This window comes from Dactylosporangium aurantiacum (assembly GCF_000716715.1).
GTDB classification, from domain to species: domain Bacteria; phylum Actinomycetota; class Actinomycetes; order Mycobacteriales; family Micromonosporaceae; genus Dactylosporangium; species Dactylosporangium aurantiacum.
In genome coordinates this window covers 1-57228 of the sequence record NZ_JNYJ01000021.1, presented here as the reverse complement: position 1 = coordinate 57228, position 57228 = coordinate 1, and the positions used below count along the sequence as shown (strand labels likewise).

Sequence of the window (57228 nt, the reverse complement as noted above, 5' to 3'; positions counted from 1 at the left end):
GAGGCCGTCAAACTCGTCAACGACAACGAGTACGGCAACGGCACCGCCATCTTCACCCGCGACGGCGGGGCGGCCCGGCGGTTCCAGTACGACGTGGTCTGCGGCATGGTCGGCGTCAACGTGCCGGTGCCGGTCCCGGTCGCCTACTACAGCTTCGGCGGCTGGAAGTCCTCGCTCTTCGGCGACCTGCACATGTACGGGCCCGAAGGGATCCAGTTCTACACGCGCAGCAAGGTCGTCACCTCCCGCTGGCCGGACCCGGCCACGTCGGAGGTCGACCTCGGCTTCCCGAAGGTGCGGTGACGACATGGACATCGGGGTGGTGCTGCAGTGCGACCCGCCTGCGACACAGACCGTCGAGCTCGCGAAACAGGCCGAGGCGGCCGGATTCAGCCACGTGTGGACGTTCGACTCGCACGTGCTGTGGCAGGAGCCGTTCGTCATCTACAGCAAGATCCTCGCCGACACGCAGCGGGTGATCGTGGGGCCGATGGTGACGAACCCCGGCACCCGCGACTGGACCGTCACGGCGTCGCTGTTCGCCACCCTCAACGAGATGTACGGCAACCGCACCGTCTGCGGCATCGGCCGCGGCGACTCGGCGGTGCGGGTCCTCGGCAGCCGCCCGACGACCCTCGCGGAGCTGCGCGAGTGCGTGCAGGTGATCCGGGAGCTCGGCAACGGCCGGGAGGTCCACCTGCGCGACCGTGACCTGCGCTTCGCGTGGGCGCCCGACAGCCGGCTCGAGGTGTGGGTCGCCGCGTACGGGCCGAAGGCGCTCGCGCTCACCGGTGAGGTCGGCGACGGGTACATCCTGCAGCTCGCCGACCCCGACATCGCCGCCTGGATGATCAAGGCGGTGCGTGACGCGGCGGAGAAGGCGGGCCGGGACCCGGCGGCGATCAAGTTCTGCGTCGCCGCCCCCGCGTACGTCGGCGACGACTCGGTCGAGTCCATGGCCCATCAGCGGGAGCAGACCCGCTGGTTCGGCGGGATGGTCGGCAACCACATCGCCGACATCGTCGCCCGCTACGGCAGCGACGGTGCCGTCCCGACCGCCCTCACCGACTACATCAAGGGCCGCCAGGGCTACGACTACGCCGAGCACGGCCGGGCCGGCAACACGCACACCGACTTCGTGCCCGACGAGATCGTCGACCGGTTCTGCATCCTCGGCCCGGTCGAGGAGCACCTGAAGCGGCTCGCCGAGCTCAAGGACCTCGGCGTCGACCAGTTCGCCGTGTACCTGCAGCACGACGCGAAGGAGTCGACGCTGCGGGCGTACGGCGAGCACATCATCCCGGCTGTCACGAAATGAGGAAGGTCCTCGGTGCCCTCGGGGGGCTGGTCGTCTTCGCCCTGTTGTGGGAGGGGTACAAGGCGGTCGGCGACCCCGAGGGCACCGCGGTCCTCGGGGTGAAGGTCCTGCCCCGCGCCGACGACCTGTCCATGCCGCACCTGTGGACGGTGGCGCAGCGGCTCGGCCGGCCGGAGCTCACCGGCGGCCGGCCGGTGTGGCAGGTGGTGTTCGACGCCTGCCTGTTCACCCTGGGGGTGACGGCCGTCGGTTTCGTCGCCGGTACGGCCATCGGCTTCGTCCTGGCCACGCTCATGCAACGGTTCCGGGTGGTGGAGCGGGGGCTGCTGCCGTACGTGGTGCTGTCGCAGACGGTGCCGCTCGTCGCGCTCGCACCGCTGGTGGCGGGCTGGAGCGGGGCGCTGTCGTTCGGGCCGTACCCGTGGCAGGACTGGATGACGGTCGCGGTCATCGCCGCGTACCTCGCGTTCTTCCCCGTCGCCGTCGGGCTGCTGCGCGGGCTGCAGTCGCCGTCGGCGAGCGGCGTCGAGCTGATGCGCAGCTACGCCGCCGGCTGGTGGCGCACGTACGGCAAGCTGCGGCTGCCGGCGGCGCTGCCGTTCCTGTTCCCCGCGCTGCGGCTGGCCGGCGCCGCCGCGGTCGTCGGCGCGGTCGTCGGCGAGATCTCCACCGGCACCCGCGGCGGGATCGGCCGGCTCGTCATCGAATACTCCCGGGAGGCCACCTCTGACCCCGCGAAGGTTTACACCGCCATGCTCGGCGCCGCCGTCCTCGGGCTCGTCGTCGCCGGCGCCGTCAGCCTCCTCGAACTGCCCCTCATGCGGCACCGGCGTCGCCTGGCCTGGGCCGACCCGGCGAAGCTCGTCGGGCCAGGCTGGGCGAAGGGCAAGGTGAACGTCGTATGAGCGACCCGCAGGTCAAACCGAAGCCGGAGCGCGCCGGAGGTGGCGACACGGCCGCCGTGCAGATCTCCGGTGTGAGCAAGGTGTTCAACCGGGGCCGCCCCGACGAGGTGACCGCACTGTCCGACGTGGACCTCACCGTCGACAGTGGACAGTTTGTGTCGTTGATCGGCCCGTCGGGGTGTGGCAAGAGCACCCTGCTGCGGCTCATCGCCGACCTCATCGACCCCACCGCGGGCACCGTCACCGTCGCCGGGAAACCCGCCGCGCAGGCCCGCCGCGACCAGGAGTACGGCATCGCCTTCCAGCAGGCGGGGCTCTTCGAGTGGCGCACCGTGCGCCGCAACGTGGAGCTGCCCCTCGAACTGCGCAAGGTGCCGAAGGCGGAGCGCAGGGTCCGGGCGGAGGAGATGCTCGCCCTCGTCGGTCTCGCCGACTTCGCCGGGCACTACCCGGCCCAGCTGTCCGGCGGCATGCAGCAGCGGGTCGCGATCGCGCGGGCCCTGGCCGTACATCCGCCGCTGCTGCTGATGGACGAGCCGTTCGGTGCCCTGGACGAGATGACCCGGGAGCGGCTGCAGGGCGAGCTGCTGCAGATCTGCGCGAAGACCGGCACCAGCACGGTGTTCGTCACCCACTCGATCTCCGAGGCGGTGTTCCTGTCGGACAAGGTCGTCGTCATGTCGGCGCGGCCCGGCCGGATCACCGCGACCGTCGACATCGAGCTGCCCGGCCGCGACGAGGCGGCCCGGCAGTCCCCCGCCTACTTCGAGTACGTGACCGCGGTCCGCAAGGCGCTGCGGGCATGAGGTACCTCCGCTCGGTCCTGCCCCCGGTGCTCGTCGGTGTCCTCGCCGTCGTGCTGTGGGAGGTCGTCGTCACGGCGGGACGGATCGCGCCGTTCATCCTGCCGGCCCCGTCGGCGATCTGGGACCAGCTGGTCGAGCAGCGCGACAACGTCGTCGACGCGGCCCTCGCCAGCGGCGCCAACGCCCTCGTCGGGCTCGTCGGCGGCACCGCCGCGGCGATCGTCGCCGCGCTGCTGTTCAGCCGGTCGAAGCTGCTCAGCGACATCGCGGTGCCCTACGCGGCGGTCGTCAACGCGCTGCCGATCATCGCCCTCGCCCCCATCCTCAACAACATGTTCGACTCGACGAGCAGCCTGCCGCGGCGGGCGGTGGCCGGGATCATCGCGTTCTTCCCGGTCTTCATCAACACGCTGCGCGGCCTGCGGGAGGTCGACCCGACCCACCGTGAGCTGATGGACAGCTACGCGGCGGGCGGGTGGACGTTCGCCCGCCTGGTGCGCCTGCCGGGTGCGCTGCCGTACGTCTTCACCGGCCTGCGGCAGGCGTCGTCGCTCGCGGTCATCGCCGCGGTCGTCGCCGAGTACTTCGGCGGGCTGCAGGACGGTCTCGGCGCGCGGATCACGTCGGCGGCCGCCTTCACCGCGTACCCGCGGGCGTGGGCGTTCGTTGTCGGCGCCTGCGTCCTCGGGCTCGTCTTCTACCTGACCACGCTCCTGCTGGAGCGGCTCGCAACGCCCTGGAAGTCCCGTTCATAACGCGGTACCCCCGGAGGAAACCCCCATGAGAAGTGCGCGCCTCATCGGCGCCGTCGCCGCGGCAGGACTCGTCCTGGCCGGCTGCGGCACCGCCGACACCGACAAACCCACGACGACCACCAGCGGCGGCGTCACCACCGTGAAGCTGCAGCTGCAGTGGTTCTTCCAGGCCCAGTTCGCCGGGTACATCGCCGCCGTCGACAAGGGCTTCTACAAGGAGCAGGGCCTCGACGTGCAGCTGCTGGAGGGCGGCGTCGACATCGTGCCGCAGACGGTCCTGGCCACCGGCAAGGCCGACTACGCCGTCGCGTGGGTGCCGAAGGCGCTCGCGTCGCGGGAGCAGGGCGCCGGGATCACCGACGTCGGGCAGATCTTCGCCCGGTCCGGCACGTACCAGGTCGCGTTCGCCAGCAGCGGCATCAAGTCCCCGGCCGACTTCAAGGGCAAGAAGGTCGGCAACTGGGGCTTCGGCAATGAGTTCGAGCTGTTCGCCGGCATGACGAAGGCCGGGCTCGACCCGGGCAAGGACGTCACGCTCGTGCAGCAGCAGTTCGACATGCAGGCGCTGCTGAAGAAGGAGATCGACGTCGCGCAGGCCATGTCCTACAACGAGTACGCGCAGCTGCTGGAGGCGACGAACCCGGCGACCGGCGCGCTGTACAAGGCGGAGGACTTCTCCATCATCGACTGGAAGACCGTCGGCACGTCGATGCTGCAGGACGCGGTGTGGGCCAACACCGACAAGCTCAAGGACAAGGCGTACCAGGACCAGACGGTGAAGTTCCTGACCGCCACGATCAAGGGTTGGGCGTACTGCCGGGACAAGCCCGAGGAGTGCCGCGACATGGTCGTCGCGAAGGGCTCCAAGCTCGGCAAGAGCCACCAGCTGTGGCAGATGAACGAGGTCAACAAGCTCGTCTGGCCGGCCGCGAAGGGCGTCGGCATCATCGACGAGGCCGCCTGGAACCAGACCGTCGACATCTCCCTGACGACGAAGAACCAGGTCGGTGACACGGTGCTGAAGAAGAAGCCCGAGGGCCTGTCGTACACCAACGACTACATGCAGAAGGCGGTCGACGCGGCGAAGGCCGCCGGTGTCGACGTGCTCGGCTCGTCGTTCACCCCGCAGACGGTCACCCTGACCGCCGGCGGCGCGTGAGCTCCACGCCACCGGCGGCCGGTGCCGACCACCGTGCCGGCCGCCGGTGGCGTGAAAGTTCCACCGTCACCGTCACCGTCACCGTCCCGGTGGGCGGCGGTCGTGCAGCGCCGGCCGCCCGCCGGGGTGCGTGACGACGGCACCGGCGGCGGCCACCGCGAACCGGGCCGCCTCCGGCGGCGACGCCCCTTCCAGCAGCGCCGCGGTGAGCGCGGCGGTCAGCGCGTCGCCGCCGCCGGTGCTGTCCACGGCGTCGCCGCCGGAGTGCGGCACGAGCTCGTGACCGTCCCGCCACACGAACAGGTCACCGCCCTCCTCCAGGGCGAACGCGAGCAGCGCCGGCCCCGCGTCCAGCAGCCCCGGCGCCGCCTCCAGCACGTCCTTCTCCCGCGCCGGCACACCCAGCAGCAGCGCCGCCTCGTGCGCGTCGGCCCGCAGCACGCCGGCGCCGCGCAGGATCCCGCGGTCGGTGACGGCGCCGTCGAGCACGACGAGCCCACCGGCGAGCTCGACCGCGGCCCGGACCGCGTCCAGGGGCTGCTGCAGCTGCACCAGGACCGCGCGGGCAGCGCCGAGCACGCCGGCCGCCGCCCGCACGTCGGCCTCCGTCAGCAGCACACCGAGCGGCAGGTGCTCCAGGTACCGCCACCGGCCGCCGTCCTCGAGCACCTCGACGATCAGCCCCGTCGGGGTCCCGGCGCGGCGCACGACGTGGGTGACGTCGATGCCGTCGACGCCGGCCCGTGCGATGAGCGCGTCGCCGACCGGGTCGTCCCCGGCGACCGCGACGAGGGCCGTCGCCACGCCGAGCTGCGCGAGCCCGACCGCCTGGTTGGCGCCCTTGCCGCCGAGCTGTTCGAGGCGGTCCCGGACCGCGCCGGACGTCCCGGCGTCCGGCAGCCCCTCCACCACCATGACGAGATCACGGGCCAACTGCCCGACCACCACCGCATCCATGGCGGCGCTGTTACCCGCCGCGCCACCCGTTCACCCACGCCCGCGGGTGCGGCCGCGGGTCACGGTCGAGGGGGTGGCGCGGCCGGCGCTGCGGGCGTACCGGCGCGGGCTCTGACGAGGAACGGCAGCGCACACGCGGACAGGGCGGCCGAGATGAGGAACGAGACCGGGTAGCCCCACACGTCGGCGGCCCGGCCGAGGGCCGGCTGGGCGGCGACGCCGCCGGTGGAGGTCATCAGCGAGTCGAACGACAGGATCGTCGCGCGCTGCGGCGAGGGGATGAGGCCGTTCACGTACGCCTGCCGCAGCGGCATCGCGGCCGCGCCCAGCAGCGCCCACAGCACGACCAGGGTGAGCGCCACCCAGAACCGGCCGGCGAGGCCCAGCCCGGCGAGCGCGACGACGCCGGCGGCGGTCAGGGCCAGGTACGCGGTGAGCCGGTGCGCGAACAGCCCGCCGATCCGCCCGGCGAGCAGGCCGCCGGTGATCTGGGCGGCGGCGAACGCGGCCGCGGCGACGCCGGCCACACCGTAGGCGTGCGCGTCGTCGTACAGGTCGAGCAGGTGCGGCTGCAGCGCGTAGAACACGTAGACGCCGACGCCGCCGGTGAACGGCGCGGCGAGCATGAGGAGCCGGACCTGGCGGGCCCGCCAGCCGTAGCGGACCGAGTCGCCGGCGATGCGGCGCATCCGCGCCAGGGGCGGCAGGCTCCGGTCCGGGGTGAAGCCGACGTCGCGCATGAGGGCGGCGGCGAGCCCGCACATGAGCGCGTACACGCCGGCGCGGACCAGGAACGGCACCCCGAGGTCGGTCAGCTGGGCCAGGTACCCGCCGGCGACGGACCCGGTGAGCATGGCCGCCCCGCTGACGACCTGCCCCCGGGCGAACACCGCCTCCAGTGGCCCGTCGTCGCCGGTGGCGGCGAGGGCGTCGACGAGCCACGCCTCGACCGCGCCGGAGAAGAACGTGAAGCCGAGCCCGATCAGCAGCGACACGGCCGCCCACGGCCAGAACGGCGCGTGGACGTGCCACAGCCACACGTACAGGCCGGTGGTGACGGCCAGGGTCACGGTGCCGAGCAGGAACGACGCGCGGCGCCCCCACAGGTCCGCGACGATGCCGGTCGGGACCTCGAACAGGACCATGCCGGCGGTGAAGCAGGCGTTCGCGGCGAACGCGGCCAGGTTCGACAGGCCCGCGTCGAGCAGGAAGATGGTGTTGATGCCCCAGATCAGCGAACCGGCGAGGGTGTTGCCGGCGGTCAGCAGGTAGTAGGTCCGCCGGACCAGCGACGCGGAGGGCACGTGATCACTGTGCCACGCGGGGCGGCGACCCGGCGGTCACCGCCCCGCACGCGGGGCGCCGGCTCAGGCGACGTACGCGTCGGCGGCGTCGAGGGCGTCGTCGATCGCGTCGATGCCCTGCAGCAGCTCCTCCTCGGTGATGACCAGCGGCGGCACCACGTGCACCCGGTTGAAGTGGGTGAACGGCCACACGCCGCGGGCCTTGCAGGCGGCGACCACGTCGGCCATCGGCTTCGCCGCGGCGCCGGAGGCGTTGTAGGGCACCAGCATCTCGCGGGTGTCGCGGTCGCGGACCAGCTCGATCGCCCAGAACAGGCCGACGCCGCGGACCTCACCGACCGACGGGTGCCGGTCGCGCAGCTTCTCCAGCCGCGGCCCGACGACCCGCTCGCCGAGGTCCCGGACCCGCTCGGGGATGCGCTCCTCGCGCATCACGTCGATGGTCGCGACCGCCGCCGCGCACGCGAGGGGATGCCCGGAGTACGTGAGTCCGCCGGGGAACGGGCGTTCGGCGAACGTCTCGTACACCCGCTCGCCGAGCACGACACCGCCGAGCGGGACGTAACCGGAGTTGACGCCCTTCGCGAACGTGATCAGGTCCGGCACCACACCCCACCGGTCCACCGCGAACCACTCGCCGCACCGGCCGAACCCGCTCATCACCTCGTCGCAGATGAGCAGCGCGCCGTGCCGGTCGCACAGCTCCCGCACCCCGGCGAGGTAGCCGGGCGGCGGCACCAGGATGCCGTTGGTCCCGACGACCGACTCGAGGATGACCGCGGCGACCGTGTGCGGCCCCTCGAACATGAACACCTCCTCGAGGTGCTGCAGGGCGCGGGCCGTCTCCTGCTCGGCGCTGTCGGCGTGGAACGCCGACCGGTACGGGTACGGGCCGAAGAACCGCACGACCCCCGGCATCGCGGGCTCGTTGGCCCAGCGGCGCGGGTCGCCGGTCAGCGTGATCGACCCGGTGGTCGCGCCGTGGTACGACCGGTACGCGGCGAGCACCTTGTGCCTGCCGGTGGTGAGCCGGGCCATCTTCACCGCGTGCTCGTTGGCCTCGGTGCCGCCGTTGGTGAAGAACACGTGCGACAGGTCGCCGGGTGCCACCTCCGCGATGCGGCGGGCGGCCTCGCTGCGCGTCGGGTTGGCGAAGCTCGGCGCGATCGTGCACAGCCGCGCCGCCTGCTCCTGGATCGCGGCGACGACCTTGGGGTGCTGGTGGCCGAGGTTCAGGTTCACCAGCTGCGAGGAGAAGTCGAGATACCGGGTGCCGTCGGCGTCCCAGAACGTGCTGCCGAGGCCGCCGGTGACGACGACCGGGTCCAGCGCCCGCTGCGCCGACCAGGAGTGGAAGACGTGCGCGCGGTCGTCGCGGTAGGCGTCGGCCTCGGAGGTGTGTCCCGTCATGAGCCGACGCTAATGGCACACGTGCGCCCGTACAATATCTCCACTGTTACAGCTTGTTACCCGCCCTATGCTGAGACCCATGCAGATCACCTCGATCGCCGAACTGGAGGACCTGCTCGGGTCGCCGATGCCCCGGGCCGCAGCCAAGGAACGCAGCACCCTCACCGCCACCGACCGGGACTGGCTGGCGCTGTCGCCGTTCGTCCTGGTGGCCACCGCCGACGCCGACGGCAACTGCGACGTCTCCCCGAAGGGCGACCCGCCCGGCTTCGCGCTCGTCATCGACGACCGTACGATCGCGATCCCGGAACGCCCGGGCAACCGCCGCGCCGACGGCTACCACAACATCCTCGCCAACCCCCACGTCGGCCTGATCTTCCTCATCCCCGGCCGCCGCGAGACGCTGCGCATCAACGGCCGCGCGCGCCTGCTCACCGACGCGCCCTGGTTCTCCGACATGGTCGTCGAGGGCCACAAACCGCTGCTGGCCCTGGTCGTCGACATCGACACGATCTTCTTCCACTGCCAGAAGGCGTTCATGCGCTCCCAGCTGTGGAAGCCCGAGACCTGGACCCCCGAGGCGCTGCCGTCCCACGCGAAACTCATCAAGAGCGTGCAGAACACGGTCGAAACCGTCGAGCAGCTCGAGGAGTACTACGAAGAGGGCCGCTACAGCCGCAACCTGTACACCTGAACGGTTCGCACCCGCACCCGCCCGCCGGCCCGGCGCTCCTCGCCCCGCCGGCGGCCGGGCCGGCGCTCCGGTCCAGGGCCACCTGCACACCACCGGCCCGGTCGTCACGCGCACGCACCGGTTCCTGGTCCGCGTGGTCCGCCCGCCGGGGGTGAGCGGTCGCCCGCACGGGCGGGTACAACTCGTGCGTGGAGTATGCGGACCTGCGGGCCGCCTCGCGCCGGCTGTCCAACGTGATGCTCGGCGTGCACCACTGCGACTGGTGCCCACGCGACGACACCGCCGACCTCAAGGACCGTGCCTCGGTGGTCATCGACCTCGCGTCCTGGAAGGACCCGCGGACCCTGGCCACGCTGCCGTACGCCGCCCACCACGTCGCCGCCGGCGGCGACGTCGGCATCGCCCTCGCCGCACTGCAGGCGTCCAGGACGTGGCGGACGAACCAGCCGATGACGAAGTTGTGGGTGACCAGCAGGTCGGTGCGGTCCTCGGCACCGACGGCGAGGAGCCGGGTGACCGCGTCGTGCAGGGCCGCCGCGTCCGGGTCGCGTTCGGCCGGTGGGACCTGGTCCAGCCAGGACCGGTACCGCTGCGGGTAGTCGGGCTCCCGTCCCGGCGACGGCACCGGCGTGCGGTCGGTGACCAGGTCGCAGGCGTGGACGGGTACCCCGGGCAGGTACGCGGCAAGGATGGCGGCGGTCTCGGCGGCGCGGCGCAGCGGGCTGTGGTGCACGGCCGTGAACGGCACGCCGCGCAGCCGGTGGCCGAGCCGCCCGGCCTGGGCCCGGCCCTCGGCGGTCAGGGCGCTGCCGGGGGTGTCGCCGTCGGCGTGGCCGTGCCGGGCGAGGTACAGCGTGGTCCGCGGCAATGCGTCACAACCTCAGGTAGGCCAGCACCGCCAGGACGCGGCGGTTGTCGTCCTCGGACTGGGGCAGGCCCAGCTTGGCGAAGATGTTGTTGATGTGCTTGCCGACCGCCTTGTCGGTGACGAAGAGGCGGGCGGCGATCGCGGCGTTGGAGCGGCCCTCCGCCATCAGCCCCAGCACCTCCCGCTCGCGCGGGGTCAGCGCCGCGATCGGGGCGCTGCGGGCCAGCAGCTGGGAGACGACCTCGGGGTCCATGGCGGTGCCGCCGCCGGCGACCCGGCGGACCGCGTCGACGAACTCCCCGACGGTGGCGACCCGGTCCTTGAGCAGGTAGCCGACGCCGCCGCGGCGGTCGGAGAGCAGTTCCCGGGCGTACAGCTGCTCGACGTGCTGGGAGAGGACCAGCACGGGCAGGCCCGGCGCCTCGGCGCGGGCGGCGATCGCGGCGCGCAGGCCCTCGTCGGTGAACGTGGGTGGCAGGCGCACGTCGACGACGGCGACGTCGGGGCGGTGCTCCAGCAGGGCCTCGCGCAGCGCCTCGCCGGTCTCGACGGCCGCGGCGACGGTGAAGCCGTACGCGCTGAGCAGCCGGATCAGCCCGTCGCGGAGGAGGGCGAGGTCCTCGGCGATGACAACACGCACGGCAGCTCCATGGTCAGCACGGTCGGACCGCCGGCGGGGCTGTCGACGTGCAGGGTGCCGTCGAACGCCCCCAGGCGGCGGGCGACGCCGGTGAGGCCGGAGCCGCCCGGCGAGGCACCGCCGACGCCGTCGTCGCCGACGGTGATGTACAGCGCGCCCCCGAGGTGGGTCAACGATACCCAGGCCGTCGACGCCCGGGCGTGCTTGACGACGTTGGTGAGGGCCTCGGCGACGGCGAAGTACGCCGCGGACTCGACCGGCGCGTCGGGGCGGCCGGGCAGGTCGACGTCGACGGTCACCGGGATCGGCAGGGTCAGCGCGAGGGCGCGCACGCCGCCGTCGAGGCCGCGTTCGGCGAGGACCGGCGGGTGGATGCCGCGGACCAGGTGCCGCAGCTCGGCGAGGGCGAGGCCGCTGGCCTGCCGGGCCTCGGCGATGAGGGCCTGCGCCGCGGCCGGGTCGCGGGTGACGAGGTCCTCGGCCATGCCGAGGCTCATGCCGAGGGACACGATGCGGGCCTGGGCGCCGTCGTGCAGGTCCCGTTCGATGCGGCGCAGCTCGGCGGCCTGCGCGTCGACGACCTGGGTACGGGTCTCGGTGAGCCGGTCGACGCGCTGGGCGAGGGCGGCGCCGCGGGTCGGGCCGAGCAGCGCCCGGTCGAACTGGGCGAGGACCCACAGCAGCCACGGCCCGGCGTACAGGGCACCGGCGGTGACCAGGGCGCCCTGCGGCGGCACGCTGAGCACGTCGAGGGCGTCCTCGATCGGCCACGTGACGCCGTAGCCGTAGCGGCCGGTGACGGCGTCGATGACGAGGGCGACGCCGAGCAGCCCTTCCAGGCCGTACCCGAGCAGCACCGGACCGGCGACGCCCAGCAGCAGCCCGGTGGGCGCGCCGGCGAGTAGCCACAGCAGGTCCCGCCAGGTGGCCGGGTCGCGGACCAGCCACAGCCAGCGGCGCGGGGTGCCGACGTGCGCGCCGTCGGGCAGCGGCCGGTACGGCCGGGGGATGTCGACCCACGACCAGCTGCGGGCGGCCCGGCGGTGCAGGTCGGCGTAGGCGCGCACGAGCATCGCGACCAGCGGCGCCAGGACCAGCCCGAGGCCGACCGCGGTCAGGGCGAGCGACACCACGGACAGCACGAGCAGGGCCAGCTTCACCGGCGGCGACAGCAGCCCCAGCAGGGCCACCCGGCCGATGGCGGTGACCCCGGACCGCACGAACGCCTTCACCCTCATGCCAGCCATTGTCCGGGCCGGGCACGCGGAAGGCAGTGGGCTTAACCCTACTCCCGGCCCACGTACGCGTACTCCCGCGCCAGCCGCCGGGCCCGGGTGAACGCGACGTCCGGGACCGCCATGTACGACCACGGCCAGCGGGTCACCCGGTCGCCGAGGGCGTCGAAGCGTTCCGCGGCGGCCGGCCGGTCCCCGTTGAGCGTGAACGCCATCGCGAACGCGTTGTCGCCGGCGGCCCAGCCGGGACGGCGCTCGTAGCGGGGGTGGCGCACCGAGCGGTCCGCGGCCAGCCGCAGCCGCTCACCGACCTCGGGGCTGCGCATGTACTCGCCGTCCTCGCCCTCGGGCAGGTCCATCCAGTGCTCGATGTGCGCGTCGGCGACCAGCACGCCCAGCGGCGAGCCGGGCGGCGCGGCGGCGGCCGCGGACTCCGCGAACTCGTGCATCAGCTCGTGCGAGCCGCTCCACTTGCGGCACAGCTGCTGCAGCAGCTGCGTGTGCGCGTCGCGGTGCCACGGGTACCGGCGCACCGCCTCGTCGAAGCGGCGCCGCGTCTCGTCGAGGCCGACCTGCCGGGCCCGGCCGAGCGTGACGAGCGCCGCCCACGGCGTCGGGTCGTCGGCGTCGAGGCCGGTCGCGTCGTCGAGGCACTCCTCGGCGATGCCCAGGTGCCGGGAGAAGAGCTTGAACGCCTCCTCGCTGACGGTGGCGGCGGTGCCGTTGCCGCGGGCCCGCCACGCCCAGTCGATCGCGTGCTGGCCCTTCACGGTCAGCGCCGTCGCCTTGCCGGGGCCGGTCTCGGCGGCGATCCACTCGTCGATCCAGGCGCCGTCGCCGGCGTGCTCGCCGAGGACCCGGCAGTAGAAGGCGCGGTCGTCGGGGTGTTCGACGCCGCGCAGGAACTCCGCCGCGGCCCGCCAGTCGCCGCGTTTCGCGGCCGCGATGAGCCGGGTGGCCTCAGGGTCGCCCTGCGCCGGGTCGATGTCGAGCCGTTCGACCCGGTCGGCCGCTCTTCGCCTGAAAGGCCACATCGAACTGTTCCTTTCCCCGTTGCGGTCAATGGTCCCGAACTATAGGGTCCGTCCGCCACGGCCGCTATCGCCGCGGTGACACGGGGAGGAACACCGGTGGCCGTCGCTGCGCGTGCCGTGCTGTCCATCATCATGCTGGCCGGGTTCTATGTGCTGGCCGTCGTGCAGTTCGTGGCGGGCATCGTCCTGGCCGCGTGGGTGACGACTGTCACCACCGGCGCGGTCGGCGGGAAGGTCGGCGCCGCCGTCTTCGTCGGCACCGTGTGGGCGGTCGGTCACGGCACGTGGAAGGCGCTGCGCGCGCGGCGCGACGGCCCGCACGGCGTGCCCCTCACCCCGCAAGACGCGCCGCTGCTGTGGCAGACGGTCCACGAGCTGTCCGCCGCGGTCGGCACCCGCCCACCCGACGAGGTGCACCTGGTCGCGGACGTCAACGCCGCGGTCAGCGAGCGGACCCGCCTCATGGGACTGATCGGCGGCCGGCGGCACCTGTACGTGGGGATGCCGCTGCTGCAGACGTTCACCGTCGCCCAGCTGCGGTCGGTCCTGGCGCACGAGCTCGGCCACTACTCGGGCCGGCACACGAGGTTCGCCGGCGTGTCGTACCGTGGCCGCCTCGTGCTGGAACGCACGGTCGCCCAGATCGGTCCGGGCAACCCGACCGGCTGGGTGTTCCGCGGCTACGCGCTGCTGTTCATGCTGGTCCAGCACGCCGTCAGCCGCCGCCAGGAGCTGGCGGCCGACCTCGCCTCGGTGCGGGTCGCCGGCCGGCACGCCGCGGCCGGCGCGCTGCGGGAGGTCGAGGTCCTCGACGCCGCGTTCGGGTTCTACCTGACCCGGTTCGTGCAGCCGGGCCTGCAGGCCGGGTACCTGCCCGAGGACCTGTTCGGCGGCTTCGCCGAGATGCTGCGCGCCCGCGCCGAGGAGCTCTCCACGCTGCGGGCCGCCGCGGGCCGCGCGGCCGGCGAGGCGAGCCGCTGGGACACGCACCCGCCGCTCGCCGCCCGGGTCGCCGCGATCATGGCCGCGCCGGAGACCACCGCCCCCGTCGACCACGCCCCAGCCCACACCCTCGTCGCCGACCTCGGCGCCGCCGGGCGGGCCCTGCAGTCGCAGGCACTCGCGCCCGACGGCGCGGTCGTGCTGCCGTGGGACGAGTTCCACACCGCCGGCGCCGTCGCCGCCCTGCAGGAGCGGTCCGACACGACGCTGCGGGTCTTCGCCCGCGCCGCCGGCCGCCCGGTCGCCGACGCCGGCGACGTGCTGGACCTCGTCGCCGCCGGCCGCCTCGACGACCTCGCCGCCGCGCTGCTGCCCGGGGCGGCCGGCCCCGAGGCCCGGACCCGCTTCGCCGAGGCCCTCTCCGAGCTGCTGACCCTCGCCGCCGTACGCTCCGGCGCGGCCCGCTGGCGGCACTCCTGGACGTCCCCGCCGCAGCTGGTCGGCACCGGCGGCGATCCGCTGGACCTGTCCGGCGTCGCCGCCCTCGCCTGCGACCCGGCGACCCTGCCCGCCGCCCGGCAGCGCCTGCACGAACGCGGCATCGACGTCACCGCCGCCAAGCACGTGCGCCGCCGGGTCGGCCCCGAGCACGCCGGCATCCTCGCCGGGGTCACCACCGCCATCGTCGACGGGACCCGCGCCGACCTGCTCATCCTCACCCACGGGCTGCTGTTCGTGCCGGGGATGCCGCGGTACAAGACGGGCATGGCGCGCTACCGGATGCGCCGCTGGCTCCGCGAGGGCGACCCGGCACAGCTCGCCGCCACCCAGGGCAGCCGGTTCGTCCCGTACGAGGAGATCGCGCTCGCCGTGCGCACCACGAAACTGCGTTTCCGCTGGCAGCTGACCCTCCACGACGGCACCGTCCTGGAGGTGCGCAGCGGCGCCCAGAGCGAGCAGCACGCCGACGCGTACACCGTCTTCGCCGAGGCCATGCACGCGGCCACCACCTGATGCTCCGGGAACTGACCGACGGCGTACCCGACACCGACCGCGCCGGCGGCGGCCTGATCACGGCCGGGCCGGGACACGTTCGACGCCGCCCTCGACGACCCCGACCTGCTGGCCGAGCACCCGAAGATCGTCCGGCTCGCCGGCCTGCGCGACGCGCCGTGGTCCAACGCCGACTTCCCGCACGCCGAGGAGCTGACCGGCCTCGGCGGGGCGGCGTTCGACCTCGTCCTGACCAAGCTGCACCCGAGCTACGCGGCGCTCGCCGAGTACCCGGAAGCCCTCGACCGCCGTCCCGCGACCACCTGCACGCGGCGCCGCCACCAGGGTTCGATCGCCAGGTCGGTCGGATCACGGTGCGGCTGCCCCGGTCCCTGGCCGAGGCGGCGGTCGCTGCCTGGAACCGCGATGAGCTCGATGAGGTCAGTGACGAGATTCGCGAAGAGTACGAACTGCGTGAGGACGCCGCTGAGCTGGCCTTCATCGGCCTGGCGGTCAGCGAGCGTGGCACGTGGGACGGTGAGCAGGTCATCGTCGATCTGGATGTCGCGGAGGTCGCGGCGGCATTGCGGGCTGCTCGGTAGGTGGGCCGCTCGTGCCCGTGCCGCCGGCGCCGGGTGGTCAGGGTTGCCGTAAGGCGTGCTCGAAGCCCCACCGGACCCATTCCGGGAGCGGCTCGGCGCGCAGGTCGGGAGTGAAGGCGTGCGGTTGCAGCGCGGCGAGGGCCTCGCCGATGTCGCCGCCGGCGCAGCCGGCGAGGGGCTCGTCGTAGGCGGCGTGCAGCAGGGCGGCCAGGGCGCGCGGGTCCTTCCAGGACGCCAGGTCGGTGATGGCCGCGGCACGCAGCTCGAGGTCGGCGGGGATGCCGCCGGTGGGACCGAGCCAGCCGACGTTGACCATGGGCACAGGAAAGTCGGAATACCCGTACGGCGACAGGTCGGGATACTCCACGGACGAGTTGTACGCGATCGGGCGGCCGGTGGCACGCCGGTTACGGCAGGCCGACGAGCTTGCCGACCTTCGTGCCGTGCTCCAGGTCGGTGTGGGCGGCGCGGATGTCGTCCATCGCGTACGTGTGCACCGGGCCGAGCGTCACCTCGCCGGTGGCGATGCGGTCCAGGTACCGCTGCAGGACCGCGGCGGGCAGGTCGCTCGCCTCGCCGCCGTACGCGGTCAGGCGCACCCCGGTGGGCAGGTAGCCGATCGGGTAGAAGTCGCGCACGAGCCACTCGTTGGACAGCATGCCGGTGAAGCAGACGGTGCCGTGCACGCGGGTCGCGGCGAGGGTGTCGGGCAGCGTCGGGGTGCCGACCAGCTCCAGGGCCGCGTCGACCCCGTCCGGAACCAGGGCCCTGACCTGCGCGGCGACCGCCCCGTCGTCGACGAGCGGGTGGGTGACGCCGACCGCGGCGAGCGCTTCGAGCCGGGCGGGGGAGCGGGTGGTGGACAGCACCGTGGCGCCCAGGTCGCGGGCGAGGGCCGCGGCGGCCAGGCCGACCGAGGACGTGCCGCCGCGGATCAGCAGCGTCTGCCCGGCCCGCAGGTCCAGGCCGGTGGTGAGCGAGCCGTACGCCGTCTGCAGCGTCTCCGGCACCGCGCCGAGCGCCGGCCAGGGCAGTTCGGACGCGAACGGGATGACCTGGGCGCGGGGCACGACGGTGTACTCGGCGTAGCCGCCGTCGAACGTGCGGCCCATCCCGCCCATCATCGTGGCGACCTGCTGGCCGGGGGTGAGGTCGGAGGTGCCCGGGTCGTCGACCACGCCGGTCGCCTCGATGCCCGGGACGCGGGGGAAGACGACGCCCTCGGCGTAGCCGAGTCGGGTGTGCAGCTCGGAGCGGTTGAGCCCGAACGCCTTCACCCGGATCCGCACCCACCCCGGCGGCGGCTCGGGCGTGGGGACCTCGACGACCTGCAGGTTCTCGACCGGGCCGGGTCCGGACAGCATGACTGCGCGCACGAGTCACCGTACCAGCGGATACAGTGCGGCGTGCCCACTGTGACCGACCGGCTGCGCGCCGCCGGGTGTGTGTTCGCCGAGGACGAGGCGGCGCTGCTGACCGAGGCGGCGGCCGGGGACGCCGCCGCCCTCGACCGTCTCGTGGCCCGGCGGGTCGCCGGCCATCCCGTCGAGTACCTCGTGGGGTGGGCGTCGTTCGCGGGCGCCCGGTTCGCCGTCGCGGACGGGGTGTTCATCCCGCGGCACCGTACCGAGCTGCTCGCCGCCACCGCGCGCCAGCTGATCCACAGTGGACAGACGGTGCTCGACCTGTGCTGCGGCACGGGGGCGCTCGGCGCGACCGCCACCCGCGGCCGGGACGTGCGGCTGGTGGCGGCCGACATCGACCCGGCCGCCGTCGCCTGCGCCCGGCGGAACCTGCCCGGCGCCGAGGTGTACGAGGGCGACCTGTTCGACCCGCTGCCGGCGGACCTGCGCGGACGGGTGGACGTGCTGCTGGCGAACGTGCCGTACGTGCCGACCCGCGAGATCGCCTTCCTGCCCGAGGAGTTCCGGGTGCACGAGGCGCGGGCCGCCCTCGACGGCGGCGACGACGGCCTGCGGGTGCTGCGGCGGCTCGCGGCGCGCGCGCCCGGCTGGCTCGCGCCCGGCGGTCACCTGCTCACCGAGGCCGGCGACGCGCAGCTGGACGCCGCGCACGCGATCCTGCGTGACGCGGGGCTGTCGCCGCGCACCGTCACGGACCCCGACACCGAGACCAGCGTCGTGGTCGGCAGTATGAGCCGGACGATATATCCATAACCATCAAATCGATGGATATCATCCTCCCCATCATCCAACTCGTTGGGGAGGCTCCCGGATGGTACGAAGGCTCCTGGCGGTCGTGACCGCCGTCATCGCCGCGGTCGGCGTCCTGCCGGGCGTGGCGCACGCCCAGCAGGACGTCGTCGGCGGCACCCGCGCGGCGCAGGGCGAGTTCCCGTTCATGGTGCGGCTCTCCATGGGCTGCGGCGGCGCGCTCTACAGCCCGCGGCTGGTCCTCACCGCGGCGCACTGCGTCGGCGGCACCGGCACGAACACCGGCATCACCGCCACCCTCGGCGTGGTCGACCTGCAGTCGTCCAGCCGGATCCAGGTGCGGTCCAACTACGTGTACCGGGCTCCCGGGTACAACGGCAACGGCAAGGACTGGGCGCTCATCCGGCTCGCGTCGCCCGTCAGCGGGCTGGCCACGCTGCCGATCGCGACGACCACCGCGTACAACACCGGCACGTTCACCGTCGCCGGGTGGGGCGCGGCGCGGGAGGGTGGCGCGCAGCAGCGCTATCTGCTCAAGGCGACCGTGCCGTACGTGCCGGACTCGACCTGCGACAACTCGTACCCCGACCTGATCCCGAACGACGAGATCTGCGCCGGTTACGCCGCCGGTGGCACCGACACCTGCCAGGGTGACTCGGGCGGCCCGATGTTCCGCCGGGACGCGTCCAACGCCTGGATCCAGGTCGGCATCGTCAGCTGGGGCAACGGCTGCGCCCGCCCGAACTACCCCGGCGTGTACACGCAGGTGAGCACGTTCGCCGCGGCGATCGCGTCGGCCGCCGCGTCGCTCGGGGGCTGACCCGCCCGAGGGCCGGCCGGCGCACGTGGCGGCCGGATGCGGGACAGGAGGGGGCCCGACGTCGGGGCCCCCTCCGTGTCAGTCAGACGCTCATCACCACCCGCTGCCCGAGCTCGTGGCTGATCCGCTCGAACGTGCCCGCGTTCTCCTGCTTCTGCACCAGGTTGGTCTGCAGGATCTGCGCGCACTGCATCTCGCCCATAAGCAGCGCCTTGTCGATGAGCCCGCGGTAGCCGGCGATGCCGAAGTGGGCCAGCTTCGTCTCCGCGTCCACGGCGTAGATCTCCATCGCCTCGGTGGACGGCCGCTGGTTGGCGAACGCCTGGAACTCCGCCCGCATCCCGTCGAGGGTCGCGCACGGCACCTCCGTCGGCTCCATCTCCATCATCGCGAAGCACGTCTCGATGTTCTGGATCTTCTGCTGGCCCTGTTGCTGCTGCGCGCGCAGGATCTGGGCCAGGGGACTGTGCTCGGCCTGGCTGAGGATCTCGCCCACCAGGTGGTTGCTCTTGCGCTCGGCGTCGTACATGCCGGCCAGCTCGTACAGGAACAGGTCGGACGGGTTGTCGATGACCATCTACTTCTCCTGTTTGGGTGGGAAGCGTGCGGTACGGGGCGCCAGCTACCCGGCGCTGCAAGTTTCACACCGTCGCGGCCGCCGACCTGCGGCCCGGCGCTGACCTCGTTGACGGTCAACTGAAGCGCTTCATATGTTGCCTCGACACCCCTAGGAGGCAACCCATCATGAGAACGCGGATCACCCTCGTGGCGGCCGCGGTGCTGTCGGTCGTGGTCTCGGTGCTCGTCGCCGTGCACCCGGCGCAGGCCGCGACCGGCTTCACCGTCAGCAACGGCCGGCTGTACGACGCCAACGGCAACGAGTTCGTGATGCGCGGCGTCAGCCACGCGCACACCTGGTACCAGACGCAGACCAGCTCGTTCGCCAACATCAAGGCGCTGGGCGCCAACACCGTCCGGGTCGTGCTCGCCACCGGCGACCGGTGGGCGAAGAACGACACCGCCGACGTCGCCAACGTCGTGTCGCTGTGCAAGGCCAACCGGCTCATCTGCGTGCTGGAGGCGCACGACACCACCGGCTACGGCGAGCAGAGCGGCGCCATCACCCTCGACCGGGCCGTCGACTACTGGCTCAGCGTCAAGAGCGCCCTCGTCGGCCAGGAGAAGTACGTCATCGTGAACATCGGCAACGAGCCGTACGGCAACAACGCCGCGACCGTCGCCAACTGGGCCACCGACACGGCCAACGCGGTCAAACGCCTGCGCAGCAACGGCTTCGAGCACACCATCATGGTCGACGCGCCGAACTGGGGCCAGGACTGGTCCTTCACCATGCGCGACAACGCGGCGGGTGTCTTCGCCGCCGACCCGTTGAAGAACACCGTGTTCTCGATCCACATGTACGGCGTCTTCGACACCGCCGCCGAGATCAACGACTACCTGAACCGGTTCGTCACCGCGAAGCTGCCGATCGTCGTCGGCGAGTTCGGCTTCAACCACTCCGACGGCAACCCCGACGAGGACACCATCATGGCGACCTCGCAGTCGCTGCGCATCGGCTACCTCGGCTGGTCGTGGAGCGGCAACGGCGGCGGCGTGGAGTACCTCGACATGGTGACCGGCTTCAACCCGGCCCAGCTCACCAGCTGGGGTGAGCGCATCTTCAACGGCGCCAACGGCATCAAGGCCACGGCGAAGGAGGCGACCGTCTACGGCGGCACCACCTCGCCGTCGCCGTCGCGCTCCTCCTCGTCGCCCTCGCCGTCGGTGTCGGTCTCGCCGTCGCGCTCGGCGTCGTCCTCGCCGCAGCCGGCCGGCGCGTGCAAGGTCACGTACACCGTCACCAACCAGTGGCCGGGCGGGTTCCAGGGCGACGTGAAGGTGACGAACACCGGGTCCACCCCGGTCAACGGCTGGCGGCTGGCCTGGACCTGGCCGAACGGGCAGGTGCTCACCCAGGCGTGGGGCGCCACCTACGCCCAGTCCGGCGCGGCGGTCACCATGACCAACGAGAGCTACACCGCGAACATCCCCGCCGGCGGCACGGTGACGTTCGGGTTCCTGTCGAACTGGACCGGCTCGAACACCGCGCCGGCCGCGTTCACGCTCAACGGGACGCGCTGCGCATGACGTAGGGTCGCCGCGTGGACCCAGTGGTGATCGTGGGGGCGGGACCGGTCGGTGCCGCCTCCGCGATCCTGCTCGCCCAGCGCGGCGTGCCCTGCCTGCTGCTGGACCGTTACAGCACGCCGTATCCGCTGCCCCGCGCCGTGCACGTCGACGACGAGGTGATGCGGATCCTGCAGCAGCTCGGGATCGCCGAGCGGTTCGCCGCCGTCAGCCGCCCCGGCCTCGGCCTGCGGCTGCTGGACGGCCGGCACCGCACGATGGCCGAGTTCCGCCGCGACCCGGCCCCCGGCCCGCACGGCTGGCCGCAGGCCAACATGTTCGACCAGCCGGACCTGGAGCGGCTGCTGCGCGAGCGGGTCGCCGAGCTGCCGCTCGTCGAGTTCCGCGGCGGCGTCACCGTCACCGCCGTCACCGGCGTCACCTCGGACGTCGCCACCGGCACTGCCACCTGCACCGTCACCTGCACCGGCCCCGCCGGGCAGGAGACGCTCGCGGCGTCGGCGGTGCTCGGCTGCGACGGCGCCAACAGCACCGTCCGCGGCCTCATCGGCGCCACCCTGGAGGACCTCGGGTTCCAGGAGCGGTGGCTGGTCGTCGACGGCGTCACCGACCGCGACCTCGACGCGTGGGGCGGCGTGCACCAGGTCTGCGACCCGCGCCGGGCGGCGACCTTCATGCAGCTCGGGCCGCGCCGGTACCGGTGGGAGTTCCGGCTGCACGACGGCGAGTCGACGCTCGACGTGCCGGCCCTGCTCGCGCCGTGGCTGGCCGGGGCCGCGGTGACCGTGCTGCGCGAGGCCGAGTACACGTTCCGGGCCACGGTCGCCTCCACGTGGCGGCGCGGCATGGTGTTCCTGCTCGGCGACGCGGCGCACCAGACCCCGCCGTTCATCGGCCAGGGCCTCGGCGCCGGGCTGCGCGACGCGCACAACCTCGCCTGGAAGCTCGCGTCCGGGCGGCCGACCCTGCTGGACTCGTACGAGCGCGAACGCAAACCCCACGCGAAGGCGCAGATCCGGCTCGCCGTCGTGGCCGGCTGGGCGATGACCGGGGGACAGGACCGCGCGGCGTCGGTGCGGCGGGTCGTGCTCGGCGCGGTGTGGCGGCTGCCCGGGCTGAAGGGCCTCGCGCTGCGCTCGACCAGCCCGCCGCTGCGCGGCGTGGGCCGGGGCCGGCGCGCCGGGACCCTCGCACCGCAGCCGGTCGTGCGCTGGCAGGGCCGCGACGTGCCGCTCGACGACGTCCTCGGCGACGGCTGGGCCGTGCTCTGCCGCCCCGGCGTGCTGATCAGGCACGGCTCGGCCCGGGTGGTGCGGGTGACGCCGGAGCTCGACCCGAGCGGCGCGCTGCGGCGCTGGATGGGCCGGCGGCGCACGGTGCTGCTGCGCCCCGACCGCGTCGTGGCCGGAAACGGCTGGACGCCTGTCGCACAATGAGAGCTGCGATGGACCACCAGCAGCTCGTGAAGCTCAGCAAGCGGATGTCGAAGGCGCTGCGCCACGACCCCGCCCGGGTCGGGCTGACCCTCGACGCGGGCGGCTGGGTGCCCGTGGACCAGTTCCTCACCGCGATGGGCATCACCCGGACGGACCTCGACGAGGTCGTCGCCGGCAACGACAAGCAGCGCTATGCGGTGCGGACCGGCCCCGGCGGGGTCGAGCGCATCCGCGCCAACCAGGGCCACTCCGTCCCCGTCGACCTCGGGCTCACCCCACAGGAGCCGCCGGAGGTGCTCTTCCACGGCACCGGCGCGGCGGCGCTGCCGTCGATCCAGGCGACCGGGCTCAACCGCGGCGGCCGCCACCACGTGCACCTGTCGCCGGACACCGCGACCGCCCGCCGGGTCGGCACCCGCCGCGGCGGCGCCGTCGCGGTCCTCACCGTCCTCGCCGGGCAGATGGCGCGGGCCGGGCACGTGTTCTACGTCTCCGGCAACGGCGTCTGGCTCACCGACGAGGTGCCGCCGGAGTTCATCAGGCTGTGAACCCGGCGCTCAGCCGGCCTCGAGGCGCTGCTGCAGCAGCCTGGCCAGGGGGAGCGACTCGCCGTCGCGGGCGCCCTCGCCGACGATCAGCCTGGGCGCCTGCGGCTGCGGGGTTACCCCGGTCAGCCAGCCCGTCGCGCTCGGCGGCACCAGCAGCGAGTAGTACCGACCGTCGTCACCGACGGCGATCGTCCGGTCACTATTGAGGTACCAGCCGCGCAGGGGCGTACGGTAGGAGCGTCCGTTGTACGACCGGGCCCGCAACGGCGCGGTCGGCAGGCCCGCCGCCCGGGCGTCCGCCACGAACCGCTCGACCAGGCCCGACGCCTCCGCGGCCTCCGCGGCGCGGCGCCGGTCGAGCTCGGCCCCGTGGTGCGCCACGGCGCGGGCTCGCTGGGACTGCCAGTCGTCGTCGGCCACCCGCTCGTTGTACCAGTCGGCCGCACCGGGCGCCGCCGCGGGGACCCGTGCGGGCTGGTCGCAGATCACAACGGGGTGCACCGCCCCGGCGGCGGGCGGTGCGGCCTGGGATGCTAGAGACGCCACGAATGCCACGATTGAGGAGCTCCACCGTGACCGCAGGCACCAACGACGACACCGGCTTCGCCGAACTGGGCTTGCGGGACGAGCTGCTCAAGGCACTGACCACCCTCGGCTACGAGGAGCCGACCCCGATCCAGCGCGAGGCGATCCCGCCGATGCTCGCCGGTCGTGACCTGCTCGGCCAGGCCGCCACCGGCACCGGCAAGACCGCCGCGTTCTCGCTGCCGCTGCTGCAGACCATCCCCGCCCCGGGCGGCGACAACCCCTCCGCGCTCATCCTCGTGCCCACCCGCGAGCTGGCCGTGCAGGTGTCGGAGGCGATCCACCGGTACGGCAAGGACCTCGGCACCCGCGTCCTGCCGATCTACGGTGGCCAGCCGATCGGCCGCCAGCTGCGCGCCCTGGAGCACGGCGTCGACGTCGTCGTCGCCACCCCGGGCCGGGCCCTCGACCACATCAGCCGTGGCACGCTGCACCTGCACGACCTGCGCGTCGTCGTGCTCGACGAGGCCGACGAGATGCTCGACATGGGTTTCGCCGAGGACATCGAGGCGATCCTGCAGGAGACCCCCGAGGACCGCCAGACCGTGCTGTTCTCCGCCACGATGCCGCCGCGCATCGACGGCCTGGCCCGCAGCCACCTCAACGACCCGGTCCGCATCCAGATCGGCCGCGCCCCCACCGCCGCCGGCGAGGCCCCGCTGGTGCGCCAGGTCGCGTACGTGGTGCCCCGCGCGCACAAGCCCGCCGCCCTCGGCCGTGTCCTGGACGTCGAGGCCCCCGGCGCCGCCCTCGTCTTCTGCCGCACCCGCGACGAGGTCGACCAGCTCACCGAGACCCTCAACGGCCGCGGGTACCGGGCCGAGGCCCTGCACGGCGGCATGGGCCAGGAGCAGCGCGACCGGGTCATGGCCCGCCTGCGCAACGGCACCGCCGACCTGCTGGTCGCCACCGACGTCGCCGCCCGCGGCCTGGACGTCGAGCACCTCACCCACGTCGTCAACTACGACGTGCCGTCCGCCCCCGAGTCGTACGTGCACCGCATCGGCCGCGTCGGCCGGGCCGGCCGCGAGGGCGTGGCGATCACCCTCGCCGAGCCCCGCGAGCACCGCATGCTCAAGACCATCGAACGCATCACCAAGCAGCGCATCCTCATCGAGAAGGTCCCGACCGTCGCGGACCTGCGCGCCCGCCGCCTCGAACTGACCCGCGCCGCCCTGCACGAGAGCCTCGTCGCCGACGACGCCGCCCTGTCGCAGTTCCGCGTCGTGGTCGAGACCCTCAGCGACGAGTTCGACCTCATGGAGATCGCCATCGCCGCGGTCAAGCTCGCCCACGACGCCGCCGCCATCGGCGACGGCGACGAGGAGGAGATCCCCGAGATCACCCTGCGCGCCCCGCGTGAGGGCGACCGCCCCGGCTACGGTTCAGGTCCTGGTGCGGGTTCCGGGGACCGCCCCGGCCGGCGGGTCTCGGTCCGCGACGCCGACGGCCGCGGCCGGGGCCGCGACGCCGGTGGCCGCCGCGTCCCCGCCGGCGGCATGACCAGGCTCTTCGTCGGCGCCGGCCGGGCCGCGGGCATCCGCCCCCAGGACCTCGTCGGCGCCATCACCGGCGAGTCCAGCCTGAGCGGCCGCGACATCGGCGCCATCGAGATCACCGACCGGTTCTCCCTGGTCGAGGTCCCGGAAGGCGCCGTCGACGAGGTCATCGACACCCTGCGCCGGACCACCCTGAAGGGCCGCCGCCCCGTGGTCCGCCGCGAACGCTTCAACCAGTAGCGGTGCTCGGCTTCGGCGGCTGTCGCCGCGCCGGCCGGGGGTTTCCCATCCGGGAGCCCTCCATGCTCGCCGGCGCTGCCGCGCGGCTGCCTCATCGAGAGGTTCGCAGGTTCACGTGGAGCCCGTTCCCGGTGGTGCAGGTCGAAACCCCCGTGGCCGGACTGCGGTGCCGTGGTGCGGCGCGCCGGCGGTCCCGCACACGCACATCGGGTTGCACCCGGTCCAGCGCTGGAGCGCAACGGTGCCCGTCCGTGCCGGCGCGCGTCCGTAGGGGGCGCTAGAGGGGCAGGGTCTCGCCCGGCAGGTGGAGGGTCAGGTCGGCGCCGGGTGGGGGTGGGTCGAAGGCGAACGTCGAGGTCACCACGTGGCCCGGGAGGATGTCGACGGCGGTGGGCGTACGTGCGCGCAGGACCGCCGGGCCCGCGGACACGGTGAGGTCCGCCGGCGCCACGTGCCGCACCACGGCGCCGGTGTTGCCGAAGCGGATCGTGATGCTCATGTGGTCGGCGCCGAGCACGTCGACGTCGGTCACCACGGTCGGTGGCGCGGCGTGGCGTGGCGCGGCGGGGCCGGCCTCGGCGAACGTGGGGGCGACGATCCCGGCGGCGCCGCCGATGGCGAGGCCCGCGGTGGTGGCGAGCAGGACCGCGTTGAGCGTGCCGCGACTGAGTCCCATGCCGTGTGCCCCTCCGTCGCGCCTCGTGTGGGTGGCAGCGTCACACAGCGCGCTGAGGATCGGCTGTGGTGCCGCTGAGGTGCGGTTTCAGCATGTCAGCTGGGTGGCGGGCGCCAGGGCCGAATCGGTGGACGTCTTGTCCTGCGAGCGGGGACCGCGGGACTGGAGCACCACGGGGGTGGCCAGCTGCTCCTCGACGGCGCTGGTCCAGTCGTGGACGGTGGTGAGCCTGGGCCGGCTGGCCAGCAGCGCGCGGGTGAGCCGCTCCTGGCGGTCGAGGTCGCCGGTGACGCCGCGGGTCGGGACGGTGCCGTCGTAGCCGGTGCACATGCGCAGCTGCGGGGTGTGCTCGGCGGTGTCGAGGTGGGTGAGGGCGAGACCGTCGACGCCCCCGCAGACGTCGAGGGCGTAGCGGTGCGCGACGGCGTCGAAGTGGCCGACCCGGAACGCGCCCTGCCACGGGTTCGTGGGGTTGTTCGGGTCGGTGACCGGCAGCGCCGGGTCCTCCGTGACGAGGGGGCCGGCACCGTGCCGGGTCGTGAACGTGCGCAGCACCCCGAGGCGGTAGGCGGGTGCGCCGGCCAGGAGGGTCTCGGCGTTCGCGAAGGTCGTCGTGCTCCAGGTGGTGTACGGGTGGAAGCCGTGCCACTCGTCGAGCAGCACCCCTTGCGCGCCCTCGAAGACGCACGGGCCCTCGATGCGCAGACCGTCCACGATGGACACCGTGGCGGCGAACGCGGTGTACGCCTCGACGCACGCGTCCACGGGCGGGCCGCCGACGCCGAGCGCGGCCCGCAGCCGGCGCAGCTTCGCCCGCAGCACGGCGGGGGTGCGGCAGTCGCCGACCCGGGGCGCGTCGTCCGGGCGGGACAGCGCGTACGCCATCGTCTCGCCGACGCCCATCCCGCAGGAGCCGTGCCGGTCGGCGCCGCGGGCGATCTCCCTGGCCCGGTTGGCCTCGCGGTGGTACGGGGTGGACAGCAGCGCGGCGCGGTCGACGGTGAGCCGCTGCCACACGTCGTGGACGCCGAGGCCGATCAGGTGGTCGGCCTCGGCGGCCAGGGCGAGGGGGTCCACGACCACGAACCGGGACAGGTGGGTCCGCACGCCGGGCCGGAACGTGCCCGACCCGAACTGTGCGAACGTGTGCTTGCGCCCGTCGGCGAGCTCGACGGTGTGCGCGGCCTGCGCGCCGCCGTTGAAGCGCACCACGGTGTGCACGTCACGCGTGGCGCAGAGGTGGTCGACGACGGTGCCCTTGCCGCAGTCGCCGTATCCGAGGTCCACCACGATGACGTGCCGCATGGCTACAACCGCTCCACGCTGGTGGTGCCGGTCATCGCGGGGGCGGTGCCGGTGGCGACCGGGGCGCGGTCGCCGCCGATGCGCGCGAGGGCCTTGCCGACGGTCGCGGTCGCCTTCGAGCCGACCTCGCGCAGGTCCTCGAGGCCCTCGTCCAGGTCGATGCTGTCCTCGCCGAGGCCGACGGTGAGCGCGATCGTCTCGCAGACCGCGTCGAGGTCGTCCAGGGCGATGACGTTCTGGCCGAGGAGGTCCTTCCAGAAGTCGAGGATGGTGGTGTTGCCGGCGTACGCGGTGCCCGTCGGCAGGATGTAGTAGGTGTCGTACATGCGCCGGACCTCGTCGACGACGGCCCGCAGCGCGATGGGCTCGTCGAGCTCGTCGCCGATGACGGCGCGGACCTCGCCGGGCTTGACCCGCGGGTAGGCCTGCTCGTCGCCGATGATGAACAGGTAGCCGCGCTTGCCCCGCTTCTCGTAGCAGTCGATGCTGGTGTGCCGGGCCATGAAGTACATCGCCAGCTCGTAGGACTCGGTCATCTGCCCGCCGCCGCCACCTTCGAGCACGAACCGGCCGAGGTCCTCGTCGAGGCGGTTGTCCGACTCGAACTGCCCGACCTGCAGCGGCACCCGGTCGCACGTGGCGTCGCCGATGGCGCCGAACAGGATCTGCGGGTCCTTCACGTACCCCTTGCGCAGCAGCAGGCCGAGCAGCTGCGGCAGCTTCTGCTGCAGCACCCGGGGCACCGAGCCCATCGAGCCGGTCACGTCGAAGAGCACGGCGATGGCGACCGAGTCGGGGTGCTCGTCGGAGTCGCGGCTCTCCCGCTTGCCGACGCCCTTCGGGTCCAGTGCGGTGTGGACGGTGCGGGCGCCGGAGTCGCTGTAGGCGAACGCGCTGGCGCCGGTGGCGCGGCGGTAGCGGTCGGCGGCGTCGTACACGTCGGTCGACCAGATCCCACTTCCCATGGGTCTCCTCCTTGTGCGGTCTGTACGGTCTGTACGGTCTTGTGCGGGCTTCTACAGGGCGAACGGCCGGAACTTGCGCGGGCCGTACAGGCGGTGCAGCAGGTCGTCGAGCTCGCCGAGCAGCTTCCAGGCGTCGTCGGGGCGCTGCCTGGGCGAGCTGAGCCGGCAGCCGTCGGCGAAGCGCCGCAGGGCCGGCGGGGCGAGATCCCGCATCAGGTCGGCCATGAGCCGGGCGGCCATGGCCAGGTCGGTGTAGGGGCCGGGGGTCTCGCGGGCGAGGACCTCGGCCGGGTAGTGGTCGCGGCGGTGCGGCACGATCGCGGGGATCCGCTCGCCGGGCTCGCTGGCGCTGTAGCACCAGTCGACGAGCACCACCCCGTGGTCGTGGGGTTCGATGAGGACGTGCTCGGGCAGGACCGCGCCGTGCACGACGCCGGCGCGGTGCGCGAGGCCGAGCGCGACGAGCAGCCGCCGCCACATCCACGCCGCGTCGCGCGGGTCGAGCCCGTCGGGCCGGCGCCGCGCGACCTCGGCGAGGCTGTGCAGCCCGCCCGCGGTGGTGGCGAGCACGTTGCCGCGCCGGGTCACGGTGCCGTCCTTGTGGCGGAACGAGTCGACCAGCCGCGGCACGTACGGCAGGTAGCGCGGGTCGCCGCGCTCCGCGATGCGCCGCAGCGCGGCCGCCTCCCGGGCCATGAGGTCGTTGCACGCCGGGTCCCGCACGAGCTTGAGGTGGCCGTCGGGCACGGCGTACAGGTTGGCGAGGTCACCCTCGAAGGCGAGGGTGGCGGTGGAGTAGACGCCCGCGGCGCTGCGGATGGTGCCGCGGTTGCGCCACAGGTCGCTGAGCCGGGCGAACGCGGCGGCGCCCTGCGGCCCGGCGGTGTCGGGGTGGGTGAGGCGGGCGAGCCGCCGGTACGTGCCGGCCGGGTCGTCGCCGTCGAAGAGCGTGCTGCCCCGGTGCATGATGAGCTCGATGGCCTCGGCGGTGGTGGTCATCGGACCGTCTCCTCCCTGCTGGGCATGAGCAGTGCCGGGTGCAGCAGCCGGGCGTCGCCGGCGCGGTAGAGCTTGGCCCGGGGGCCGCCGCGGGCGCCGCCGCGCTCGGTGGTCGTGTTGGTGCTCTCCACGAACCCGGGCACGGACAGCACCTTGCGGTGGAAGTTGCCGGCGTGCAGCGGCTCGCCCCACACCGTCTCGTACACGGCGCGCAGCTCGGCGATCGTGAACTCCTCGCCGACGAACTTGGTCGCCAGGGGCGTGTACTCCAGCTTCGACCTGGCCCGCTCGAGGCCGTCGGCGACGATCGTGCTGTGGTCGAACGCGAGCTGCGCGGGGCGCTCGTCCATCGGCACCCACGCGGCCTCGCGGGCGTCGCTGCCGGAGACCGGGTCGGGCAGGTCGGGCGCGAACGCCACGTAGGCCACCGAGAACACCCGCATGCGGGGGTCGCGGTCGGGTGCGCCGTACGTGCCGAGCTGCTCCAGGTGCAGCCGCCGGTGCGCGGTGGCGACGCCGGTCTCCTCGGCGAGCTCCCGCGCGGCGGCGGTCGGCAGGTCCTCCCACTGCCCGACGAACCCGCCGGGCAGGGCCCACATGCCTTCGCTGGGCGGGCAGGCGCGGCGCACGAGCAGCACGTTGAGCGCGCCCTGCCGGATCGTGAACGCCACGATGTCCACGGTCACCGCCACCGGCGGGTAGGCGCGCGGGTCGTAGTTGGCGAGGAAGTCGGCGTCGTTCACCCTGAGTCCTTCTCAGATTGAGTAGTTCTCGATCTGAGAAGAACATACGTCGTGGGGTACGGGTGGCGCAATGACGTTTTTCCGTCGCGCGCCCCGGTCGTCCTTACGCGGTGGCGAGGCGGTCGCGGAGGTGATGGCCGTGCGCGGCGGAGACCTGCGCGGCGACCGCGGACCTGACCAGGTCGCTGCGGTGCCGGACGCTGCCGCCGGGCCCTTCGGCCAGCAGGTGCGCGTGCACGAGCCGGTCGACGGCGGCGAGGACCTCGTCGAGGTCGAGGCCGCCGGCCGCGGCGAGCTGCTCGACCCGCAGCGTGCCGAGCGCCGCGGTGAGCCGCAGCACCTCCCACGCCGCCGGCGGCATCCACCGGGTGCGCTGCCGGGCCAGGTGCGTCGCGACCGCCTCGGCGAGCGCCGGGTCGCCGCCGCACGCGGGTGCGACGAGCGCCGGGATGCCGCCGCTCGCGGCGAGGACGCCGGCCGGCAGGTCCCGTTCGCCGAGCGGGTCGAGCCGCAGCACCAGGTCCGCGTCGAGCGCGTGCAGCGGCCGGTCCGCGATCGCCGACGGGTACCGGTACGACACGACGACCCGCAGCCCACGCTCCCGCAGCCAGCGCAGCTCGCTGACGGAGTGCGCGTCGAGGTGCTCCGCGTCGTCCACGGCGACGGTACGGCCGCCGAGCCCGCCGGCGATCGCGTCCAGCTCGGCGGGGTGCAGCCAGCGGCGCTCCCGCATCGCCGCGTCGAGCACCTCGTCGGCGGGCCGGCCGAGCTGGTGCAGCGCGGCCCGCAGCCAGCCGAGCCGCAGCGCGCCGCCCGGCCCCGGCCCGCGCCCCAGCCCGACCCGGCCGGGCTCCTCCTCACGCAGCCGGGCGAGCAGGGCCGACTTGCCGGCGCCGGCGGGACCGGTGACGTGCACGACGCCGGGACCGCCGGCGAGGACGGCGAGCTCGGCGGCCCGCCCGACGAAGGGTGTGCCGTCCGCGGTGCCCGGCGCGGGGTCGGTGGCCCGGACCACGGAGAGGCGCCGTCCGGCCGGGGGAGCCGCGGGGGCGGGTGTCTCCTGCGCGGCGGGTGTCGTGGTGGTGGGTTGGGCGGCGGCGCGGCGGTCGGCCTTGCGCCGGTCGCCACGGCGCCGGTCCCCGGCGCGGGCCGTACCGGCGGTGGCCGGGGCGGCGGTGGAGAGCTCGGCCAGCAGCCGGTCCCGCAGCGACGTGGTGTCGGCGGACGGGGCGATGCCCAGGTCGTCGGCGAGCGCCCGGCGGCACAGGTCGAACCAGCGCACCACCTCGTCCGCGCGGCCCAGCCGGGCACCGGCGAGCATGGCGAGCCGGTACCCGCGCTCGGTGAACGGCTCCAGCTCCGTCGCCTCGCGCGCCAGGCGCAGCGCCCGGGCCGGCTCCACCGCGGCGGCCGGCTCGGCCAGGTCGAGCAGCGCCGCGACCAGGACCGCCTTCACCTCGGCACGGGCGGGTGCGGCCCAGTCGGCGTACTCGTCCTCGGCGAACGGCAGCTCCGGCGCCAGCTCCACGATCCGCTCGCGTACGTCCAGCTGGCCCGGCCGGCGCTCGGCGACCTTCGCCGCGGCCCGCAGCTCGGCGAGGTCCAGGCGGGCCCGGTCGGTGGCGAACACGTACCCGCCGGCCCTCGTCACGATGAACGACCGGCCCGTCGGCACCCCCGGCTGCAGCGCCCGCCGCAGCACCGACACGTAGTGCTCCAGCGCCGCCGTCGCGTTGCCCGGCAGGTCCGCCCCCCACACCGCGTCGGCCAGGGCGTCCTTCGACTGCACCCGGTCGTGCCGCGCCGCCAGCACCCCCAGGACCTGCCGTGCCCGCCGGGGCAGGTCGTCGCCGGTCATCCGCCGCCCGTCACCGTCGATGATCTCGATCTGCCCCAGCACGCGCACGTCCACAGCCGCCGCAATCGGCAGCCCCGCCCACGGCTTGAGCGGTTCCCCGCAGCCGGCGGCCGGTGTCCGCATGCCGGTCACCACCCGCCGGGCGGCGGCGGGCACGGGTACGTTGGCGCGGAGGACGCGACGTTGGGGGATGTCGATGGACTTCGGGGTGCTCGGTGCGCTGCTCGTCACCGGCCAGGACGCCGGGACGCTCACGGTCGGGCCGCCCAAGCTGCGGCTGCTGCTGGCCGCGCTGCTGTGCCGGCCGGGCGCGGTGGTCAGCGGCGGCACCCTCGCCGAGGCGCTGTGGCGGGCCGGTCCACCGCCGGGCGCGGCCGGCACGATCCGCGTCTACGTGCACCAGCTGCGCCGGGTCGTGGGGGAGGAGCGGCTGGTCCGCGCCGCCGGCGGCTACCAGCTCCTGGTCGGCCCCGACGAGCTGGACAGCGAGCGGTTCCGGGCGCTGGGCGAGCAGGGGCGCAAGGCCGCCGCCGACGGCCGCCCCGGCGAGGCCGTCACGCTGCTGCGGCAGGCGCTGGGCCTGTGGCGGGGGCCGGCGTTCGCCGAGTTCCAGGACGCGGAGCTGATCCGGGCGGCCGCGGCCGCGCTGGACGAGCTGCGGCTGGACGTGCTCGAGGAGTGCGTCGAGTGCGAGCTGCTCCTCGGCCGGCACGCCGAGCTGTGCGCCGAGGTCAGGGAGCTGGCCGCCGAGCACCCGCTGCGGGAGAACCTGCGCGCCCAGCTGATGCTGGCGCTGGCGCGCTCCGGGCGGCAGGCCGAGGCGACGGCCGTGTTCCACGACACCCGCCGGCAGCTCGCCGAGGACTACGGGCTCGATCCGGGTCCGCGGCTGCGGGCGATGTACCAGCGGATCCTGGACAACGATCCCGGCCTGGCGTACCGGCGGCCGGTGACCCCGTTGCAGCTGCCCCGGGACACCGCCCGGTTCGCCGGCCGGGCGGACCTGCTCGCCGCGCTCGACGCGCTCGTGCCGGACGAGCGGGGCACCGCGGCGCCGATGGTGGTGACCGTCGTCGGGATGGCGGGGGTGGGCAAGACGACGCTCGCGGTGCACTGGGCGCACCGCGTCGCCGCCCGGTTCGCCGACGGGCAGCTGTTCGTGGACCTGCGCGGGTTCGGGCCCGCCACGCCGGTGCGGCCGATCGAGGCGCTCGCGGGTCTGCTGCGCGGGCTCGGGGTCGCCCCGGAGGCGGTGCCGCTGGACGTGCAGGAAGCCGCGGCGCTGTACCGCTCGCTGCTCGCCGGCCGTCGGGTGCTGGTCGTGCTGGACAACGCGGCGTCGGCGGAGCAGGTGCGGCCGCTGCTGCCCGGCGGCCACGGCTGCCTCGCGCTGGTGACCAGCCGGCACCGCCTGTCCGGGCTGATCGTGCACGAGGGTGCCCGGCGGCTCAACCTCGACGTGCTCAGCCCCGCCGAGGCCCGGGAGCTGCTCGCCGGGCTGCTGGCACCGGACCGGCCGGGCGAGCCGCCGTCGGCCCTGGAGGCGTTGGCGCAGGTGTGCGGCCACCTGCCGCTGGCGCTGCGGATCGTGGCGGCGCAGCTGCTCGACGCGCCGTTCCGCGCGGTGGAGGAGCACGCGGCGCTGCTGCGGACCGGCAGGCTGCGCGGGATGGCGGTCGACGGCGACGAGGACGCGATGATCCGGGCCGCGTTCGACGCGTCGTACGAGGCGCTGCCGGCCGGTGAGCGGCGGATGTTCCGGCTGCTCGGGCTGGTGCCGACCGGTGACATCGGCGCCCCGGCCGCCGCGGCGCTGGCCGGGGTGCCGGTCGAGGAGGCGGCCAGGCTGCTGGACCGGCTGACGGCCGGCTGCCTGCTGGCCAACCCGGCGGCCGGCCGCTGGACCGTGCACGACCTGCTGCGCTGGTACGCCGCGGAGCGCGCCACCGCCGACCCGGGCGCGGTCGAGGCGTTCCAGCGCTTCTGCGACTGGCACCTGCACTGCGCCGACGCGGCCGCGCGGCACCTCTTCCGGCACGGGCTGCGGCTGCCGTTGCCGCCCGGCCCGCCGCCGCCGTCCACGCTGCGGTTCGACTCCGGCCCGGCCGCCCGCGACTGGCTCGAGCAGGAGCTGGCCAACCTCGCGACACTCGTCGTGCACTGCGCCGGGCACGGCCCGAAACCGGTCGCGTGGCTGCTCGCCGACGCGCTGCGCGGGGTGTTCGCCCGGCTGCGGCGCCTCGTGGACTGGACCACGACGGCGGAGGTGGGGCTGGGCGCCGCCCGCCGCGACGGCGACGACCGCGCCGTGGTCGCGATGCTGCACAGCGCCGCGCACGCCGCCTTCACCGCGGGGCGGGCCACGGCCGCGATGGCGCACCTGACCGAGGCCGCCGAGCTCGCCCGCCGCGCCGGCTGGGCGATGGGCGAGGTCGCCGTGACCGGCAACCTGGGTGTCATCCGGTGCGACATCGCCGGCCAGCTGCCCGTCGGTGTCTCGGACATGGCGCGGGCGATGCGGCAGGCAGAGCGGTGGGGCATGCCGGACATCGGCAACAGCCGCAGGAGCGGCCTCAGCTTCATGCACCTGCGCATGGGCTACCTGCGCACCGCGCTGCGCGGCGCGCTCTGGGCGCTGGAGCTGGCCCGCCGCGCCGACGACCTCAGCACGCAGGCGGGCAGCCACCACAACGCCGGCCGCGCCTACTGGGAGCTGGGGCTGCCGGACCGGGCGGCGGAGCATTTCCGGCGCTCGCTCGCGGTGGGCCGGCAGGTCGGCCACCAGGAGGTCCTGATCCGTGCGAACCTCGGCGTGGCGCTCATCGAGACGATCCACGCCGGCCGCGGCGGCGAGGGCCTGGCCCGGGCCCGGACCGCGCTGGCGCAGGCGCGCGAGATCGCGGACCGCTGGATCGAGGCGGAGGCGCTCAACGCGCTGGCCGCGATGCACGCGCACCTCGGCGAGCACGCCGAGGCGGCCCGGCTGTCGGCGTCGGCGCTGTCGGTGACCGAGGCGATCGGTGCCCGGCTGCGCACGGTGGAGCCGCTGCTCGGCCTGGCCAGGGCGCACTGCCGCCTCGGCGAGCTGGACACCGCCCGGGAGCACGCCGACCGGGCGCGCAGCGAGGCGACCGCCATGTTCCTGACCGTCGACGCCGCCCACGCCGTCGCCGTGCTCGCCGAGGTGGCGCTGCGCCGGGGCGACCCCGCGACGGCGGCGCGGCACGCCCGGCGGGCGCTGCGCGCCTACACGCGGTCCGGGCACCGGCCCGGCGAGCGACACGCCCGCGGGCTGCTCGCCGCCGCCCGCCGCCGGCGCTGAGCACGGCCCCCCACCTGCGGCGCAACGCGGCCACAACGCCGCCGCAACGGCCGTTCCGCCACGCTCTCCCCGGCTCGATCACGGGCCGTCGACTCGATCCGGGGGGTTGCCTACCCAATGACCATGACCACACGACACCGCCTGGCGAGGCGGTTCACCACGCTCGTCCTCACACCGGTCGTCGGGCTCGCCGGCGCCGTCGTCACCGACCTCGCCGTCGGCACGGCGCCGGCGCACGCCGCGTCCACCTACAGCGCCACCATCACCAGGTCGGAGGTGATGAGCCGGGTCCGCGACTGGTACGGGCGCCGCGACGACGCCGACATGACCTACAGCAGCACCGACACCGCCAAGGACGTCGACGGCGACCACCGGTACCGCACCGACTGCTCCGGCTACGTCGCCATGGCGTGGCACTCCGACAAGCAGCCCAGCACGTACGAGCTGCAGGACTCCACCGACTCGCGGGCCGTGCCGATCAGCAAGTCCCAGCTGCAGCCGGGCGACATCCTGGTCGACAACGTCGGCGACGAACACCACGCGGTCATCTTCCAGGGCTGGAACGACGTGTCGAAGACGTCGTTCCAGTACTACAGCTTCGGCAGCACCCCGATCGTGCACTACACCGACGGCGGGTTCGGCGCCGACGACCGGATCAGCGGCAAGCTGGCGTCGCACTACAACGCCTACCGGTACGAGCGGATCGCCGACGCCACCCCGGGTGTCGGCGCGGTGCAGATCGGCACGACCACGCGGGTGTTCTTCCGCGGTGCCGACGGCGCCCTGTGGCAGTACTACCTCGAGGGCGGACACTGGACGTCGCAGAAGATCGGCGGCCAGATCATCGGCAACCCGTCGGCGGTGTACGACCCCAACGAGAACCTGATCCGGGTCTTCGTGCAGGGCACCGACCGCGCGCTGTGGCAGTTCTACTGGAACGGCAGCAGCTGGCAGCAGCAGCGCATCGGCGGGTCGCTCAGCAGCGGCACCGGCGCCGTGGTCAAGGGCAACGTCGTGCGGGTCTTCTACCGCGGCGGCGACGGCTCCCTCTGGCAGCACTACCTGTCCGGCGGCTCCTGGGCGTCGCAGCGCATCGGCGGGCTCATGCTGGACAACCCGGCGGTCGTCGACGACGCCGCCTACCTGCGGGTGCTGTTCCAGGGCACCGACGGCGCGATGTGGCAGTACTACTGGGACGGCGGCAGCTGGCGTCAGCAGCGCATCGGCGGCGAGTTCACCAGCGGGTTCGGCGTGCTGTGGCTCGGCGGCGTGGTGCGCGTCTTCGCCCGCGGCGCCGGCCACGGCAGCCTCTACCAGTACTACCTCGCCGACGGCACCTGGACCCTGCAGAGCCTGGGCGGGGAGATCACCAGCAACGCCGGTGCCACGTTCGACGGGTACCTGCTGCGCGTCTTCGCCCGCGGCGCCGACGGCGCCCTGTGGCAGAACGTCTGGGACGGCAGCACCTGGAACTGGTCGAAGATCGGCGGCAAGCTCGCCTGACGGGTGAGGGTGTGGGAGTGCGCCGCCCGGGCCACAAGCGCCGGGCGGCGCACGCCGCGCTCCGGGACGCCGTCCCACTGCTGGGCGCACCGGCAGATCACCTGGGCCGCCCCGCCCCGGGCGCGCCGCCACCACGAGGCCGGCGGGCGTTTCTCGTCGCCCTGACAGCTCGCCCGACGCACACCGATTCGACGCAGCCCGACCTCGAGCCGGAGCCCGTCACGGTCCCGACGTGTTCAGGCGGACCACAGGCCGGCCTCAGGCCGTCGTGGTCCCCTGGCCCGCATGAAGATCCTGGCCAGTGTCGCCCCGGTGGTCCGTCTCACCTCGCGCATCGCGCTCGCGGCCTGCCTCGTCGCCGCGCTCGGGGCGGGGATCGTCACCATGATCGTGGCCGCGCTGCGGTAGCCCCGGCGCCAGAACATCACCGTAAAGCGAGATCCAGGCGCGCCAGGATCGGCCTCGGTGCGGTCATCCGCCAGGCCTCGGTGATGAGGTCGCACAGCTCGTCCTCGTGCGCCTTGCGCAGGCGCACCTGCACCCAGCCGAACCGGCCGGACACGTGCGACTTCTTGTACGCGCGCGGGTCATCCTCCACGAGGGCCGCCTGCTCCTCGCGGGACGTCTTGACCAGCATGGTCCAGTCGTCCTCGCACAGATAGGCGAACCCGCGGTCGCGCACCCGGAAGCTGAGATGGTTGCCGTGCAGGCGCTGCTCGACCTCAGGCAGCGTCAGGACCATGCGGAGCGCCTCGGCGACGCTCACTCCGCGGCTGGTTCGCAATCCCATGTCTGTAGGTGTAACAGGAGGGTCCGACACTTTTCCGGGGATCCGATTTTCCCCATTTGCCAAGTTTCATGATCAAATGCGTTCTCGCAGCGTACGGGCGCCCGGCCGAAATTGTCGGTGGGCGTCGCTAGGGTGTCGCCCATCCAGATCTGGCCACGGGGAGGCGGCGGATGGGCACTGTCGAGGGCACCTTGGGGATGCCGGCCGCCTGGCTGCGGGCCATCAGGCGGCGGCGCGGCGGCGCACCGATCCGGACCGCCGGCGTCGCCTCACTGGTCGCCACGCGCCCCAACCTGCGCACGTCGTTCATCGGCCCGCGCGCCCCGGCGGGCATCCGCGACCAACTGGGCCGCGTGGCGTGCAGGCTGAGCGCCGGCGGACGCGGGGTCACCGACCTCACCCCGCGCGCAACCGGCGACGGGCGGCCGCCGCCGGGCGCCGCGCCGCCGCCCGCCGAGCCCGACCCCGTTACCGTGTCCGAGATCATCACCGACCCGCGGGAGGTCATGCAGTGAGCCCCAAAGCGGACGCCGTGCCGCAGCAGCGGGACGGCGCCACGGTGCAGCGGCCGCCGGCCGAGGTCCGGCACGCCGACGAGCTGGCGAGGCTGCGCGACACCGACACCGGTGAGCGGCCGCCCGGCTGGGCGCTGAGCCTCACCGCCGCCCGGCGGTTCATCGTCGGGGACCCGGCCGCCGAGATCAGCCGCAAGTTCGTCGGCGACCCGTCGCTCATCGACCGGGCCCTCGTGTCCCTCGCGACCAGCCGCGGGCTGATGCTCGTCGGCGAGCCCGGCACCGCCAAGTCGCTGCTGTCGGAGCTGCTCGCCGCGGCCGTGAGCGGGGAGTCGACGCTGACGGTCCAGGGTGGCGCGGCGACGACCGAGGACCAGATCAAGTACTCGTGGAACTACGCACTGCTCGTCGCCGAAGGGCCCAGCCAGCGCTCGCTCGTGCGCGCCCCGCTGCTGCGCGGCATGGCCGAGGGCAAGGTCGTGCGGTTCGAGGAGATCACCCGCTGCCCGCTGGAGGTCCAGGACTGCCTGCTGTCGCCGCTGTCCGATCGGGTGCTGGCGATCCCCGAGCTGACCGGTGCGGACTCGATGGTGTTCGCCCGGGACGGGTTCAACGTCATCGCGACGGCCAACACCCGCGACCGGGGCGTCAACGAGATGAGCGCCGCGCTGAAGCGGCGGTTCAACTTCGAGACGGTGTTCCCGATCGCCGACTTCGACACGGAGCTGTCCCTCGTCGAGGCCGAGGCGGGTGCGCTGCTGCGCCGCTCCGGGGTCACCGCCGCACCGCGCCGGGACGTGCTGGAGGTGCTCGTCACCACGTTCCGGGAGCTGCGGACCGGGCAGACGGCGCGCGGCGACACGATGGAGCGGCTGTCGGCGGTGATGAGCACCGCCGAGGCGGTCTCCGTCGCGCACGCCGTAGGGCTGCGCGGCTGGTTCCTGCGCCGCGAGCCGGGCACCGCCGAGGACCTGGTGTCGTGCCTGGCCGGGACCGCCGCCAAGGACAACGGCGACGACCTCGCGAAGCTGCGGCGGTATCTGGAGCAGCAGGTGACCTGGCGGTCCGGCGCGCAGTGGAAGGCGCTGCACGCCGCACGGCACCAGCTGCCGGGCTGAGGCGGGCACGATGACCACGACGTTCATCGGCGTGCGGCACCACAGCCCCGCGTGCGCGCGGCTGGTCGCCGGCACGATCGCGGCGCTGCGGCCCGCGCACGTGCTCGTCGAAGGCCCCGCCGACATGAACGACCGGATCGGTGAGCTGCTGCTCGGCCATGACCTGCCGGTCGCGGTGTTCAGCAGCTACCGCGACGACGACCGGCAGTCCGGCTCGTGGGCGCCGTTCTGCGCGTACTCCCCGGAGTGGGTCGCGCTGCACGAGGGCCACCGCGCCGGGGCGCAGGTCCGGTTCATCGACCTGCCGTCGTGGGACCCGGCGCTCGCCGCGCGGGAGAACCGGTACGCCGACGCCGAGCAGCGCTACGCCGAGGTCGTCGACCGGCTCTGCGTCACGTTCGCCGTCGACAACGTCGACGCGTTGTGGGACCACCTGTTCGAGATCCCGCCCGACGACGGGCTCGCCGAGCGCCTCGCCGCCTACTTCGACCTGCTGCGCGGCGAGACCCCGGTGAGTGAGGGCGACGCGAGCCGCGAGGCGTACATGGCGCGCTGGATCCGCGCGGCGGCCGCCGACGCGGGGGACCGGCCCATCGTCGTGGTCACCGGCGGGTTCCACCGGCCGGCGCTGATCCGGCTGGTCGCCGCGGCGGACGGCGCGGACACCGGCTGGCCCGAGGTGCCGCGGCTGCCGGAAGGGGCAGTCGGCGGCAGCTACCTGGTGCCGTACTCGTTCCGGCGGCTCGACGCGTTCGACGGGTACCAGTCGGGGATGCCCTCGCCGGAGTACTACCAGCAGCTGTGGGAGGGCGGGCCGCGGCACGCCGCCGACCAGCTCGTCACCGCCGTCGTGGGCCGGCTCCGGGAGCGCCGGCAGCGGGCGTCGACGGCGGACCTCATCGCCGCGACCGCGTCCGCCGCGGGCCTGGCGCTGGTCCGCGGCCACCAGCACCCCGGGCGCACCGACGTGCTGGACGGGCTCGCCGGGGCGCTCGTCCACGACGCGCTCGACGAGCCGCTGCCGTGGGCGACCCGCGGGCGGCTGCGGGCCGGCACCCACCCGGTGGTCGTGGAGATGGTCGCCGCGCTCAGCGGGTCCCGGGTCGGCCGGCTGCATCCGTCGACGCCGCTGCCGCCGCTCGTCCACGACGCCGACGCCGATCTGGAGCGTGAAGGGCTCGGCGGTGACCGGACCGTCACCCTCGCCCTCACCGAGGACGACGGCCTGCGCCGCAGCCGGCTGCTGCACCGCCTGCGGGTGCTCGGGATCCCGGGGTTCACCCGGCGACGGGGACCACGCACCGGGGTCGACCCGGTGCTGGAGGAGCGGTGGGACGTCAGCGTGCACGAGCACCGGCTGGTCGCGTTGATCGAGGCCGGCGCGTACGGCGCGACCCTGCACGAGGCGGCCGCGGCCGCGCTGGCCGAACGCATCCGCGGCGCCGACGTCGCGGGGCTCGCCGACGCCCTGTTCGACGCCGCGCTGTGCGGCACGGTGCGGCTGTCCGACCAGGTCCTGCGCGACCTCGACGCCGCCGTCGGCACCGCCGCCGACCTGGGTGCCCTCGGCCGCCTGCTCGCGGTCGTGCTCGCCCTGTGGCGCCACGACCGGCTGCTGGGCACCGCCGGCAGCGCACCCCTCGGCACGGTGATCGGCGCCGCGCAGCGGCGGGCGTTGTGGCTGGCGGAAGGGGTACGCGGCGGCACCGCCCCGGCGGAACCGGCCCGCATCGACGCGATCGTCGCCGTGCGCGACACGATGGTGCACGCGGGGCGGCGGCTCGGGCTGGACCGGCAGGTCGCGCTCGACGTGATGCGCCGGGTGGCCGCGGATCGTGAAGCGCCACCCGACCTGCGCGGGGCCGCGTATGGCTTCGGCTGGTCGGTGGGCGGCGCGGCGGACGGCGCGAGCGGGCCGGTCGGCGGCACGGCGGCCGGTGGCGGCGCGGCGGGCGGTGGCGGCGCGGTGGGCGACGGCGGCGCGGCGGGCGACGGCGGCGCGGCGGGCGGTGGCGGCGCGGTGGGCGACGGCGGCGCGGTGGGCGACGGCGGCGCGGTGGGCGACGGCGGCGCGGTGGGCGACGGCGGCGCGGTGGGCGACGGCGTCGCGGTGGGCGACGGCGGCGCGGTGGGCGACGGCGTCGCGGCGGGCGGTGGCGGCGTGGTGGGCGGCGGCGTGGTGGGCGGCGGCGCGGTGGGCGGCGGCGTGGCGAGCGCCGACGCGGACGGCATCCTCGACGATCCGGTCCGGGCGGTGCGCGGCGCGGCGACGCCGGGCACGGTCGGGGACTGGCTCGCCGGGCTGTTCGGGGTCGCGCGCGAGGAGGTGCTGCACACGCCGCGGGTCCTGGACGTGCTCGACGACCTCGTCAGCGGCATGGGCGAGGCCGAGTTCCTGATCGCGTTGCCGGCGTTGCGGCAGGCGTTCGCGTACTTCCCGCCCCGGGAACGCGAGACCGTCGCCGGGCACCTGCTCGCCCGCCGGGGGATGCGCGGGTCCGGGCGGTCGCTGCTGCGGACACCCGCCGCCGACCCCGTGCTCACCGCCGCTGCGGCCGAGCTGGAGGCGCGCGTCGACGAGGTCCTCACCCGCGAAGGGCTGCTGGCATGACGATGCCGGACCACGACGGCGACGCCACGGCGCAGGAGCGGCTCCCGGCGCAGCAGCGGCTCGCGGCGCAGGAGGAGCTCGCCGCGCCGGAGCAGCTCGCCGTGCAGGAGCGGCTCGCGGCGCTGGAGCGTTGGCGGCTCGTACTCGGCGAGCCGGGCCACTCCGTCATGGCCGGCGGGCAGCTCAGCGACGCCGGTGGCGGACGGGACGCGGCGCTCGACTGGCTGTACGGCCGCGACGAGGACCTCGAACGACGCGGCATCCGGCAGACCCGCCACGGCGGCGACGGCCCGTCGCTGGTGACCACCGTCGACTGGCTGGACGGGATCACGACGCTGTTTCCCAAGGAGACGGTGGAGCGGTTGCAGCGTGACGCCGTTGAGCGGTACCAGATCCACGACGTCGTCACCGATCCTGCGGTGCTCGCCCGGATCGAGCCCAACCCGACACTGCTCAAGGCGGTCCTGCGCACCAAGCACCTGATGAACCCCGACGTGCTGCTGCTGGCCCGCCGCATCGTCGAGACGGTGGTGCGGCAGCTGATGGAGCGGCTGGCCACGCAGGTGCGGCACGCGTTCTCCGGGGCGCGGTCCCGCAACGCCAGCCGGTTCAAGGTGGCGCGCAACTTCGACATCCGCCGCACCCTGCGCGCCAACCTGAGCCACTACCAGCCGCAGGAGCGCAAGGTGTATGTCGAGACGGCGTACTTCGTCGCGCGTACCCGCCGGCACCTGGACCAGTGGCAGGTCATCCTGCTGGTCGACCAGTCCGGATCGATGACCGGCAGCGTCATCCACTCCGCCGTCACCGCGGCGTGCCTGTGGGGGCTGCCGGGCGTCAAGACGCACCTGGTCGCGTTCGACACGGCCGTGGTCGACCTGACCGCCGACGTCGACGACCCGGTCGAGCTGTTGATGAAGGTCCAGCTCGGCGGCGGCACCGACATCGCCCAGGCGGTCGCCTACGGTGCCGGCCTGATCGAGCAGCCGCGGCGCGCGATCCTGGTGCTGATCAGCGACCTGTACGAGGGCACCGGCGGCAGCGAACGCCTGGTGCGACTGGTCGGCGACCTCGCCGGGCAGGGCACGAAGGTGCTGTGCCTGGCGGCGCTGGACGAGGACGCCGATCCCGCGTTCGACCGGGACCTGGGCCAGCGCCTCGCCGACGCCGGCGCGGCCGTCGGCGCGATGACGCCCGGGGAGCTGGCGGCGTTCGTGGCGGAGCAGGTGGGCCGGTGAGAACGGACGAGCTTGGCGGGGCGGGCAGCCGGGAGAGCGGACCGGCGTGGTGGAGGAGCCGGTGAGAGCGGACCTGTTGGCGCTGACCCCGGACGCGCTCGCCGCGCTGACCAACCGCGGCCTGGTGAAACGGGCGACGCGCGAGGTGGAGGCGGCACCGCCGGCGGTGACGGTGGATGCCGAGGGCACGGTGCGCGGGGTGTACCAGGACGGCCCGCAGACGGCGCTGCCACCGGGCGGCCTGGACCGCGGCACCTGCACCTGCGGCGCGACCGGCGTGTGCCGGCACGTGGTGGGGCTGGTGCTGGCGTATCAGACAAGCGCCGCCGCCGGGACGTCCCCCGTCGAGGCGGACGGCGCGAAGGCTGGCACCGCCGGGACGGACCTTGCCGAGCCGGACGGCGCGAAGGCTGGCACCGCCGGGACGGGCCACGTTGAGGTGGACGGTGCGAAGGCCGGCGGCGCAAGGGCGGGCGGCGCCGGCACGAACAGCGCGGGCTCCGGGCCGGTGGCGGCGTGGTCGCCGGGGACGTTCACCGACGAGCAGCTCGAAGCCCGCATCGGTGCCCGTCGGCTGGCCACCGCCCGGCGCACGCACCGGGCCGGGTACGTCGCCCGCGTCCACCGCCCCACCGCCGCGGATCCCGCGCCGCGGGTGGAGCTCGGCGCCGCGACTGTGCGGTTCCTCGTCCCGATGGATCTCGGGTTCGTGCACACCGATGCCGTCGCCGGGGCGCGGGACGACGTGCTGGCGCTTGCCGTGTGGGCGTTCCGGGTCGCCGACGCCACCGCTCCCGGGGAGCCGGACGTGCAGGTCGACGTCGGCGGGCCGGAGACGGGTGGCGGCGCGGCCGACGGGTCCCTCGAGGCGGCGCTGCGCCTCGCCGACGAGGTCCTGCTGACCGGGGCGGCGCACGTCGGGCCCGGGCTGGCCGGCGCGGTCGCCGAGGTGCGGCAGCGGCTGGACCGGGCCGGGCTGCGGTGGCCGCTGCTCGCGGTCGGCGACCTGGAGGAGCAGCTCGCCGCGTACGGGCAGCGCGCCGGGGCGTACAGCCACGAACGGCTCGCGGGGCTGGTCGCCGAGCTGCACGCCCGGCACCGGGCGGTCACGAACCGCGGGGCGAGCCTGCGGGCCAGGGTGCTCGGCACCCAGGAGGCGGCGGAGACACCGATGCGCCGGGCACGCCTCGACGGGCTCGGCTGCCGGGTCCGCGTGGTGGGCGACACCGACCGGCAGGTGGAGATCTACTTCGCGCACGCCGACAGCGCGACGGTGCTCGTGCTGCGCCGGACGTTCCCCGACGCGGCGAGCGGCCCGGGCAGCGGCACGGGGAGCGGCACGGGGAGCGGCACGGGGAGCGGCACGGGGAGCGGCACGGGGAGCGGCACGGGCAGCGGCACAGGGAGCGGCACGGGCAGCGGCACAGGGAGCGGCACGGGGATCGGCGGGCGGCGCATCGGCGGGGCGACCGTCGCGCAGCTGGCGGCCGGCAACGTCGTCACCGAGTCCGCGATCCGCAGCGCCAGCCGCACGGTCCGGCTCGCCACCAGCAGGATCGCGAAGACGACCGTCACGCCGTCGCAAGGGTTGTGGACGTCGTTGCCGGAGGCGCTCGTCGTGCGGGACGTGCGGGTCCTCGCCGCGCAGCTGGACCGGTTGCCGCCGCGGGTCGTGCGGCCCAGGGTCGAGGCCGAACTCGTCCGCGTTCTGGAGGTCGCCGAGGTGCGGTCGCTGCGGTACGCCCCCGGCGCCCAACGGCTCGACGCGCTCGTCGCCGACCCGGCCGGCGGTGTCGCGACGGTCACCGCGACCCACTCGGCGGCGGCGCCGGGCGCCCTGGACGCGATCGCGGCGGCGCTGTCGGGGACGGTGCGTGCCGTCGCGGGTACGGTCAGCCGCAGCAGCGGCGAGATCCTGATCGAACCGCTCGCCATCGCGGTCGGCGACGGCGAGGTCGTCGTGCCCGACCTGGCGCCGGCGGCCGGGCTGCGCATCGACGGCGCCCCCGTGCCCGGCGGCGACCCGCTGCGGCAGGCGGTCGACGCGGCGGCGGCGCTGCTGGCCGAGGTGCCGCACCGCGGGCTGCGGATGCTGCCGCCGACGTTCGGTGACCGGTTGCGCGACGCGGGTGACGCCCTCACACGGGTGGGCCTGCACCGCTGCGCCGCCGCCGTCGGGGCGCTGCGGGCCGGCCTCGGACCGGACCCGGACACGCAGACCGCCGGCCTGTGGGTCGACGCGTACGTCCGCCTGCTGGTCACCCTCGAGCTGCTGTGACCCGACGGCGGCGACACCCGGCGTGCGGGCCCGACGACGCCTGCGGCGAGGCCGGCGGACGCTCGCTCCCAAGCCGCCCCGGACGCCCCTGGCGCCCGCGCCGTGAGGATGATCACCAGGCGCTGCCGGCCGCCGCGGAAGACCACACCGCCGACGCCCGGCGGCGGGCATCGAACGCCACCGCGCTGCGGTGAAGTGACCGTCACGGATCGTCGATGAGCAGCGGAAACTTGTCGGGACAGGGGGACAGGTCACGCCATCGGCGGTGTCGATTTGCCCGGGTCTGTGCTCGACGGAAGAGGGATCACATCGGCTCGTCGGCGTGTCGATCTTGATCGGTGGCTAGGCTACCCGCCGGAACCATCGGGGACAGCAAAATAGGGGGCGCAGCATGGCTGACTCGTTCGTGCATCTCCACGTGCACACCGAGTACTCCATGCTCGACGGAGCGGCGCGGCTCAAGGACATGTTCAAGGAGGCGAACCGTCTCGGCATGCCCGCCGTCGCGATCACCGACCACGGCAACATGCACGGGGCGTACGACTTCTACAAGCAGGCCAAGGCCGCCGGGGTCACGCCGATCCTGGGCGTGGAGGCCTACGTGGCGCCCGAGTCGCGGCTGCACAAGCAGCGCGTCAAGTGGGGGCGGCCGGACCAGAAGGACGACGACGTGTCCGGCTCCGGCGGGTACACGCACAAGACCATCTGGGCGAGGAACAAGACCGGCCTGCACAACCTGTTCCGGCTGAACTCGCGCGCGTCGATCGAGGGGCACTTCGTGAAGTGGCCCCGGATGGACATGGAGATCATCGCCGAGCACGCCGAGGGGCTGATGGCGACCACCGGCTGCCCGTCGGGCGAGGTGCAGACCCGGCTGCGGCTCGACCAGTTCGACGAGGCGTTGAAGGCGGCCGCGAAGTACCAGGAGATCTTCGGCAAGGAGAACTACTTCCTGGAGGTCATGGACCACGGCCTCGACATCGAGCGGCGGGTCCGGGAGGGCCTGACCGAGATCTCCAAGCGGCTGGGCATCCCGCCGGTGGTGACCAACGACTCGCACTACACGCACCAGTCGCAGGCCGAGGCGCACGACGTGCTGCTGTGCGTGCAGACGGCGGCGAACATCAACGACCCGAACCGGTTCCGGTTCGGCGGGTCCGGCTACTACCTGAAGTCCGCCGACGAGATGCGCGCCGTGGACAGCTCCGACCTGTGGCAGCAGGGGTGCCGCAACACGCTCGTCGTGGCGGAGCGGGTCGACATCGACGGCATGTTCGTCGAGCGCAACCTGATGCCGCGCTTCCCGGTGCCGGAGGGCGAGACCGAGGAGTCGTTCTTCCGGGCCGAGGTCGCGCGGGGGATGGCGCGCCGGTTCCCGGACGGCATCGACGAGGAGCACCAGCGTCAGGCCGACTACGAGGCCGACATGATCGTCAAGATGGGCTTCCCGGCGTACTTCCTGGTCGTGTCCGACTTCATCCTGTGGGCGAAGAACCAGGGCATCGCCGTCGGCCCGGGGCGTGGCTCGGCGGCGGGCAGCCTCGTCGCGTACGCGATGGGCATCACCGACCTCGACCCGCTGCCGCACGGCCTGATCTTCGAACGGTTCCTGAACCCCGACCGTATCTCGATGCCCGACATCGACATCGACTTCGACGAGCGCCGGCGCGGCGACGTCATCCGGTACGTGACGGAGAAGTGGGGCGAGGACCGGGTCGCGCAGATCGCCACGTTCGGCACGATCAAGGCGAAGGCCGCCATCAAGGACTCGGCGCGGGTCCTTGGCTACCCGTTCGCGGTCGGCGACCGGATCACCAAGGCGATGCCGCCGGCCGTGATGGGCAAGGACATCCCGCTGTCGGGGATCTTCGACCCCAACCACCCGCGGTACTCCGAGGCGGTCGAGTTCCGCGCCCTGTACGACAGCGACCCCGACGTGAAGAAGGTCGTCGACACCGCGAAGGGCATCGAGGGCCTGATCCGTCAGACGGGCGTGCACGCCGCCGGCGTCATCATGTCCGCCGAGCCGCTGATCGAGCACGTGCCGCTGATGCGCCGCGACGCCGACGGCGCGATCATCACGCAGTTCGACTACCCGACCTGCGAGACGCTCGGGCTGCTGAAGATGGACTTCCTCGGCCTGCGCAACCTGACGATCATCGACGACGCGGTCAAGAACATCGAGCGCAACCACGGCATCAAGCTCGACCTGCTGAGCCTGCCGCTGGACGACAAGGCCGCCTACGAGCTGCTGGCCCGCGGCGACACGCTCGGGGTGTTCCAGCTCGACGGCGGCCCGATGCGCTCGCTGCTGCGGCTGATGAAGCCCGACAACTTCGAGGACATCTCCGCCGTCCTCGCGCTGTACCGGCCCGGCCCGATGGGTGCCAACTCGCACACCAACTACGCGCTGCGCAAGAACGGGCAGCAGGAGATGACCCCGATCCACCCGGAGCTGGAGGAGCCGCTCAAGGAGATCCTCGGCCCGACGTACGGGCTGATCGTCTACCAGGAGCAGGTGCAGCGCGCCGCGCAGAAGCTGGCCGGCTACACCCTCGGCCAGGCCGACCTGCTGCGCCGGGCCATGGGCAAGAAGAAGAAAGAGGTCCTGGAGAAGGAGTTCGTGCCGTTCCGCGACGGCATGCGGGCCAACGGGTACAGCGACGAGGCCATCAAGAAGCTGTGGGACGTGCTCGTCCCGTTCGCCGACTACGCGTTCAACAAGGCGCACACGGCCGGCTACGGGCTGGTGTCGTACTGGACGGCGTACCTGAAGGCGAACTACCCGGCGGAGTACATGGCCGGGCTGCTGACCAGCGTCGGCGACGACAAGGACAAGATGGCCCTGTACCTGTCGGAGTGCCGGCGCATGGGCATCGAGGTGCTGCCGCCGGACGTCAACACCTCCGCGGGCCCGTTCACCCCGGTCGGCAAGGACATCCGCTTCGGCCTGGCCGCCGTGCGCAACGTCGGCACCAACGTCGTCGAGGCGATCGTGCGGTGCCGGCAGGCCGCGCCGTACAAGGACTTCCACGACTTCCTGTCCAAGGTCGACGCGGTGGCCTGCAACAAGAAGACCGTCGAGTCGCTGATCAAGGCCGGGGCGTTCGACTCGATGGGGCACCCGCGCCGCGGGCTGCTCGCCATCCACGCCGACGCCATCGACGCGTACGCCGACATCAAGAAGAACGAGGCGATCGGCCAGTTCGACCTCTTCGGCGACGCGTTCGCCAGCGACGACACGGGCAGCGCCGGGCCGGCCATGACCGCGGCCATCCCGCAGATCGAGTGGGACAAGCGGGAGCTGCTCACCTTCGAGCGGGAGATGCTCGGCCTGTACGTGTCCGACCACCCGCTGTTCGGGTTGGAGTCGGTGCTGGCGAAGGCCGCCGACACCGCGATCAGCAGCCTCTCGGAGGACGGGTCGGTTTCCGACGGTGCGGTGATCACCCTGGCCGGCATGCTCACCGGCGTGCAGCGGCGCATCACGAAGCAGGGCAAGCCGTGGGCGTCGGCGACGCTGGAGGACCTCGGCGGTGCCGTCGAGGCGCTGTTCTTCCCCAACACCTACGAGCTGGTCGGGCAGTACATCGCCGAGGACGCGATCGTCGTGGTCAAGGGCCGCGTCGACCGTCGCGACGAGACGCCGCGCCTCATGGCGATGGACCTGTCGATGCCCGACGTCACCGCCGCCGACGAGAACCGGCCGGTGGTGCTGTCGCTGCCGGCGAACCGGTGCACGCCGCCGCTGGTCGACCGGCTCAAGGAGATCCTGCTCAACCACCCGGGCAAGGCCGAGGTGCACGTGAAGCTGAGCCACGGCTCGCGGATCACCCTGCTGCGGCTCGGCCCGTACCACGTCAACCCGACCACCGCCCTGAAGGGCGATCTGAAGGCGTTGCTGGGCCCCAACAGCTTCTCCTGACGGGTCCACCCCGCGAATCCCGGCCGGGGAGCGGGCGCGGTAGGGTCGGCGGGTGCGGACGCACGCCCTCGCCGACGGTCTGCGCCCGCGTCGGTCGCTCTGGCTCTCGCGGCGTGCCCGGTGGACGGTTGCCGTGGTCGCGGTCCTGGTCGTCGCCGTGGTCGCCGGTGCCGTCGTGTACCGGTTCAACCAGCGCCCCTACGCGTTCGACCGGCTCACCCGCATCGGTGAGGTCACGTACCCGGACGCGGTCGACGAGCCCGGCATCCGCGCGTTCCTGGACGGCGGCCGGGCGTTCGTCGGCCACCCGGCCGCCGGTGGGCAGTTCCACCTGCGCGCCGTCGACGTCGAGAAGCCGACCGCGGCGCCCATCTGGACCAACACCTCGCTGACCGGCGTCGAGTCGTTCTCCTACGCCCGCGGCTCGGTGATCGTCGTGGGCCGCCCCGACCGTGCCGGCCTGCGCACCATCACCCTGCTGAACGCCTCCAACGGGGTGCCGTTCATCAGCCTGGAGGTCGACCGGCACGACCGGTGGGAGCTGGTCGGCAAGTATTTCGTCCGGTACCGGGCGACAGACCACAAGCTCGTGATCACCGACGTCGGCACGCAGAAGCAGATCGCGGTCCTCGACCAGCCGGCCGGCGAGCACCGGTTCTGGCTGACCGACAACTGGAGCCACCAGCAGGTCCCGACGTCGCTGGACGGCGCCGCGGTCGACGAGCCGATCACCGTCGACCCGCACCTGGTCAGGGCGGTGGCCGGCGACGGCGTCGAGGTGCTCAGCCTGTCCAGCGGCAAGCCCGACGACACCGCGCAGGGCGTCGCCGGGCCCGAGGACATCGTGTACCCGTACGCCGAGCAGGTCTTCGTGGCCGGCAACGGCACCGGGTACCGGGTCCGCGCCCACGACCGCCTGAAGCTGGGCAAGGCCCAGTGGACCTGGGCGTCACCGGACCCGCAGGCCAAGCTCGACGAGCTGGTCAGCTGCGGGGAGCGGCGCGTCTGCGCGGTCGAGGCGCGCCGGGTGACCGCGCTGGACATCCGCACCGGCCGGGTCGAGTACCGCATCGACATCGACGGCGCCAGGACCCTGCTGCCGGTCGGGGAGCGGCTCATGCTCCGCGACGCCACGGGCGCGGTGCTGCTGGACGACACCGGGCACGTGGTGCGCCGCTGGCCCGGGCAGCGCCCGGCCCGCCTCGACGACGGCAGCTACCTGCTGCTGCCCACCGACCCGCCGGCCGGCGCCTTCCCGTGGCTGGGTGTGCAGGCGGACAACGGCGCGACCCGGGAGCTGGGCGCCGTCGACGTCGAGCCCGCCACCTGTACCTGGAGCCACACGTACGTGGCCTGCGCCTCGGCACCGGGACGGTTCGTGTTCTACCGGCTCAGGGCGCCCTGGTACTCCGGGCGGCTCTGACGCGACCGGCGGCGGGCGAGGCGGAAGATCGCCACCGCGCCGATCGCCACCCAGATCACGTTGAGCACCGCCGAGGGCCAGGCGCCGTTGACGGCCGAGTTCAGCGCGAGCGCGCCGCCGCCGGCGACGTTCAGCGTCTGGAACACGGCGCCGTCGCCGGCGATGCGTTTCGCGGAGACCAGCGCGTACGCGGCGAGCAGGCCGGCCGCGCCCGCCCAGCCGATCAGCGCGATCACGGCAGCACCGCGAACGCGCGGACGGTGAACGTGCCCATGCCGGCGACGCGCGGCGGCACCGCGGAGAACCGGAACCCGTCCAGCGGCAGCCGGTCCAGGTCGGTGAGGTGCTCCACGACGTAGATGCCGGCGTCGAGCAGGCCGGTGTGTGCCGGGCGGGTCAGGTCGGCGACGTCGTCGATGTTGACCGAGTCGATCCCGACCAGCGCCGGGCCCCGCTGCGCCAGCCACTCGACGGCGTCGCGGGTCAGGAACGGCGCGTCGGGGCCGCCGTAGGCGGGTGTGCCGAAGTGCCGGGACCAGCCGGTACACACGAGGACGGCGGCACCGGTGAGATCCGCGCCGTCACCCAGGGCCTTGGCCAGCAGCGCCGCGCCGACGCCGCGCTCGCCGGTCGCGTCGACGAGCAGGCCGGGCAGGTCCGCGACCCGGTCGAGAGGCACGTCGGTGAGGTCGCCGCGGCCCTCGAACCGGTGCGCCGGCGTGTCGAGGTAGGTGCCGGTGTTGGCGATCAGCTCGATGCGGCCGATCTGGAAGTCGGTGCCGGGCGCGTACCGGCCGCGGGCGTCGTCGCGGGACAGGTAGTCGCTGATGACGGGCCCGGGGATGCCCGGGTACGTCACCAGGCCGTCGTGGATCGGATGGTTGAGTTCGACGAAGCGGCTCACGAACTGCATCGTCGCAGACAGCACAGCTAACGTGTGAGCGAGAATTCCTACAGTTGCACTGAAGCTGGGCTGCACATTGAACCTGGATCCGCGCCGCCTCGCGGTGCTCGCCGCCATCGCCCGCCGGGGCACCCTCGCCGGCGCCGCCGCGGCACTGCACGTGACCCCGTCGGCGGTGTCGCAGCAGCTCGCGCAGCTTGAGCACGCGGTGGGGCGGCCCCTGGTCGACCGTTCCGGGCGGCGGGCGGAGCTGACCGCCGCGGGCCGGATCCTCGCCGTGCGCGCCGAGGCGATCGAACGCGAGCTCGCCGAGGCGGAGCGGGAGCTGACCGCGATGTCCGGCCGGGCCGCCGGCCTCGTGCGGGTGGGTGCGTTCCCGACGGTGATCCGGCACCTGCTCATCCCGGCGATCGACCGCCTGGCCCGCGACCACCCGGACGTGACCTGCTCGATCACCGAGCTCGACGGGCCGCCCGCGCTGCGGGAGCTGCGCCTCGGCGGGCTGGACGTGACGATCACCGAGCGCGACGCCAGCCTCGGGCTCGAGTCGCGCCGGCAGCTGCACGTGGTGCCGCTCGGCGAGGACCCGTACCGCGTCGTCGTGCCCTCGGGATGGCCGCCGGTGCAGTCGTACGGTGACGTCGCCGACGCGCCGTGGATCTGCGGGCCGCCGTCCTCGACGACCGGCCAGGTCCTCGACCGGCTCGGCCGGGAGCGGGGCTTCACCCCGCGGCGGGTGCACCGGTGCGTGGACTATCCGGCGGTGCTCGCGCTGGTCGCCGCCGGTCAGGGCGCCACGATCGCACCCGACCTGGCGCTGCGCGGTGTCCCGCCGGACGGGCTGCGGGTGACCGACCTGCCGGTCGCCGGGGCGCGCCGCCTGGACGCCCTCGTCACCGCCGGCAGGGCGGCCCTGCCGGCGGTGGAGGCGTTGCTGGCCGCGTTGCGTGCCTGAGCCAGCCGCTAAGCCGGCTAGTAGATCGACATGTGGACGTGGTTGGTGTGGTCGCTGCTCGGGTCGCCCTGTCCGCTGCCGTACGCGCGCCAGCCGGCCGCCGGTGTCCAGATCTGCTTGAACCAGATCACGTACATGACCCCGAGCGCGGACGCGTTCTTCACCAGCCACGTGGCCAGCTGCGTGCCGTACTCCTTCGAGGAGCCGGTGGCGACCCCGCCGAAGCCGTTGGCGTCGGTGGCGAAGTCGCAGGCGCGGCCCTTGGGGTGCTCGTAGGGCTCGCCCGGCGGCCGCCAGCACGACACGAAGTGGGTGAACCCGGCCTTCTGCACCTGCTGCAGCGCGTGCAGTGTCCGCGGGGTGAGGCAGCCCTTGGTGGTCGGGTCGTCGGCGCCGCACGACTCGGTCGACCAGGAGCCGTCGGCCCTGCGCGGCGCGGGCTGCGCGGCGCCGGCCGGCGCGTTGCCGCTCCAGGTGGTGGACGGGTCGACGGCGTTCTTCGACGCGGCGAGGGCCTTCTCCAGCTCGGCCTTCTGCTGCGACATGACCGTCATGCTCGCCTGCTGGGTGGCGATCTCGGTGTCGATGGTCGCCTTGGTCTTGGTGAGCTCGTCGCGCAGGACCGCGAGCTGCCGCAGTTGCGTCGCGTGCTCCCTCGCGATGACCTCCAGGGTGCTCACCCGGTCGGCGAACGACCCGGGCGTGCCGCTGTTGAGCAGGGTCGCCGCGCTGCGCAGCCCGCCGCCGTTCTGGTACGCGGCCACCGACAGCGACTGGGTGTCCTCACGCAGCGCCGCGTACTTGGGCTCGATCGCCGTGAGCTGGGTGGCCAGGCCCTTCTGCCGGACCAGCGACGCGCTGAGGGCGTTCTGCGCGTCGATGTAGGCCCGGTTGGTCTCGTCGAGCTTCTTGATGAGTGCCGGGTCGCCGCCCTCACCGGCCGCAGCCGGTGAGGCGGTGCCGAGCACCACGGTCGGGGTCAGGAGGACCGCGAGCGCCACGAGGGCGGCGACGATCCACGGAGGTCTGGACATACTGTTCCCTCCATCGGCCGCCTACCGGGTGAGCTGACGGATTCGGGACGGAACAGTCGCCCCTACCGCGGAAAAATCGCGGATTCACCCCAAGAACGTGGTTCCCCGGCCCGTTGGGCACGGCTCGGCGGTGGCCCGCGCCGGCGCCGTCAGCGCCTACGAGCGCGGCCGCCGGAACCCTAACCACCTGCGATTTCATCCTTCCACCCACCCGGCGTGACGGCGTGGTGGCGTCGTGCTGCGGGGCGCGGTGCGGGGTGCCTGAGGGTGGTAGGCTAGCCTCCTAGGAAGGTTTGGGGGACATGAAGCGGGTCATGGCGGGGTATGCGGTGATCGTCAAGGTAAGCAACGGAAGGGGTCTCGGACATGTCGAGAAGTGCCACGAGCGCACCGGCCACCGTCGAGGACTGCCTGCGCGTCGGTGCCGGCTTCTCCCAGGGGGACAGGGCCTGGATCGCCGAGCAGTTCGCCACGCTCGACAGCCACCTGGCCGCGTTCCACGTCGACGCCACTGAGCTCGAAATCCTGGTGAAGGACCGGGGTGCCCGCGGACAGAAGGTCACGCTCGAGTGCTGGCTGCCCGGCCGCCCGAAGATCGTGACCACGTCGGTGGAGGAGGACCTGCACACGGCCGTCAACGAGGTCCGCGACGAGCTGCGCCGCCGGCTGAACGACACGAAGACCCGCCAGGAGCCGCGGCGCAACCGCCACCTGCGCGAGCACACCATCAACGACGTCATCTCCCCTGAGCTGACCCCGCCGCTGGAGGAGGCCGCGGTCGCCGCCGAGGCCGGCGGTGGCGAGGGGGCCGTCCGCGGCGCGTGAGCGCGGGCGCCCTTCGGGTGCCGCAGCCCGGCCGCCGGCGGATCGGCGGCCGGGCTCACGTGTTCCTCGGGGCCGCCGGCGGCGCTCGCCTGGCGGCGGTTCGCCTGGCGGTTCGCCGGCCGGGTGCGGTGGTGTTGTGGTGGAAGCCTGCGGACAGTGGCGGAGTTCGATAGGTTGGACGCATGTGGCGGATCACCGTGGACCACACGTGCATCGGGTCGGGCAGCTGTGCGGGGATCGCCCCGGACCGCTTCGAGCTGGACGAGGCCGAGGGCCGGGCGCATCCGGTGACGCCGGACGTCGCCCCGGACGACGAGGCCGTGCTCGACGCCGTGGCGTCGTGCCCGATGGAGGCGATCAGCGTCCTGGACCTGGCCACGGGCAAGCCTGTCGAGATCTGACCCCGCCGCCCGGGACCATGGCCAAGCCCCAGGGCTTGGTTATCGCGGGGTGCGGTTCATCGCCGGGTGGTCATCGCCGGGTGCGGTTCATCGCGGGATGTGGAAGGCCGCGAGGATCGCGTCCGCGGCCTGGCCCGGGGTCATGGTGCCGGCGCGGACCTGATGTTCCAGATCCGGAGCGAGCGCGCGGACCGCGGGGTCGGACCGCAGGCGGTCCAGGAGGGTGCCGCGGGCGGTCTCCCAGATCCACGCGACCCGCTGCGCCTCGCGGCGGCGGTCGAGGTCGCCGGAGCGGGCCAGGTGCTCGTGGTGGGCTTCCAGTTGGGCCCACAGCTCGGGGAGCCCGGCGCCGGTGAGGCCGCTGCACGTCACGACCGGCACCTGCCAGCCGTCACCGGCGCCGCCGCGCGCCGTTGCGCCGTGCAGCAGGCGCAGGGCGCCGGCCAGCTCCCTGGCGGCCTTGCGGGCGTCGGCCTCGCCCGGGCCGTCGGCCTTGTTGACGGCGATCACGTCGGCGAGCTCCAGCACGCCCTTCTTGATGCCCTGCAGCTGGTCGCCGGTACGGGCGAGCGCGAGCAGCAGGAAGGTGTCGACCATGCCGGCGACGGCGGTCTCGGACTGGCCGACGCCGACGGTTTCGACGAGGACGACGTCGTAGCCGGCGGCCTCCACGACCGTCATGGCCTCGCGGGTGGCCCGCGCGACGCCGCCGAGGGTGCCGGAGGTGGGGGAGGGGCGTACGAAGGCCGCGTCGTCGACGGCGAGCCGGGCCATGCGGGTCTTGTCACCGAGGATGCTGCCGCCGGTGCGGGTCGAGGACGGGTCGACGGCGAGGACGGCGACGCGGTGCCCGGCGCCGGTCAGGGTGACGCCGAGCGTGTCGATGAACGTGGACTTGCCGACGCCGGGTACGCCCGTGACGCCGACCCGGCGGGCGCGGCCCGCGTACGGGGTCAGCGCGACGAGGAGCTCCTGGGCGCGGGCGCGGTGGTCGGGGCGGGTCGACTCCACGAGGGTGATCGCCCGCCCGATCGCGGCCCGCCGACCGGCCAGGACACCGTCACGCAGCGCGGCGTCATCCACGCGCGGCCCGCCGCTCGACCCGATGCGTGGCCCGGCGCCTGGCCCCATGCGCGGCCCGCCGCCGAGCCCGGTGCGCGGGGCTATCCATGCGCGGCGCGGAGCTGGGCCAGCAGGTCCAGGGCGGCGTCGGCGATCACGGTGCCGGGCGGGAAGATCGCGGCGGCGCCGGCGGCGCGCAGCTCGTCGAAGTCCTGCGGCGGGATGACGCCGCCGACGATGACGAGGATGTCGTCGCGGCCGAGGGCGGCGAGCTCGTCGCGCAGCGCCGGGACCAGGGTGAGGTGCCCGGCGGCGAGGGAGTTGACGCCGACGATGTGCACGTCGGCCTCGACGGCCTGGCGGGCCACCTCGGCCGGGGTCTGGAACAGCGGGCCCACGTCCACGTCGAAGCCGAGGTCGGCGAACGCGGTCGCGACGACCTTCTGGCCGCGGTCGTGCCCGTCCTGACCCATCTTCGCCACCAGGATCCGGGGGCGGCGCCCCTCCGCCTCGGCGAACTCGGCGGTCGCGGCGCGCACCCGTTCGATGAGCTGGTCGTCGCCGGCCTCGTCGCGGTACACCCCGGAGATGGTACGGATCTGCGCGGTGTGCCGCCCGAAGACCTTCTCCAGGGCGTCGGAGATCTCGCCGACCGTCGCGTGCGCGCGGGCCGCGTCGACGGCGAGCTCCAGCAGGTTGCCGTCGGCGGCGGCGCCGGCGGTCAGCGCGGCCAGCGCCTCCTCGACGCGGGCGGGGTCGCGTTCGGCCCGCAGCCGGGCGAGCTTCGCCAGCTGCTGGGCGCGCACGGAGGAGTTGTCGACCTTCAGGACCTCGATGGGTTCGTCGGCGTCGGGGCGGTACTTGTTGACGCCGATCACCGGCTGCCGGCCCGAGTCGATGCGGGCCTGGGTGCGGGCCGCGGCCTCCTCGATGCGCAGCTTCGGGATGCCCTCGTCGATCGCGCGGGCCATGCCGCCGGCCGCCTCCACCTCCTGGATGTGCTGCCAGGCGCGGGTGGCGAGGTCGTGGGTGAGCTTCTCGACGTACGCGCTGCCGCCCCACGGGTCGATGACCCTGGTCGTGCCGGACTCCTGCTGCAGCAGCAGCTGCGTGTTGCGGGCGATGCGGGCGGAGAAGTCCGTCGGCAGGGCGAGCGCCTCGTCGAGGGCGTTGGTGTGCAGCGACTGGGTGTGGCCCTGGGTGGCGGCCATCGCCTCGACGCAGGTGCGGACCACGTTGTTGAACACGTCCTGCGCGGTCAGCGACCAGCCCGACGTCTGGCAGTGGGTGCGCAGGCTCAGCGACTTCGGGTTCTGCGCGCCGAACTCGCGCACCAGCTTGGCCCACAGCAGCCGGCCGGCGCGCAGCTTCGCGACCTCCATGAAGAAGTTCATGCCGATCGCCCAGAAGAACGACAGCCGCGGCGCGAACACGTCGACGTCGAGCCCGGCGTCGCGGCCGGCGCGCAGGTACTCCACGCCGTCGGCGAGGGTGTAGGCGAGCTCCAGGTCGGCGGTCGCGCCGGCCTCCTGGATGTGGTAGCCGGAGATCGAGATGGAGTTGAACTTCGGCATGTGCGTCGAGGTGTACCGGAAGATGTCGCTGATGATCCGCATCGACGGTGCCGGCGGGTAGATGTAGGTGTTGCGGACCATGAACTCCTTGAGGATGTCGTTCTGGATCGTGCCGGACAGCTGCTCCGGCGT

At 73.8% G+C, this 57228-nt stretch carries 52 protein-coding genes and 1 riboswitch (1 of these 53 only partly in view); of the genes, 28 read left to right on the top strand and 24 right to left on the bottom strand.

The features are described from left to right. The 6 genes in view from OP18_RS23085 to OP18_RS23060 are tightly spaced (at most 25 nt apart) and all read left to right on the top strand, a layout consistent with a single transcriptional unit that may run on beyond the window. Positions 1 to 303: the 3' end of a CoA-acylating methylmalonate-semialdehyde dehydrogenase gene (locus OP18_RS23085; protein ID WP_033361087.1), read on the top strand. It extends 1179 nt beyond the left edge of the window; only the last 303 of its 1482 coding nucleotides appear in the window; its start codon lies beyond the left edge, outside the window; its stop codon occupies positions 301 to 303. Positions 304 to 307: 4 nt separating this feature from the next. After that, positions 308 to 1318 (top strand): TIGR03842 family LLM class F420-dependent oxidoreductase, encoded by a 1011-nt coding sequence (locus OP18_RS23080; protein ID WP_033361086.1) that lies wholly within the window; start codon positions 308 to 310, stop codon positions 1316 to 1318. Beyond that, positions 1315 to 2223, top strand: a complete 909-nt coding sequence (locus OP18_RS23075; RefSeq protein ID WP_081971027.1) for an ABC transporter permease — start codon at positions 1315 to 1317, stop codon at positions 2221 to 2223. Before OP18_RS23080 ends, OP18_RS23075 begins: the two co-directional genes overlap by 4 nt. After that, entirely contained in the window at positions 2220 to 3029 is an 810-nt protein-coding gene (locus tag OP18_RS23070; protein WP_052387171.1) for an ABC transporter ATP-binding protein, read from the top strand. The genes OP18_RS23075 and OP18_RS23070 overlap by 4 nt, the downstream gene beginning before the upstream one ends. Further along, positions 3026 to 3784, top strand: coding sequence for an ABC transporter permease (locus tag OP18_RS23065; RefSeq protein ID WP_033361085.1), 759 nt, complete (start codon positions 3026 to 3028; stop codon positions 3782 to 3784). Before OP18_RS23070 ends, OP18_RS23065 begins: the two co-directional genes overlap by 4 nt. 25 nt (positions 3785 to 3809) lie before the next feature. After that, complete coding sequence (locus OP18_RS23060; RefSeq protein WP_033361084.1) at positions 3810 to 4943, top strand: ABC transporter substrate-binding protein; 1134 nt, start codon at positions 3810 to 3812, stop codon at positions 4941 to 4943. A gap of 78 nt (positions 4944 to 5021) precedes the next feature. Here the strand turns inward: OP18_RS23060 and OP18_RS23055 are convergent, their stop codons facing one another. From OP18_RS23055 to OP18_RS23045, 3 genes are all read right to left on the bottom strand, one after another. Beyond that, the gene (locus tag OP18_RS23055) at positions 5022 to 5900 is read right to left on the bottom strand and encodes a PfkB family carbohydrate kinase (protein ID WP_033361083.1); all 879 of its coding nucleotides are present in this window, start codon (positions 5898 to 5900) and stop codon (positions 5022 to 5024) included. A gap of 59 nt (positions 5901 to 5959) precedes the next feature. Beyond that, positions 5960 to 7204 carry an MFS transporter gene (locus OP18_RS23050; protein ID WP_033361082.1) on the bottom strand — a complete coding sequence of 415 codons (1245 nt, stop codon included), beginning with the start codon at positions 7202 to 7204 and terminating at the stop codon, positions 5960 to 5962. 63 nt (positions 7205 to 7267) lie between these two features. Then, complete coding sequence (locus tag OP18_RS23045; protein WP_033361081.1) at positions 7268 to 8614, bottom strand: aspartate aminotransferase family protein; 1347 nt, start codon at positions 8612 to 8614, stop codon at positions 7268 to 7270. Between the two features lie 79 nt (positions 8615 to 8693). On the opposite strand from OP18_RS23045, the gene OP18_RS23040 reads away from it, so the two are divergent. After that, positions 8694 to 9308, top strand: a complete 615-nt coding sequence (locus OP18_RS23040; RefSeq protein ID WP_033361080.1) for a pyridoxamine 5'-phosphate oxidase family protein — start codon at positions 8694 to 8696, stop codon at positions 9306 to 9308. Here OP18_RS23040 and OP18_RS55430 read toward each other — a convergent pair. The 4 genes from OP18_RS55430 to OP18_RS23020 are packed head-to-tail and all read right to left on the bottom strand — an operon-like array spanning position 9220 to position 13085. Next, a complete protein-coding gene (locus OP18_RS55430) occupies positions 9220 to 10176 on the bottom strand; it encodes a histidine phosphatase family protein (protein WP_081971025.1) in 957 nt (318 codons plus the stop codon). The genes OP18_RS23040 and OP18_RS55430 overlap by 89 nt on opposite strands. Positions 10177 to 10180: 4 nt before the next feature. After that, on the bottom strand, positions 10181 to 10816 hold the full coding sequence (locus OP18_RS23030) for a LuxR C-terminal-related transcriptional regulator (protein ID WP_033361078.1): 636 nt from the start codon (positions 10814 to 10816) through the stop codon (positions 10181 to 10183). After that, complete coding sequence (locus tag OP18_RS23025; RefSeq protein WP_033361077.1) at positions 10768 to 12054, bottom strand: sensor histidine kinase; 1287 nt, start codon at positions 12052 to 12054, stop codon at positions 10768 to 10770. The genes OP18_RS23030 and OP18_RS23025 overlap by 49 nt, the downstream gene beginning before the upstream one ends. Before the next feature lie 47 nt (positions 12055 to 12101). Next, positions 12102 to 13085, bottom strand: a complete 984-nt coding sequence (locus OP18_RS23020; protein ID WP_052387170.1) for a hypothetical protein — start codon at positions 13083 to 13085, stop codon at positions 12102 to 12104. Between the two features lie 96 nt (positions 13086 to 13181). Between OP18_RS23020 and OP18_RS52895 the strand changes: the two genes are divergently transcribed. Next, a complete protein-coding gene (locus OP18_RS52895) occupies positions 13182 to 15041 on the top strand; it encodes a M48 family metallopeptidase (RefSeq protein WP_052387169.1) in 1860 nt (619 codons plus the stop codon). Positions 15042 to 15098: 57 nt separating this feature from the next. Here OP18_RS52895 and OP18_RS58695 read toward each other — a convergent pair whose 3' ends face one another. Then, entirely contained in the window at positions 15099 to 15284 is a 186-nt protein-coding gene (locus OP18_RS58695; protein ID WP_162189826.1) for a hypothetical protein, read from the bottom strand. Between the two features lie 110 nt (positions 15285 to 15394). Between OP18_RS58695 and OP18_RS23010 the strand changes: the two genes are divergently transcribed. Next, positions 15395 to 15622 carry a hypothetical protein gene (locus OP18_RS23010; RefSeq protein ID WP_211273641.1) on the top strand — a complete coding sequence of 76 codons (228 nt, stop codon included), beginning with the start codon at positions 15395 to 15397 and terminating at the stop codon, positions 15620 to 15622. Positions 15623 to 15659: 37 nt separating this feature from the next. Here the strand turns inward: OP18_RS23010 and OP18_RS57465 are convergent, their stop codons facing one another. Both OP18_RS57465 and OP18_RS23000 read right to left on the bottom strand, forming a co-directional pair. Further along, positions 15660 to 15989, bottom strand: coding sequence for a hypothetical protein (locus OP18_RS57465; RefSeq protein ID WP_156089706.1), 330 nt, complete (start codon positions 15987 to 15989; stop codon positions 15660 to 15662). A 40-nt stretch (positions 15990 to 16029) separates the two neighbouring features. Then, on the bottom strand, positions 16030 to 16998 hold the full coding sequence (locus OP18_RS23000; protein WP_033361075.1) for a zinc-binding dehydrogenase: 969 nt from the start codon (positions 16996 to 16998) through the stop codon (positions 16030 to 16032). Positions 16999 to 17028: 30 nt separating this feature from the next. Here OP18_RS23000 and OP18_RS22995 point away from each other — a divergent pair, with 30 nt between their 5' ends. Next, the gene (locus OP18_RS22995) at positions 17029 to 17799 is read left to right on the top strand and encodes a putative protein N(5)-glutamine methyltransferase (RefSeq protein WP_211273640.1); all 771 of its coding nucleotides are present in this window, start codon (positions 17029 to 17031) and stop codon (positions 17797 to 17799) included. Between the two features lie 58 nt (positions 17800 to 17857). Continuing rightward, positions 17858 to 18616, top strand: a complete 759-nt coding sequence (locus OP18_RS22990; protein ID WP_033361074.1) for a S1 family peptidase — start codon at positions 17858 to 17860, stop codon at positions 18614 to 18616. An 82-nt stretch (positions 18617 to 18698) separates the two neighbouring features. On the opposite strand, the gene OP18_RS22985 is transcribed toward OP18_RS22990, so the two are convergent. After that, complete coding sequence (locus OP18_RS22985) at positions 18699 to 19193, bottom strand: YciE/YciF ferroxidase family protein (RefSeq protein ID WP_033361073.1); 495 nt, start codon at positions 19191 to 19193, stop codon at positions 18699 to 18701. Between the two features lie 167 nt (positions 19194 to 19360). On the opposite strand from OP18_RS22985, the gene OP18_RS22980 reads away from it, so the two are divergent. From OP18_RS22980 to OP18_RS22970, 3 genes are read left to right on the top strand one after another with little or no spacing between them, the layout of a single operon-like run. Continuing rightward, positions 19361 to 20764, top strand: a complete 1404-nt coding sequence (locus OP18_RS22980) for a cellulase family glycosylhydrolase (RefSeq protein WP_033361072.1) — start codon at positions 19361 to 19363, stop codon at positions 20762 to 20764. A gap of 14 nt (positions 20765 to 20778) precedes the next feature. Next, on the top strand, positions 20779 to 22200 hold the full coding sequence (locus OP18_RS22975) for a bifunctional 3-(3-hydroxy-phenyl)propionate/3-hydroxycinnamic acid hydroxylase (RefSeq protein ID WP_033361071.1): 1422 nt from the start codon (positions 20779 to 20781) through the stop codon (positions 22198 to 22200). Positions 22201 to 22208: 8 nt separating this feature from the next. Then, on the top strand, positions 22209 to 22748 hold the full coding sequence (locus tag OP18_RS22970; protein WP_033361070.1) for an RNA 2'-phosphotransferase: 540 nt from the start codon (positions 22209 to 22211) through the stop codon (positions 22746 to 22748). A gap of 9 nt (positions 22749 to 22757) precedes the next feature. On the opposite strand, the gene OP18_RS22965 is transcribed toward OP18_RS22970, so the two are convergent. Beyond that, positions 22758 to 23303, bottom strand: coding sequence for a hypothetical protein (locus tag OP18_RS22965; protein WP_313900953.1), 546 nt, complete (start codon positions 23301 to 23303; stop codon positions 22758 to 22760). Between OP18_RS22965 and OP18_RS22960 the strand changes: the two genes are divergently transcribed. Then, a complete protein-coding gene (locus tag OP18_RS22960) occupies positions 23279 to 25072 on the top strand; it encodes a DEAD/DEAH box helicase (protein ID WP_389250688.1) in 1794 nt (597 codons plus the stop codon). The two genes, OP18_RS22965 and OP18_RS22960, sit on opposite strands and share 25 nt — an antisense overlap. 277 nt (positions 25073 to 25349) lie before the next feature. Here OP18_RS22960 and OP18_RS22955 read toward each other — a convergent pair whose 3' ends face one another. The 6 genes from OP18_RS22955 to OP18_RS57460 all read right to left on the bottom strand — a co-directional run bounded on the left by OP18_RS22955 (position 25350) and on the right by OP18_RS57460 (position 31741). Beyond that, a complete protein-coding gene (locus OP18_RS22955; RefSeq protein ID WP_033361068.1) occupies positions 25350 to 25748 on the bottom strand; it encodes a hypothetical protein in 399 nt (132 codons plus the stop codon). Positions 25749 to 25835: 87 nt separating this feature from the next. Continuing rightward, entirely contained in the window at positions 25836 to 27053 is a 1218-nt protein-coding gene (locus OP18_RS22950) for an adenylosuccinate synthetase (RefSeq protein ID WP_033361067.1), read from the bottom strand. A 2-nt stretch (positions 27054 to 27055) separates the two neighbouring features. Then, complete coding sequence (locus tag OP18_RS22945) at positions 27056 to 28018, bottom strand: hypothetical protein (RefSeq protein WP_033361066.1); 963 nt, start codon at positions 28016 to 28018, stop codon at positions 27056 to 27058. Between the two features lie 51 nt (positions 28019 to 28069). Beyond that, positions 28070 to 29017 (bottom strand): BUD32 family EKC/KEOPS complex subunit, encoded by a 948-nt coding sequence (locus OP18_RS22940; RefSeq protein ID WP_033361065.1) that lies wholly within the window; start codon positions 29015 to 29017, stop codon positions 28070 to 28072. Continuing rightward, complete coding sequence (locus OP18_RS22935) at positions 29014 to 29760, bottom strand: NUDIX hydrolase (RefSeq protein WP_033361064.1); 747 nt, start codon at positions 29758 to 29760, stop codon at positions 29014 to 29016. Before OP18_RS22935 ends, OP18_RS22940 begins: the two co-directional genes overlap by 4 nt. A gap of 103 nt (positions 29761 to 29863) precedes the next feature. Continuing rightward, the gene (locus OP18_RS57460; RefSeq protein WP_156089705.1) at positions 29864 to 31741 is read right to left on the bottom strand and encodes an AfsR/SARP family transcriptional regulator; all 1878 of its coding nucleotides are present in this window, start codon (positions 31739 to 31741) and stop codon (positions 29864 to 29866) included. Between the two features lie 67 nt (positions 31742 to 31808). Between OP18_RS57460 and OP18_RS22925 the strand changes: the two genes are divergently transcribed. The 3 genes from OP18_RS22925 to OP18_RS61900 all read left to right on the top strand — a co-directional run bounded on the left by OP18_RS22925 (position 31809) and on the right by OP18_RS61900 (position 36851). Continuing rightward, a complete protein-coding gene (locus OP18_RS22925) occupies positions 31809 to 34940 on the top strand; it encodes an AfsR/SARP family transcriptional regulator (protein WP_052387167.1) in 3132 nt (1043 codons plus the stop codon). 123 nt (positions 34941 to 35063) lie between these two features. Continuing rightward, complete coding sequence (locus tag OP18_RS22920) at positions 35064 to 36443, top strand: DUF8189 domain-containing protein (protein WP_033361062.1); 1380 nt, start codon at positions 35064 to 35066, stop codon at positions 36441 to 36443. Between the two features lie 285 nt (positions 36444 to 36728). Beyond that, positions 36729 to 36851, top strand: coding sequence for a hypothetical protein (locus tag OP18_RS61900; protein ID WP_260710342.1), 123 nt, complete (start codon positions 36729 to 36731; stop codon positions 36849 to 36851). 16 nt (positions 36852 to 36867) lie between these two features. Here the strand turns inward: OP18_RS61900 and OP18_RS22915 are convergent, their stop codons facing one another. Then, a complete protein-coding gene (locus OP18_RS22915) occupies positions 36868 to 37233 on the bottom strand; it encodes an MmcQ/YjbR family DNA-binding protein (RefSeq protein ID WP_063745563.1) in 366 nt (121 codons plus the stop codon). A 170-nt stretch (positions 37234 to 37403) separates the two neighbouring features. Between OP18_RS22915 and OP18_RS22910 the strand changes: the two genes are divergently transcribed. The 7 genes from OP18_RS22910 to OP18_RS22875 all read left to right on the top strand — a co-directional run bounded on the left by OP18_RS22910 (position 37404) and on the right by OP18_RS22875 (position 50341). After that, the gene (locus tag OP18_RS22910; protein WP_156089704.1) at positions 37404 to 37748 is read left to right on the top strand and encodes a hypothetical protein; all 345 of its coding nucleotides are present in this window, start codon (positions 37404 to 37406) and stop codon (positions 37746 to 37748) included. After that, positions 37745 to 38866, top strand: a complete 1122-nt coding sequence (locus OP18_RS22905; protein ID WP_052387165.1) for an ATP-binding protein — start codon at positions 37745 to 37747, stop codon at positions 38864 to 38866. The genes OP18_RS22910 and OP18_RS22905 overlap by 4 nt, the downstream gene beginning before the upstream one ends. A 10-nt stretch (positions 38867 to 38876) precedes the next feature. Next, positions 38877 to 41477: a DUF5682 family protein gene (locus tag OP18_RS22900; protein ID WP_052387164.1), complete on the top strand. Its 2601-nt coding sequence runs from the start codon at positions 38877 to 38879 to the stop codon at positions 41475 to 41477. Between the two features lie 167 nt (positions 41478 to 41644). Then, positions 41645 to 42715: a VWA domain-containing protein gene (locus tag OP18_RS22895; RefSeq protein ID WP_052387217.1), complete on the top strand. Its 1071-nt coding sequence runs from the start codon at positions 41645 to 41647 to the stop codon at positions 42713 to 42715. Positions 42716 to 42776: 61 nt separating this feature from the next. Further along, complete coding sequence (locus tag OP18_RS51395; RefSeq protein ID WP_063745569.1) at positions 42777 to 44993, top strand: hypothetical protein; 2217 nt, start codon at positions 42777 to 42779, stop codon at positions 44991 to 44993. Positions 44994 to 45384: 391 nt separating this feature from the next. Further along, positions 45385 to 48918 carry a DNA polymerase III subunit alpha gene (dnaE, locus tag OP18_RS22880; protein WP_033361060.1) on the top strand — a complete coding sequence of 1178 codons (3534 nt, stop codon included), beginning with the start codon at positions 45385 to 45387 and terminating at the stop codon, positions 48916 to 48918. Positions 48919 to 48970: 52 nt separating this feature from the next. Then, positions 48971 to 50341: a hypothetical protein gene (locus OP18_RS22875; RefSeq protein WP_156089703.1), complete on the top strand. Its 1371-nt coding sequence runs from the start codon at positions 48971 to 48973 to the stop codon at positions 50339 to 50341. Here the strand turns inward: OP18_RS22875 and OP18_RS22870 are convergent. Next, positions 50302 to 50577 (bottom strand): CBU_0592 family membrane protein, encoded by a 276-nt coding sequence (locus OP18_RS22870; protein ID WP_033361058.1) that lies wholly within the window; start codon positions 50575 to 50577, stop codon positions 50302 to 50304. The genes OP18_RS22875 and OP18_RS22870 overlap by 40 nt on opposite strands. Further along, on the bottom strand, positions 50574 to 51254 hold the full coding sequence (locus tag OP18_RS22865; protein ID WP_052387216.1) for a cyclase family protein: 681 nt from the start codon (positions 51252 to 51254) through the stop codon (positions 50574 to 50576). The genes OP18_RS22870 and OP18_RS22865 overlap by 4 nt, the downstream gene beginning before the upstream one ends. Positions 51255 to 51321: 67 nt before the next feature. Here OP18_RS22865 and OP18_RS22860 point away from each other — a divergent pair, with 67 nt between their 5' ends. After that, positions 51322 to 52200 carry a LysR family transcriptional regulator gene (locus OP18_RS22860; RefSeq protein WP_033361056.1) on the top strand — a complete coding sequence of 293 codons (879 nt, stop codon included), beginning with the start codon at positions 51322 to 51324 and terminating at the stop codon, positions 52198 to 52200. A gap of 17 nt (positions 52201 to 52217) precedes the next feature. Here the strand turns inward: OP18_RS22860 and OP18_RS22855 are convergent, their stop codons facing one another. Continuing rightward, positions 52218 to 53234, bottom strand: a complete 1017-nt coding sequence (locus OP18_RS22855; protein WP_033361055.1) for a coiled-coil domain-containing protein — start codon at positions 53232 to 53234, stop codon at positions 52218 to 52220. 3 nt (positions 53235 to 53237) lie between these two features. Next, positions 53238 to 53374, bottom strand: a riboswitch (cyclic di-AMP (ydaO/yuaA leader). Positions 53375 to 53600: 226 nt separating this feature from the next. Here OP18_RS22855 and OP18_RS22850 point away from each other — a divergent pair. Both OP18_RS22850 and OP18_RS22845 read left to right on the top strand, forming a co-directional pair. Then, complete coding sequence (locus OP18_RS22850) at positions 53601 to 54059, top strand: HPF/RaiA family ribosome-associated protein (protein WP_033361054.1); 459 nt, start codon at positions 53601 to 53603, stop codon at positions 54057 to 54059. A 182-nt stretch (positions 54060 to 54241) separates the two neighbouring features. Next, entirely contained in the window at positions 54242 to 54460 is a 219-nt protein-coding gene (locus OP18_RS22845; RefSeq protein WP_033361053.1) for a ferredoxin, read from the top strand. A gap of 87 nt (positions 54461 to 54547) precedes the next feature. Here OP18_RS22845 and meaB read toward each other — a convergent pair whose 3' ends face one another. Both meaB and scpA read right to left on the bottom strand, forming a co-directional pair. Next, a complete protein-coding gene (gene meaB, locus OP18_RS22840; protein ID WP_033361052.1) occupies positions 54548 to 55543 on the bottom strand; it encodes a methylmalonyl Co-A mutase-associated GTPase MeaB in 996 nt (331 codons plus the stop codon). Positions 55544 to 55623: 80 nt separating this feature from the next. Next, on the bottom strand, positions 55624 to 57228 hold a 1605-nt coding region (gene scpA, locus OP18_RS22835; RefSeq protein WP_033361051.1), incomplete at its 5' end, for a methylmalonyl-CoA mutase.

Coding starts and splice junctions, on each gene's coding strand:
- OP18_RS22990 (WP_033361074.1), top strand. CDS start 17,858: ATGGTACGAAGGCTCCTGGCGGTCGTGACCGCCGTCATCGCCGCGGTC.
- OP18_RS22915 (WP_063745563.1), bottom strand. CDS start 37,233: ATGGGATTGCGAACCAGCCGCGGAGTGAGCGTCGCCGAGGCGCTCCGC.
- OP18_RS22895 (WP_052387217.1), top strand. CDS start 41,645: ATGGCCGGCGGGCAGCTCAGCGACGCCGGTGGCGGACGGGACGCGGCG.
- OP18_RS22850 (WP_033361054.1), top strand. CDS start 53,601: ATGTCGAGAAGTGCCACGAGCGCACCGGCCACCGTCGAGGACTGCCTG.
- OP18_RS22865 (WP_052387216.1), bottom strand. CDS start 51,254: ATGCAGTTCGTGAGCCGCTTCGTCGAACTCAACCATCCGATCCACGAC.
- OP18_RS57460 (WP_156089705.1), bottom strand. CDS start 31,741: ATGCGGACACCGGCCGCCGGCTGCGGGGAACCGCTCAAGCCGTGGGCG.
- OP18_RS22955 (WP_033361068.1), bottom strand. CDS start 25,748: ATGGGACTCAGTCGCGGCACGCTCAACGCGGTCCTGCTCGCCACCACC.
- OP18_RS22970 (WP_033361070.1), top strand. CDS start 22,209: ATGGACCACCAGCAGCTCGTGAAGCTCAGCAAGCGGATGTCGAAGGCG.
- OP18_RS22900 (WP_052387164.1), top strand. CDS start 38,877: ATGACCACGACGTTCATCGGCGTGCGGCACCACAGCCCCGCGTGCGCG.
- OP18_RS22980 (WP_033361072.1), top strand. CDS start 19,361: ATGAGAACGCGGATCACCCTCGTGGCGGCCGCGGTGCTGTCGGTCGTG.
- OP18_RS23065 (WP_033361085.1), top strand. CDS start 3,026: ATGAGGTACCTCCGCTCGGTCCTGCCCCCGGTGCTCGTCGGTGTCCTC.
- OP18_RS23060 (WP_033361084.1), top strand. CDS start 3,810: ATGAGAAGTGCGCGCCTCATCGGCGCCGTCGCCGCGGCAGGACTCGTC.
- OP18_RS22940 (WP_033361065.1), bottom strand. CDS start 29,017: ATGACCACCACCGCCGAGGCCATCGAGCTCATCATGCACCGGGGCAGC.
- OP18_RS22845 (WP_033361053.1), top strand. CDS start 54,242: ATGTGGCGGATCACCGTGGACCACACGTGCATCGGGTCGGGCAGCTGT.
- OP18_RS23020 (WP_052387170.1), bottom strand. CDS start 13,085: ATGTGGCCTTTCAGGCGAAGAGCGGCCGACCGGGTCGAACGGCTCGAC.
- OP18_RS23075 (WP_081971027.1), top strand. CDS start 1,315: ATGAGGAAGGTCCTCGGTGCCCTCGGGGGGCTGGTCGTCTTCGCCCTG.
- OP18_RS23025 (WP_033361077.1), bottom strand. CDS start 12,054: ATGAGGGTGAAGGCGTTCGTGCGGTCCGGGGTCACCGCCATCGGCCGG.
- OP18_RS22945 (WP_033361066.1), bottom strand. CDS start 28,018: ATGGGAAGTGGGATCTGGTCGACCGACGTGTACGACGCCGCCGACCGC.
- OP18_RS23055 (WP_033361083.1), bottom strand. CDS start 5,900: ATGGATGCGGTGGTGGTCGGGCAGTTGGCCCGTGATCTCGTCATGGTG.
- OP18_RS22920 (WP_033361062.1), top strand. CDS start 35,064: ATGACCACACGACACCGCCTGGCGAGGCGGTTCACCACGCTCGTCCTC.
- OP18_RS22855 (WP_033361055.1), bottom strand. CDS start 53,234: ATGTCCAGACCTCCGTGGATCGTCGCCGCCCTCGTGGCGCTCGCGGTC.
- OP18_RS23045 (WP_033361081.1), bottom strand. CDS start 8,614: ATGACGGGACACACCTCCGAGGCCGACGCCTACCGCGACGACCGCGCG.
- OP18_RS23040 (WP_033361080.1), top strand. CDS start 8,694: ATGCAGATCACCTCGATCGCCGAACTGGAGGACCTGCTCGGGTCGCCG.
- OP18_RS23070 (WP_052387171.1), top strand. CDS start 2,220: ATGAGCGACCCGCAGGTCAAACCGAAGCCGGAGCGCGCCGGAGGTGGC.
- OP18_RS22985 (WP_033361073.1), bottom strand. CDS start 19,193: ATGGTCATCGACAACCCGTCCGACCTGTTCCTGTACGAGCTGGCCGGC.
- dnaE (WP_033361060.1), top strand. CDS start 45,385: ATGGCTGACTCGTTCGTGCATCTCCACGTGCACACCGAGTACTCCATG.
- OP18_RS22960 (WP_389250688.1), top strand. CDS start 23,279: ATGCTAGAGACGCCACGAATGCCACGATTGAGGAGCTCCACCGTGACC.
- OP18_RS22950 (WP_033361067.1), bottom strand. CDS start 27,053: ATGCGGCACGTCATCGTGGTGGACCTCGGATACGGCGACTGCGGCAAG.
- OP18_RS61900 (WP_260710342.1), top strand. CDS start 36,729: ATGAAGATCCTGGCCAGTGTCGCCCCGGTGGTCCGTCTCACCTCGCGC.
- OP18_RS22925 (WP_052387167.1), top strand. CDS start 31,809: ATGTCGATGGACTTCGGGGTGCTCGGTGCGCTGCTCGTCACCGGCCAG.
- OP18_RS22910 (WP_156089704.1), top strand. CDS start 37,404: ATGGGCACTGTCGAGGGCACCTTGGGGATGCCGGCCGCCTGGCTGCGG.
- OP18_RS23080 (WP_033361086.1), top strand. CDS start 308: ATGGACATCGGGGTGGTGCTGCAGTGCGACCCGCCTGCGACACAGACC.